The 57,671-nt window shown below is 56.0% G+C and carries 51 protein-coding genes (2 of these 51 cut by a window edge); 30 read left to right on the top strand and 21 right to left on the bottom strand.

The window, feature by feature from the left end; all coding sequences use genetic code 11:
- A protein-coding gene (locus tag ACE6ED_RS20285) for an LLM class flavin-dependent oxidoreductase (protein WP_410829188.1) crosses the window boundary here: on the bottom strand, window positions 1–452 show its start. Its footprint begins 592 nt before the window's first position; the window shows 452 of its 1,044 coding nt (coding positions 1–452); it begins with the start codon at window positions 450–452; its stop codon lies off the left edge, out of view.
- A gap of 815 nt (window positions 453–1,267) precedes the next feature.
- On the opposite strand from ACE6ED_RS20285, the gene ACE6ED_RS20280 reads away from it, so the two are divergent.
- The 4 genes from ACE6ED_RS20280 (at window position 1,268) to ACE6ED_RS20265 (ending at window position 8,360) form a co-directional block, all read left to right on the top strand.
- Window positions 1,268–2,710 carry an ABC transporter substrate-binding protein gene (locus tag ACE6ED_RS20280; RefSeq protein WP_410829186.1) on the top strand — a complete coding sequence of 481 codons (1,443 nt, stop codon included), beginning with the start codon at window positions 1,268–1,270 and terminating at the stop codon, window positions 2,708–2,710.
- 277 nt (window positions 2,711–2,987) lie between these two features.
- On the top strand, window positions 2,988–4,100 hold the full coding sequence (locus ACE6ED_RS20275) for a carbohydrate ABC transporter permease (protein WP_410829184.1): 1,113 nt from the start codon (window positions 2,988–2,990) through the stop codon (window positions 4,098–4,100).
- On the top strand, window positions 4,100–5,203 hold the full coding sequence (locus ACE6ED_RS20270; RefSeq protein WP_410829182.1) for a carbohydrate ABC transporter permease: 1,104 nt from the start codon (window positions 4,100–4,102) through the stop codon (window positions 5,201–5,203). Before ACE6ED_RS20275 ends, ACE6ED_RS20270 begins: the two co-directional genes overlap by 1 nt.
- Window positions 5,204–5,435: 232 nt before the next feature.
- Window positions 5,436–8,360, top strand: a complete 2,925-nt coding sequence (locus tag ACE6ED_RS20265; RefSeq protein ID WP_410829180.1) for an ABC transporter substrate binding protein — start codon at window positions 5,436–5,438, stop codon at window positions 8,358–8,360.
- A gap of 54 nt (window positions 8,361–8,414) precedes the next feature.
- On the opposite strand, the gene ACE6ED_RS20260 is transcribed toward ACE6ED_RS20265, so the two are convergent.
- Together ACE6ED_RS20260 and ACE6ED_RS20255 are read right to left on the bottom strand one after the other, a co-directional pair.
- A complete protein-coding gene (locus ACE6ED_RS20260) occupies window positions 8,415–9,401 on the bottom strand; it encodes an aldo/keto reductase (protein ID WP_410829178.1) in 987 nt (328 codons plus the stop codon).
- A gap of 161 nt (window positions 9,402–9,562) precedes the next feature.
- On the bottom strand, window positions 9,563–10,669 hold the full coding sequence (locus tag ACE6ED_RS20255; protein ID WP_410829176.1) for an FUSC family protein: 1,107 nt from the start codon (window positions 10,667–10,669) through the stop codon (window positions 9,563–9,565).
- Window positions 10,670–10,988: 319 nt separating this feature from the next.
- On the opposite strand from ACE6ED_RS20255, the gene ACE6ED_RS20250 reads away from it, so the two are divergent.
- From ACE6ED_RS20250 to ACE6ED_RS20210, 9 genes are all read left to right on the top strand, one after another.
- A complete protein-coding gene (locus ACE6ED_RS20250) occupies window positions 10,989–12,095 on the top strand; it encodes an ABC transporter ATP-binding protein (RefSeq protein ID WP_410829200.1) in 1,107 nt (368 codons plus the stop codon).
- Window positions 12,088–12,891: an ABC transporter permease gene (locus ACE6ED_RS20245; protein WP_410829174.1), complete on the top strand. Its 804-nt coding sequence runs from the start codon at window positions 12,088–12,090 to the stop codon at window positions 12,889–12,891. The genes ACE6ED_RS20250 and ACE6ED_RS20245 overlap by 8 nt, the downstream gene beginning before the upstream one ends.
- Window positions 12,888–13,709, top strand: a complete 822-nt coding sequence (locus ACE6ED_RS20240) for an ABC transporter permease (protein WP_410829172.1) — start codon at window positions 12,888–12,890, stop codon at window positions 13,707–13,709. The genes ACE6ED_RS20245 and ACE6ED_RS20240 overlap by 4 nt, the downstream gene beginning before the upstream one ends.
- Window positions 13,706–14,776, top strand: a complete 1,071-nt coding sequence (locus ACE6ED_RS20235) for an ABC transporter substrate-binding protein (RefSeq protein WP_410829170.1) — start codon at window positions 13,706–13,708, stop codon at window positions 14,774–14,776. The genes ACE6ED_RS20240 and ACE6ED_RS20235 overlap by 4 nt, the downstream gene beginning before the upstream one ends.
- A gap of 323 nt (window positions 14,777–15,099) precedes the next feature.
- Complete coding sequence (locus ACE6ED_RS20230) at window positions 15,100–16,434, top strand: ABC transporter substrate-binding protein (RefSeq protein WP_410829168.1); 1,335 nt, start codon at window positions 15,100–15,102, stop codon at window positions 16,432–16,434.
- 283 nt (window positions 16,435–16,717) lie between these two features.
- Complete coding sequence (locus ACE6ED_RS20225; RefSeq protein WP_410829166.1) at window positions 16,718–18,493, top strand: sensor histidine kinase; 1,776 nt, start codon at window positions 16,718–16,720, stop codon at window positions 18,491–18,493.
- A gap of 39 nt (window positions 18,494–18,532) precedes the next feature.
- Window positions 18,533–19,348, top strand: a complete 816-nt coding sequence (locus ACE6ED_RS20220) for a response regulator (protein ID WP_410829164.1) — start codon at window positions 18,533–18,535, stop codon at window positions 19,346–19,348.
- 284 nt (window positions 19,349–19,632) lie between these two features.
- The gene (locus ACE6ED_RS20215; protein ID WP_410829162.1) at window positions 19,633–20,514 is read left to right on the top strand and encodes a carbohydrate ABC transporter permease; all 882 of its coding nucleotides are present in this window, start codon (window positions 19,633–19,635) and stop codon (window positions 20,512–20,514) included.
- 13 nt (window positions 20,515–20,527) lie between these two features.
- Window positions 20,528–21,355, top strand: a complete 828-nt coding sequence (locus tag ACE6ED_RS20210) for a carbohydrate ABC transporter permease (RefSeq protein ID WP_410829160.1) — start codon at window positions 20,528–20,530, stop codon at window positions 21,353–21,355.
- Window positions 21,356–21,493: 138 nt separating this feature from the next.
- On the opposite strand, the gene ACE6ED_RS20205 is transcribed toward ACE6ED_RS20210, so the two are convergent.
- The 3 genes from ACE6ED_RS20205 to ACE6ED_RS20195 all read right to left on the bottom strand — a co-directional run bounded on the left by ACE6ED_RS20205 (window position 21,494) and on the right by ACE6ED_RS20195 (window position 24,164).
- The gene (locus ACE6ED_RS20205) at window positions 21,494–22,321 is read right to left on the bottom strand and encodes a class I SAM-dependent methyltransferase (RefSeq protein WP_410829158.1); all 828 of its coding nucleotides are present in this window, start codon (window positions 22,319–22,321) and stop codon (window positions 21,494–21,496) included.
- Window positions 22,322–22,633: 312 nt separating this feature from the next.
- Window positions 22,634–23,473, bottom strand: a complete 840-nt coding sequence (locus tag ACE6ED_RS20200) for a 1,4-dihydroxy-6-naphthoate synthase (RefSeq protein WP_410829198.1) — start codon at window positions 23,471–23,473, stop codon at window positions 22,634–22,636.
- Between the two features lie 4 nt (window positions 23,474–23,477).
- Window positions 23,478–24,164: a futalosine hydrolase gene (locus ACE6ED_RS20195; protein WP_410829196.1), complete on the bottom strand. Its 687-nt coding sequence runs from the start codon at window positions 24,162–24,164 to the stop codon at window positions 23,478–23,480.
- A gap of 308 nt (window positions 24,165–24,472) precedes the next feature.
- Between ACE6ED_RS20195 and ACE6ED_RS20190 the strand changes: the two genes are divergently transcribed.
- The 4 genes from ACE6ED_RS20190 to ACE6ED_RS20175 all read left to right on the top strand — a co-directional run bounded on the left by ACE6ED_RS20190 (window position 24,473) and on the right by ACE6ED_RS20175 (window position 27,211).
- Entirely contained in the window at window positions 24,473–24,973 is a 501-nt protein-coding gene (locus tag ACE6ED_RS20190; RefSeq protein WP_410829156.1) for a MarR family winged helix-turn-helix transcriptional regulator, read from the top strand.
- A gap of 235 nt (window positions 24,974–25,208) precedes the next feature.
- A complete protein-coding gene (locus ACE6ED_RS20185; RefSeq protein ID WP_410829154.1) occupies window positions 25,209–25,607 on the top strand; it encodes a DoxX family protein in 399 nt (132 codons plus the stop codon).
- 36 nt (window positions 25,608–25,643) lie between these two features.
- The gene (locus ACE6ED_RS20180; protein ID WP_410829152.1) at window positions 25,644–26,594 is read left to right on the top strand and encodes a ring-cleaving dioxygenase; all 951 of its coding nucleotides are present in this window, start codon (window positions 25,644–25,646) and stop codon (window positions 26,592–26,594) included.
- Window positions 26,595–26,608: 14 nt separating this feature from the next.
- Entirely contained in the window at window positions 26,609–27,211 is a 603-nt protein-coding gene (locus ACE6ED_RS20175; protein WP_410829194.1) for an alpha/beta hydrolase, read from the top strand.
- Window positions 27,212–27,297: 86 nt separating this feature from the next.
- On the opposite strand, the gene ACE6ED_RS20170 is transcribed toward ACE6ED_RS20175, so the two are convergent.
- A complete protein-coding gene (locus ACE6ED_RS20170; RefSeq protein ID WP_410829150.1) occupies window positions 27,298–27,789 on the bottom strand; it encodes a hypothetical protein in 492 nt (163 codons plus the stop codon).
- Between the two features lie 170 nt (window positions 27,790–27,959).
- Between ACE6ED_RS20170 and ACE6ED_RS20165 the strand changes: the two genes are divergently transcribed.
- Window positions 27,960–28,943: an aldo/keto reductase gene (locus tag ACE6ED_RS20165; protein ID WP_410829149.1), complete on the top strand. Its 984-nt coding sequence runs from the start codon at window positions 27,960–27,962 to the stop codon at window positions 28,941–28,943.
- A gap of 102 nt (window positions 28,944–29,045) precedes the next feature.
- On the opposite strand, the gene ACE6ED_RS20160 is transcribed toward ACE6ED_RS20165, so the two are convergent.
- On the bottom strand, window positions 29,046–31,031 hold the full coding sequence (locus ACE6ED_RS20160) for an ATP-binding cassette domain-containing protein (protein WP_410829147.1): 1,986 nt from the start codon (window positions 31,029–31,031) through the stop codon (window positions 29,046–29,048).
- Window positions 31,028–31,852, bottom strand: a complete 825-nt coding sequence (locus ACE6ED_RS20155) for an ATP-binding cassette domain-containing protein (protein WP_410829145.1) — start codon at window positions 31,850–31,852, stop codon at window positions 31,028–31,030. The genes ACE6ED_RS20160 and ACE6ED_RS20155 overlap by 4 nt, the downstream gene beginning before the upstream one ends.
- A 270-nt stretch (window positions 31,853–32,122) precedes the next feature.
- Here ACE6ED_RS20155 and ACE6ED_RS20150 point away from each other — a divergent pair, with 270 nt between their 5' ends.
- Entirely contained in the window at window positions 32,123–32,731 is a 609-nt protein-coding gene (locus ACE6ED_RS20150) for a biotin transporter BioY (RefSeq protein ID WP_410829143.1), read from the top strand.
- Window positions 32,732–32,918: 187 nt separating this feature from the next.
- On the opposite strand, the gene ACE6ED_RS20145 is transcribed toward ACE6ED_RS20150, so the two are convergent.
- From ACE6ED_RS20145 to ACE6ED_RS20135, 3 genes are all read right to left on the bottom strand, one after another.
- Window positions 32,919–34,547: an alpha-amylase gene (locus ACE6ED_RS20145; protein WP_410829141.1), complete on the bottom strand. Its 1,629-nt coding sequence runs from the start codon at window positions 34,545–34,547 to the stop codon at window positions 32,919–32,921.
- 56 nt (window positions 34,548–34,603) lie between these two features.
- A complete protein-coding gene (locus tag ACE6ED_RS20140) occupies window positions 34,604–35,452 on the bottom strand; it encodes a DUF72 domain-containing protein (protein ID WP_410829139.1) in 849 nt (282 codons plus the stop codon).
- Window positions 35,453–35,655: 203 nt separating this feature from the next.
- Complete coding sequence (locus ACE6ED_RS20135) at window positions 35,656–35,826, bottom strand: CsbD family protein (protein WP_410829137.1); 171 nt, start codon at window positions 35,824–35,826, stop codon at window positions 35,656–35,658.
- 140 nt (window positions 35,827–35,966) lie between these two features.
- Between ACE6ED_RS20135 and ACE6ED_RS20130 the strand changes: the two genes are divergently transcribed.
- Window positions 35,967–36,818, top strand: coding sequence for an MBL fold metallo-hydrolase (locus tag ACE6ED_RS20130; RefSeq protein ID WP_410829135.1), 852 nt, complete (start codon window positions 35,967–35,969; stop codon window positions 36,816–36,818).
- A 58-nt stretch (window positions 36,819–36,876) separates the two neighbouring features.
- Here ACE6ED_RS20130 and ACE6ED_RS20125 read toward each other — a convergent pair whose 3' ends face one another.
- Window positions 36,877–38,490 carry a histidine kinase N-terminal 7TM domain-containing diguanylate cyclase gene (locus ACE6ED_RS20125; protein ID WP_410829133.1) on the bottom strand — a complete coding sequence of 538 codons (1,614 nt, stop codon included), beginning with the start codon at window positions 38,488–38,490 and terminating at the stop codon, window positions 36,877–36,879.
- A gap of 234 nt (window positions 38,491–38,724) precedes the next feature.
- Complete coding sequence (locus ACE6ED_RS20120; RefSeq protein WP_410829132.1) at window positions 38,725–39,276, bottom strand: cupin domain-containing protein; 552 nt, start codon at window positions 39,274–39,276, stop codon at window positions 38,725–38,727.
- Between the two features lie 175 nt (window positions 39,277–39,451).
- On the opposite strand from ACE6ED_RS20120, the gene ACE6ED_RS20115 reads away from it, so the two are divergent.
- Window positions 39,452–40,057, top strand: coding sequence for a TVP38/TMEM64 family protein (locus ACE6ED_RS20115; protein ID WP_410829130.1), 606 nt, complete (start codon window positions 39,452–39,454; stop codon window positions 40,055–40,057).
- Window positions 40,058–40,203: 146 nt separating this feature from the next.
- Window positions 40,204–41,103, top strand: coding sequence for an aldo/keto reductase (locus tag ACE6ED_RS20110; protein ID WP_410829192.1), 900 nt, complete (start codon window positions 40,204–40,206; stop codon window positions 41,101–41,103).
- A 272-nt stretch (window positions 41,104–41,375) separates the two neighbouring features.
- On the opposite strand, the gene ACE6ED_RS20105 is transcribed toward ACE6ED_RS20110, so the two are convergent.
- The 3 genes from ACE6ED_RS20105 to ACE6ED_RS20095 all read right to left on the bottom strand — a co-directional run bounded on the left by ACE6ED_RS20105 (window position 41,376) and on the right by ACE6ED_RS20095 (window position 44,040).
- On the bottom strand, window positions 41,376–42,881 hold the full coding sequence (locus ACE6ED_RS20105) for an aminotransferase class V-fold PLP-dependent enzyme (protein ID WP_410829128.1): 1,506 nt from the start codon (window positions 42,879–42,881) through the stop codon (window positions 41,376–41,378).
- A 133-nt stretch (window positions 42,882–43,014) separates the two neighbouring features.
- Window positions 43,015–43,491, bottom strand: coding sequence for a DsrE/DsrF/DrsH-like family protein (locus ACE6ED_RS20100; protein ID WP_410829126.1), 477 nt, complete (start codon window positions 43,489–43,491; stop codon window positions 43,015–43,017).
- A 252-nt stretch (window positions 43,492–43,743) separates the two neighbouring features.
- The gene (locus ACE6ED_RS20095; protein ID WP_410829125.1) at window positions 43,744–44,040 is read right to left on the bottom strand and encodes a hypothetical protein; all 297 of its coding nucleotides are present in this window, start codon (window positions 44,038–44,040) and stop codon (window positions 43,744–43,746) included.
- A gap of 203 nt (window positions 44,041–44,243) precedes the next feature.
- On the opposite strand from ACE6ED_RS20095, the gene ACE6ED_RS20090 reads away from it, so the two are divergent.
- Window positions 44,244–45,197 (top strand): 1,4-dihydroxy-2-naphthoate polyprenyltransferase, encoded by a 954-nt coding sequence (locus ACE6ED_RS20090; RefSeq protein WP_410829123.1) that lies wholly within the window; start codon window positions 44,244–44,246, stop codon window positions 45,195–45,197.
- Between the two features lie 86 nt (window positions 45,198–45,283).
- Window positions 45,284–46,282 (top strand): Gfo/Idh/MocA family protein, encoded by a 999-nt coding sequence (locus ACE6ED_RS20085; RefSeq protein ID WP_410829121.1) that lies wholly within the window; start codon window positions 45,284–45,286, stop codon window positions 46,280–46,282.
- A gap of 213 nt (window positions 46,283–46,495) precedes the next feature.
- Here the strand turns inward: ACE6ED_RS20085 and ACE6ED_RS20080 are convergent, their stop codons facing one another.
- Window positions 46,496–48,190 carry a methyl-accepting chemotaxis protein gene (locus ACE6ED_RS20080; RefSeq protein WP_410829120.1) on the bottom strand — a complete coding sequence of 565 codons (1,695 nt, stop codon included), beginning with the start codon at window positions 48,188–48,190 and terminating at the stop codon, window positions 46,496–46,498.
- 264 nt (window positions 48,191–48,454) lie between these two features.
- On the opposite strand from ACE6ED_RS20080, the gene ACE6ED_RS20075 reads away from it, so the two are divergent.
- Both ACE6ED_RS20075 and ACE6ED_RS20070 read left to right on the top strand, forming a co-directional pair.
- Window positions 48,455–48,886 (top strand): MarR family winged helix-turn-helix transcriptional regulator, encoded by a 432-nt coding sequence (locus tag ACE6ED_RS20075; protein WP_410829118.1) that lies wholly within the window; start codon window positions 48,455–48,457, stop codon window positions 48,884–48,886.
- A gap of 31 nt (window positions 48,887–48,917) precedes the next feature.
- The gene (locus ACE6ED_RS20070; protein WP_410829116.1) at window positions 48,918–49,475 is read left to right on the top strand and encodes an RNA 2'-phosphotransferase; all 558 of its coding nucleotides are present in this window, start codon (window positions 48,918–48,920) and stop codon (window positions 49,473–49,475) included.
- Between the two features lie 127 nt (window positions 49,476–49,602).
- Here the strand turns inward: ACE6ED_RS20070 and ACE6ED_RS20065 are convergent, their stop codons facing one another.
- A complete protein-coding gene (locus ACE6ED_RS20065) occupies window positions 49,603–51,468 on the bottom strand; it encodes an LTA synthase family protein (protein ID WP_410829114.1) in 1,866 nt (621 codons plus the stop codon).
- A 275-nt stretch (window positions 51,469–51,743) separates the two neighbouring features.
- Here ACE6ED_RS20065 and ACE6ED_RS20060 point away from each other — a divergent pair, with 275 nt between their 5' ends.
- Both ACE6ED_RS20060 and ACE6ED_RS20055 read left to right on the top strand, forming a co-directional pair.
- Window positions 51,744–54,062, top strand: coding sequence for a helicase C-terminal domain-containing protein (locus ACE6ED_RS20060; protein ID WP_410829112.1), 2,319 nt, complete (start codon window positions 51,744–51,746; stop codon window positions 54,060–54,062).
- Between the two features lie 70 nt (window positions 54,063–54,132).
- Window positions 54,133–55,101, top strand: a complete 969-nt coding sequence (locus ACE6ED_RS20055) for a Gfo/Idh/MocA family protein (protein ID WP_410829110.1) — start codon at window positions 54,133–54,135, stop codon at window positions 55,099–55,101.
- Between the two features lie 166 nt (window positions 55,102–55,267).
- Here ACE6ED_RS20055 and ACE6ED_RS20050 read toward each other — a convergent pair whose 3' ends face one another.
- Window positions 55,268–55,951 (bottom strand): CidB/LrgB family autolysis modulator, encoded by a 684-nt coding sequence (locus tag ACE6ED_RS20050; RefSeq protein ID WP_410829108.1) that lies wholly within the window; start codon window positions 55,949–55,951, stop codon window positions 55,268–55,270.
- The gene (locus ACE6ED_RS20045) at window positions 55,948–56,319 is read right to left on the bottom strand and encodes a CidA/LrgA family holin-like protein (protein WP_410829106.1); all 372 of its coding nucleotides are present in this window, start codon (window positions 56,317–56,319) and stop codon (window positions 55,948–55,950) included. Before ACE6ED_RS20045 ends, ACE6ED_RS20050 begins: the two co-directional genes overlap by 4 nt.
- Window positions 56,320–56,444: 125 nt before the next feature.
- Between ACE6ED_RS20045 and cidR the strand changes: the two genes are divergently transcribed.
- A complete protein-coding gene (cidR, locus tag ACE6ED_RS20040; RefSeq protein WP_410829104.1) occupies window positions 56,445–57,332 on the top strand; it encodes a cidABC operon transcriptional activator CidR in 888 nt (295 codons plus the stop codon).
- Between the two features lie 209 nt (window positions 57,333–57,541).
- A protein-coding gene (locus ACE6ED_RS20035; protein WP_410829102.1) for an aspartyl-phosphate phosphatase Spo0E family protein crosses the window boundary here: on the top strand, window positions 57,542–57,671 show its 5' portion. The gene runs 155 nt beyond the window's last position; only the first 130 of its 285 coding nucleotides appear in the window; it begins with the start codon at window positions 57,542–57,544; its stop codon lies off the right edge, out of view.

Raw genomic sequence — 57,671 nt, 5'->3', positions numbered from 1 at the left:
GAAAGCAGCTCTGGGAAATCCTCGCCGCCCGAGTTCAAGCCCCGCCGGAGCGCACGCATCGTGGCTTGGTCAGAACCCGGAGCCCGCCCAAGCCCCAAGTCAATTCGACCCGGGTAAAGGGATTCCAGCGTGCCGAACTGTTCCGCAATGACAAGCGGAGCATGATTGGGCAGCATGATGCCGCCCGATCCAACCCGGATGGTGTCTGTTCCGGCCGCGATATGGGAGATGACCAGCGAAGTGGCGGAGCTGGCGATACCCGGCATGCTGTGGTGTTCGGCCAGCCAGTAACGGTGGTAGCCCCACTTTTCCGCGTGGCGGGCCAAATCCACCGAATGCTTCAGCGACTCGGCCGCGCTGCTGCCCTGGACGATGGAAGCGAGATCGAGTACGGAAATAGGGATATTCCGCAGAGCTTCAGCAGAAGCTTGCGATGAATCAGTGTTGGTCATTATATAGGCTCCTCTCCTGATTGTGCGGTACAGGATCGTTTAGTATTACAGCAAAAAGAGTAAAGCATGCCTCTTAGTATACCATGAAATAATAATATATACACACTTTAAGTAAGTGATGGTTCTGTAAGCGCTTTGACAAAGGCACTTGATTCCTGGAGAGGCTAAAGGTATAATCTCGGTGAACGAACAAAACACTAACAAAGGTGTCATACTCCATTAACCGGCCTTTCACCAATAAGGTTCGGTAATTCTGCATCATTTATGCCGTATCTTTGCCGTCGTCCGAAGGCAAGCGAGACCGGTAAGAGAGTAAGCTGTCGGCGGCAAGCCCGTCAATCCCCGGCTTCTCTAGAGCTCCCTGGTAACCTGCGCATGTGCTGTTTATATCGGGAAGGAATCCCGTTGATTCTGTTTCGCACCCTGTTTGAGCGTTTAGATATAGGGTAAAGGATTCAACTTTGCCTGCAGACAACCTGTACCCAGTGTTGCTGCAAACGTATGCATGGAAACTAGTATTTATGGAAACTAGTATTTATGTAAACGCATTATTTAGTATTTTACATAAAAATTCTCTTTGTATGCGAATTGCATACAACGGCTTAGTAGCCGGACTTGGCTCAATCCATGCATATACTGTAAAAGAACTTCCGGATGCTGGGGGTTGGGCCGTACAAGAGCACCATCCCAAACAGAATGATAGATTCATATTTCATACAGGAGGTGAACCGCGCCTACCCGAGAACCACGACAATCTCGACGGTCACAAGGACAGAACCGATCTTACAAACCAACCAAAGGGGATGTATGAAAAGATGAAAAAAGCTTGGAGACGTAAGCCTTCGCTGCTAATCGCCCTGTGTATGTCATTAACGATGCTCGTGAGCGCGTGCGGAAACGGAGGGAATACTGCTTCGCCGTCTGCCAATCCTTCGGAGCCATCACCTGCTCCCGCGGCGACAAGCAGCGAAGCGCCTGCAAGCGCCGCTCCGGATACCTCGGGAGGGGGGGGCGCGGCTGAGGGAAGCGCGCTGGCCAAAGCGATGAACGGTGAAATGAAGGGAACCAAGGTCACGATGTTTGGCCCGTTTGTGGATGCTGACCAGGTGAAATTTGAGAACAGCATCAAGGACTTTGAAGAGAAAACCGGCATCGACATCCAATATGAAGGCTCCAAGGAATTTGAAGCGACAATCAATATCCGCGTGGACGGAGGCAACGCGCCTGACATTGCGGATTTCCCGCAGCCCGGATTGCTGGCTTCCATCGCCAAGACCGGCAAGGTTATCGATCTGACCAATATTCTCGATCAAGAGAAACTGAAAAGCAACTACAACCAGAGCTGGCTGGACATGTCGATGATGGATGGGCAAAACGGCAAAATCATGGCCGGCATCTGGAACCGCAGCAATGTAAAAAGTCTGGTCTGGTACCCTAAAAAGCAGTTTGAGGAAGCAGGCTACACAGTGCCCGAAACGTGGGACGACCTGATGGCGCTTACGGAACAAATCGCCAAAGACGGCGACCCGGCATGGGCGATCGGGATGGAGAGCGGCGCGGCAACAGGCTGGACGGCAACCGACTGGCTTGAGGACATCATGCTTCGTACGACCAGCCCCGAGAACTATGATAAGTGGGTAAAAGGCGAGCTGCCGTTCACTTCGCCTGAGGTGAAGAAGGCGGTTGAAATTATGGGCAAAATTTGGCTGAACGAAGACTATGTCTATGGCGGCACCAAATCGATTGTCACCACTTCGTTCCAGGATGCCGCAACGCCGATGTTTGACAATCCGCCCAAAGCCTGGCTGCACCGGCAGGGCAATTTCGTAACAAGCTTCTTCCCTGAGACGGCCAAAGTAGACGTTGACTACGACTGGTTCTACCTGCCGCCGATCGATGAGCAGTACGGCAAGCCGGTACTTGTCGCAGGCGATATTTACGCCATGTTCAATGACCGTCCGGAAGTCCGGGCCGTGATGGAGTTCTTTACGACTGGCGAATCCATCAAGACTTGGGTTCAATCCGGCGGTGTAATCGCGCCGATGAACGATGCGTCGCTCGACTGGTACAGCTCCGAATCGGACCGCCGGATGGCGAAGCTGGTACAGGATGCTTCGACCCTGCGGTTTGACGGCTCCGACCTGATGCCGGGTAAGGTAGGCGCAGGCACCTTCTGGAAAGGAATGACCGACTACGTCAGCGGCACCGCCACGCTGGACCAGGCGCTGGAACAGATCCAGTCCGGCTGGAAGAACTAGGCAGGCACTTAAGGATGGGAGGGGCTGCGCTTTGGCGTGACCGCCCCTCTTTTTATAGCCGGAAATGGAATGGAGCCGGCGGGAGGAACACCGTATTTGCGGCGGTTCCGGCGTGTGCCCGACAGCGGAGCCGTAAGGGTGTCCCGGGTGCAGGCCGGGAAAGCCGCAGGGCGGCCTGCCTGCTTCAGACGAGTCAAGCTCCCGGCATTCCGCTGCTCAGCCTCTCCGGGCGGCCGGGGCCAGGGGTAGATCCCAACAGAAGAAGGAGGAACCAACAGTGGATGCACCAACAAATCATAATGCGGCCGCAGCCCCCCGGCCTCCGCAGCGGGTAAGCGCAGCCGCGGTACTGGTGGCAATTGGCGTGCTGCTGGCCAACATTGCCGTGAACGGACTAATCTTTTTATTTTTCCGGGACTCGACGCTGAATCCGCTGGTTACGGCAATTTTGGCCGTCCTGTGGGGTGTTGTTGGGGTTTATCTGATTTTTTATACGATGAACTGGGCAGTGGAGAAATTCCCTGAGGGTGTCCGCCGATGGGTGCTGCCGTATATCTTTATTGGTCCGGCGGTGCTGCTGCTGGGCTGGCTGCTGGTGCTGCCCGCCATCCGGACGCTGTATCTGAGCTTTTTTAATGCATCGTCCGACAAGTTTGTGGGCTTGGCCAATTACGCGTCGATCTTCACCGACCGGCTGATGGCTACCGCACTGCGCAATAATTTAATGTGGGTATTCATCGGGACGCTGGCCTGCGTATGCCTTGGGCTGCTGATTGCCATCCTGGCGGACCGGAGCAGCTATGAACGACTGGCGAAGTCTATCATTTTTATGCCGATGGCGATCTCTTTTGTTGCTTCCGGGGTCATCTGGAAGTTCGTTTACTACTACAAACCGGGGGAGCAAATCGGTCTGCTGAATGCGATCGTAACCTTTTTTGGGGGCGACCCGCAGGCGTGGACCAGCAGCTTTCAGCCGTGGAACAATCTATTCCTGATCATCATTTTAATCTGGATGCAGACCGGATTTGCGATGGTTATTTTCTCCGCCGCCATCAAGGGCATTCCGGAGGATATCCTGGAAGCGGCCCGGGTGGACGGGGCTAATGAAATCCGCATTTTTTTCCGGATCATGATCCCCTACATTTCGGCTACGATCCTGACGGTGACCACGACCATCATTGTCTTTACGCTAAAAATATTCGACGTCGTCATGGTCATGACCGGCGGGCAGTACGATACCGAGGTCGTCGCGACACAGTTCTACCGGCAGTTTTTCATGTACCGGAACTTCGGTTACGGTTCGACGCTGGCCATCGTGCTGCTGATCGCGGTCCTGCCTGTCATTCTGATCAATCTGCGCCAATTCCGCAAATCGGGGGGTGAGGTCTAATGGCTAAAGGGAAAAAGCGGACAAAAAGAAAAGGCAGCAAATGGGTCGTCAATCTGGTACTAGGAGTCATTTGCTTCCTGTGGCTGCTCCCGACGCTTGGCCTGTTTATTTCCTCTTTCCGTCCGGCGGCGGACATTCTGCAGACCGGCTGGTGGAAGGTGTTCCCGCACCAGGAGTGGACGTCCAGCGGGGATACCGTCAAGCTGTCCAAAGAGGTGGATTTGCGGGAGCCAATCGAGGTGGAAGGCAAAACCTACTCTGACGATCAGCTGAAGGCCGGGGTAATGGACGGTGACAGACGGCTCATCTGGGAGAACCGCCGGGCAAGGGAAATCAGCGTCCAGGAGCAGGGCTGGACGACCAATACCGATCTGACGCTCGACAACTACCGCAACGTGCTGACTGGTAAGGAATACAAGCTGGTTCAGCCGGACGGCACAGAACGGGTAGAGAAGGGTACGGGCCTGTCGCAGGCATTTTGGAATACGCTGACGATTGCCGTTCCGGCGACTGTAATTCCGATTTTGATATCTTCGTTTGCCGCTTACGCTTTCGCCTGGTTGAAGTTCCCGGGGCGAAAGATCATGTTCGTCACTATTATTGCCATGCTGGTTGTGCCGCTCCAGGTGGCGCTCATTCCCGTATTGCAGGACTACACGGCGCTTGGGCTGAACGGCAGCTACCTGGGCATCTGGCTGGCGCATACGGCCTTTGGTCTGCCGCTGGTTACCTACTTTATGTACAACTTCATCAGCCAGCTGCCGAAGGATCTGTTCGAATCCGCGTTTATCGACGGGGCGACCCACTTTACGATATTCAGCCGGCTGATTCTGCCTTTATCTGTTCCGGCGCTGGCATCCATCGGCATATTCCAATTCCTGTGGGTGTGGAACGATTACCTGGTGTCGCTTATCTTCATCGGCAACCAGCCGAATGTGCAGGTCATGTCCATGAAAATTGCCGACCTGGTCGGCTCCAAAGGCAACGACTGGCACCTGCTGACTTCGGCGGCGTTTATATCCATGCTGATGCCGCTGGCGATTTTTTTCCTGCTGCAGAAGTATTTTGTCCGCGGTCTCATGGGCGGTTCCGTCAAAGGGTGACGGCTCTGCCACCTTTAACCGATATAAAAAGTATCGCCCCGTATCCTCCCAGTGAGCGAACGGGGCCTTTTGCTGTGGAACAGCCGCAGCCGACCGTTTTATTCCGCTAATGCGGTAGAAGAAGGAGGCGGGGAACGGCGGAAAGAATTATATAATACGCATTCAAGCGGCTTAAAAGGAATATACAGGAATTAGCAGAAAGGAAATCAAACCGGGAGAAGGGAGTGAGCCCATGGCTGAAGGACAACGCACAGGCCGAGGTCTGCTGCTGCGAACCATGATTTGTTTCGTGTTTTTTTTGGCGGTCCGGCTTCCGGACGCCAGGGCGGCCGAAGTGTTATCGCCTCAGGTGCTCATTCTGAATTCTTACCATAAAGGATACGCTTGGACGGACGAACAGACGGAAGGGATAACGGCAGCGCTGAAGCAAGAGACCCGCGACCCGGTCATCTATACGGAATACATAGACTGGAAAAGGCAGCCAAGCGAACGGAATTTGCGGCAGCAGTATGAAATGCTCAAAATGAAGTATGCGGGCGTTCCCCTCGACATGGTGCTGACTACGGACGATGTGGCTTTGGACTTTGCGCTGAAGCACCGGAAAGAGATTTTGAATGACGCGCCCATTGTATTCAGCGGCGTGAACAGCATAAGCCTGGAGCGGCACAAGCAATATGAACGGCTGACCGGAGTGCTGGAAGACCCGGACCCCGTTGGCAGCATCAAACTGGCACTGGAGCTAAACCCCAATATCCGGAAGGTGTACCTTGTCTTCGATAATACCGAAAGCGGACTTACAACGGGAAAAATGGTGATTGACCGGCTGCTGAATCTGTACGGGCCGAGGCTCCAGCTGTACCCGCTGAACCAGATGACCCGGGAGGAGATTTTAAATAAAGCGTCATCGCTGCAGCAGGACAGCATCCTGTTTATGACTACCTATTCCGGCGACAGCACAGGCCGGATTATTGAAGCCGAGCGGTTTACCAGGGAGCTCAGCGAGCTCAGCACCGTACCGGTATATCATATTTATGATTTTGGACTGAGCCACGGCGCCCTTGGGGGTTCGCTGTTCAGCGGCCGGGAACAGGGACAGGCTGCCGCCGAACTGGCGGTGCGGGTGCTTGGCGGGGAAGCGATTGACCAAATGCCGGTTTCCTCCAGTGTGGAACCGCGTCTGGTCTTAGACTACCGCCAATTGGTGCGGTTTGGCCTTCCGGTAGAGCGGCTCCCGGCGGATGCAGAAATCGTGAACCGGCCGTTTTCGTTCTATGATACGTACCGGAAGCTTGTGATCGGGACGGGAGCCGTTTTTTTCGTCCTGCTGATTTTGATTGCTTTGCTGCTTTTTTATCTCCGGCAAAACCGGAACATGCGCCGCAGTCTGGAACTCGCGAACGAAAGGCTTCAACTGGCAGCCGAAGGCTCCAAAGCCGTGTTGTGGGAGCTGGATCTCCGGACAAAGCGGTACTACTTCTCGGACAGCTGGTATAAACTGCTGGGCTATGGCCGGAACGAGATGAAGGAAGCGGAGAAGGGCTGGCGGGAGCTGATCCATCCGGAGGACAAGGAGCAGGAAGCACAGCGTTGGAAAGAACATCTGGCCGGGCAGAGTCCCGACTACTCCAGCGAATTTCGCCTGCAGTCCCGCAGCGGAGCCCCGGTGTGGGTCGAAGCCAGGGGACGAATGTTAGCGGGAGGGACAGACGGCGGCGAAATGCGGCTTGCAGGTTCAATGGTCGATGTGTCTGAACGCAAGGAATTCGAGCATCGTCTGGATTCCAGCTACCGCGAGCTGGCGTCCACTTATGCCGAACTGGCGCAGAAGCAGAAACAGCTTCAGGCCAGCGAAAATAAATACCGGCGGCTGGCTTACATGGACAGCTTAAGCGGATTGCCGAACCGGCTTTCTTTGACAGAAAAGCTGAACCGGTTTCGGGAGCGGAATCCGGATGGAACAGCGGCGCTGTTTTTTCTCGACCTCGACAATTTCAAAAATATAAACGACAGCATGGGGCACGGCTACGGCGATATGCTGCTGGTGTTGGCCGGGGAGCGGCTGAGACAAGCGCTTGGCGGCCGGGGCGCCCGCTTCCGCTTTGGCGGCGATGAATTTGTGGTGTTTGTGCGCGATCTGGCCGGGGACGCAGAGACCGAAGACGCAGCCGAGGCGCTGGTGCACGCCTTTGAAGAACCGTTTCAACTGCAGAACAGCGCCGTGCATGTGTCAGTCAGTGTTGGTGTCGCCCGTTATCCGCAGGATGGAACCGGGGCGGACGAATTGCTCCAGAACGCGGACATAGCGATGTACAAGGCCAAACAAAAAGGCAAATCCACTTACGCGATTTACGGCCGGGATATGCGCGAGCAGTTTGAGGAACGTCTGGTGATCGAGCGGCATCTCCGGAATGCGCTTCCGAACGGGGAGCTTGAACTCCACTACCAGCCGATTATGGAAAGCACAGATAACCGGATCTGGGGGTTCGAAGCGCTGCTTCGTTGGGTAAGCCCGGAGCTTGGGCGGATATCCCCGCTCTCATTTGTCCGTATAGCGGAGGAATCGCAGCTGATTGTGCCGATTGGTGAGTGGGCGCTGCGCACGGCCTGCAAGTTTATCAAGGAGGTGCACCGCTCAGGTTTTGCTGATTGCCGGGTATCTGTCAACATCTCGGTAGTTCAATTGATGACAGAGGGATTTGCGGAGATGGTGTTTGGCATTCTTGAGGAACACGGGCTGGGGCCGGAAACGCTGGAGCTTGAGATCACCGAATCGGTAATCATGCATTCGTACGAGTCAATTGGACCTATGCTCGAATGGTTAAAAAATCAAGGGATCGGTATCGCGGTGGATGACTTCGGCACAGGTTACTCCTCGCTCAGCTACCTGAAGCGGCTGCCGATTACAGGCGTGAAAATCGACAAATCCTTTATTGATAATGTCACGGACAATGCCAGCAGCGCTGCCCTGGCTGCGACAATCGTCAGCATGGGCCGGGAGCTGGGGCTGAAGGTGACGGCTGAAGGCGTGGAGACCGGCGGTCAGCTAGGTTTTCTCAAAGAAACGGGATGCGATAAAATCCAGGGCTACTGGATTAGCAAACCGCTGCCGGCGGACCGGGTGCAGGACTGGCTGCGCTCGTATACGAATCCGGCATGACCGGCAAAAAGCCGGACCCGCGATTTTACCCGCGGGTCCGGCTTTTTGGCAGGTTCAGCGTTCCCGCACGGGCAGCCGGTATACAGCAAACGGTTCGCCGTGGCGGAAAGGCGCGCTGATCCCGTCAAGCAGGCGCAGCGTTTCATCTTCAAGCTGAAGCGATACGCTGCGCAGGCTGTCGTCCAGCTGTTCGGGGCGGGTTGCGCCCACAATCACGGTGGAAACTGCAGGCCGGGTCATCAGCCAGGCCAGCGAAAGCGCAGCCGGTGTGGTCCCGAGCTCCGCTGCCGCACCGGCCACAGCTGCGCCAAGCCGGATTCGTTCCGGCGACAGAAACCGGGTGAAGTTCGGGTCGGTCTCCGCTCTTGAGCCTGCGGGCGCGCCTTCAACGGAGGTGTATTTTCCCGTCAGGATACCGCCGGCAAGCGGGAAATACGGGATGATGCCGACCCCTTGGTCCAGACATAACGGCACGATTTCATTTTCCGGCGTACGGTCCGCCAGGGAATAGCTCGTCTGATAGGAGACGTAGCGCTCGTAACCGTGCAGGCGGCTTAATCCCAGCGCCTTCATCAGTTCCCAGGCGGCGTAATTGGAAGCCCCGATATAGCGCACTTTGCCCGAAGCCACCATATCGTCCAGCGCCCGCAGCGTTTCTTCCAACGGCGTATTTGGATCAAAGGTGTGAATCTGATACAAATCCACATAATCGGTCCGAAGTCTCCGCAGGCTGTCCTCCAGTTCCCTCATCAGATGGAAGCGGGAGGAGCCGCTCTCATTTGCTCCAGGCCCCCGTATCAGCCCAGCTTTCGTAGCCAGCACGGCCTGATCTCTTTTTCCTTCCAGGGCGAGTCCGATGATCCGCTCCGATTCGGTTCCCGCGTAGATATTGGCGGTATCGATAAAGCTTATGCCGTTGTCCAGCGCATGATGGATGATGCGGATGGAAGTATCCTGATCCGCGCGTTTGCCGAAGGCGTTGGTGCCCAGTCCCAGAGCCGGGACCTGCAGCCCGCTGCCGCCAAGCCGCCGAAATTGCATAGCATTCACTCCTTTTGCGTCGCATAAAATGAATAGGTTAGATTTCCATCTTAACACAAAAAAAGAGCGCCAATGGCGCTCTTTGTCTTCGAAGGATACTTATAGTAGTTTTGTTACTGACTATCGCAGGTGATCTTCACTTAAGCCCAATTGCTGTGTCCTTACGCTCTCGTGCGAACGGGCTTGGAGGCGCCGAACCGTACACGCCACACCGGGGAGCCGTAACGGGCGGCCGGGCGGGATGACAAGGAGGCGGCGTCCAGCTCGGCGCGTTCCACCTCTTCAAGCAGCAGGTTCAGGCGGGAGAACAGCGAACCAACTTCCCGCAGAGCGGCGAGGGAGCAGGCGGAGCGTAGCTCCGAAAAGGCCTCCAGCTGCAGCTGGCGGGCCTGGCGCAGCGCTTCGGGCAGCTGCTGCCGGCATTCGGCTCCGGACAGCCGCCGGGTAACGAAAACCGCGATGCAGTCGGCCGTACTTTCGGCAACAGGGCGCAGCCACTCTGCGGTTCGGCAGTCTCCGGGCAGCCGGCCCAGCTCGGTGCGGATCTGTTCGATCAGCGACAGCATTTCCTTCAGGTGTGATGTCTCGTTTGTAAGCTCGTCGAATTCCCCGCGGCAGTTGAGATGAGCCATCGTAAACCGGAGCTCTTTCAGCGACTGCCGGCTGTCAGCCAGGGACGCGGACGCCCGGGTCAGGGAGGAATTGTTCGGCTGAACAGACGCCTGAACGCCTTGCTCCATCAGACTGTCGGCGAGGAGCAGGCCGGCTTCCAGTGCCCGTTCTTTTGCCTTGACGAGCGCTTTGGGCGACACGATAATCATATTGATTACAAGGGCGATAGCCACGCCGGTGAATGTCTCGGCGAGACGCCACCATACATAATGATCATGGTAGAAGGTCAAGGCGAGCACGGAGGTTACGCCGACCTGGGAGATAGCCTGGATGTTGATCCGGCAGGCGGTCGCGATCCCGATGCCGATGATCAGCATCAGCAGAATGGACAGCGCGCCAACGTCGAAAAATTGGCCGATCACCAGGCTGACGGTCCCGCCAAGCAGGATGCCGATCAGGCGGTATACGCCTTTTTCAAAGGAAGCCTTCACGCTTCCCTGGGTAATCAGGATGGCGGCCAGCGGCGCAAAGTACAGATAGCCGTCTCCATAGAGCAGATGCACCGCCACCCAGGAGAGCGTAGCGGATAAGGTCACGCGGATCATATAGAGGGAAATCCCGTATTTTTCAAGGGGGTTCCGGCATTCGGAACGCATAGTCGGTCATCTCTTTTCAGTCGATTTTGCAAAAAGAAGCATGAAAAGCATTGCTTTTCAAACATTTTCATTATAGCATGGACGTCTTGCGGCAGAGCGTGTCATTTATTACAGAGCTGTTAAAGTCACTGTGGATTTTTTGGGAATATTTATCGCATCCGCCGCCGGATTCCTTTATGCTATAACTAGGACAGTATGTCGAATGGAGGGAGGGATTGTCGCTTCACCGCTGGCGCTGGGCATGCGAATGAAGTTATCCCGCGGTAATAGCGGCGGGTACCCATAGATTGGAATTTCGGGATTAAGGAGGTTGTTGGAAATTAGCGAGCAAACCATTATCTCATTTGACCGTGTTACAAAGCAGTTTGACGATGCGGAAGCGGTGCTGAAGGAAGTCAGCTTCGAGATTGAACGGGGCAAGTTCTACACGCTGCTTGGACCGTCGGGCTGCGGGAAAACGACGATTCTCCGGCTGATCGCCGGATTTGCGGAGCCGACCTCAGGCACCATTACTATGAACGGCAAGGTCATTAACCGGGTTCCGGCCAACGAGCGGCAGGTCAATACGGTGTTTCAGGATTATGCCTTATTTCCTCATCTGAATGTCTTTGAGAATATAGCGTTTGGACTGCGGATCAAGCGGATGAAAAAATCCGACATCGAACGCAAGGTCCAGGAAGCGCTTGGGTTCGTTAACCTTGCGGGCTACGAGCAGCGCAAAATCACCGAAATGTCGGGCGGACAGCGGCAGCGCGTGGCGATTGCCCGGGCCATCGTCAATGAACCGCAGGTGCTGCTGCTGGACGAACCGCTCTCCGCGCTTGACCTTAAGCTGCGCACCGAGATGCAGTACGTGCTGCGCGAAATGCAGCAGCGGCTGGGCATTACGTTTATCTTCGTTACGCACGACCAGGAGGAGGCGCTGGCCATGTCCGACTGGATTTTCGTCATGAACAAAGGGCGCATAGAGCAGAGCGGCACGCCAAACGATATTTACGACGAGCCTATCAACCGGTATGTGGCTGACTTCATCGGGGAGTCCAACATTGTGCCGGGAACGATGATCGAAGATTACCTCGTCGAGTTTAACGGCCGGCGTTTTGAATGCGTTGACGCCGGGCTGAAGCCGAACGAGGCAGTGGAGATTGTGATCCGGCCCGAGGATCTGGAGATCGTATCTGCCGATCAAGGCAAGCTGCGGGTCAAAGTGGACACCCAACTGTTCCGGGGCGTGCATTACGAAATCAGCTGTTATGACGATTCGGGGCAGGAATGGCTGGTCCATTCCACGCGCAAAGCGGAGGTAGGCAGCGAAATCGGTCTCTATTTCGATCCGGAAGCGATCCACGTCATGCGGTTCGGCGAGACGGAGGAAGAGTTCGACAAGCGGCTGGAGGCTTACGGCGAGGTGGAACAGCATGTCTAGCCGGGGCCGGATTGCTTATCTGATCCCTTATTATCTGTGGATCATCCTGTTCGTCATCGCGCCCGTGCTGCTAGTGCTGTATTACTCCGCCTTTAATGTTGAAGGACGGCTTACGCTGGAGAACTACGCCAACTTTTTTACGCCGGTCTATTTAAAAATGGCGCTCAGCTCGTTCTGGTACGCCCTGCTGATTACGGTTTTTTCGCTGCTGATCGCATATCCGGCCGCCTACCTGCTGACCCGGACCAAACATAAGCAGCTATGGCTGCTGCTGATTATTTTGCCGACATGGATTAATCTGCTGCTGAAAACCTACGCCTTTATTGGGATCTTCGGCACTTTTGGCCCGGTGAATAATCTGCTGGATGTCCTCGGCATCGGGGAGCAGCAAATCCTGTTTACCGGCTTCAGCTTTGTGTTCGTGTCGGTGTATATTTTTGTGCCGTTTATGATTCTGCCGATCTTCAGCGCGCTGGACGAGCTGAATCTGTCGCTCGTCGACGCAGCCCGCGACCTGGGCGCTTCAGGCTGGACTACGTTCCGCCGGGTCGTGTTCCCGCTGACGATGTCGGGCGTCCGCTCGGGCTGCATGGCCGTCTTTATCCCGGCCCTGTCGCTGTTTATGATTACACGGCTGATCGCGGGCAACCGCGTCATTACGCTCGGAACGGCGATTGAGCAGCATTTCCTCGTTACGCAGGATTGGGGGATGGGCTCGACGGTGGCGGTATTCCTGATCGTCGTGATGGTCATCTTCATGCTGCTGGGCGGCACGCGGAAGGAGGTGCGCCGGTGAAAAAAAGCGGCAGACTGGTAAATTTATATCTGGTGATTGTGTTTATCGTGCTGTACGCGCCGATTTTTTATCTGATGTACTACTCGTTCAACAGCGGCGGCACGATGCATGAATTTGAAGGGTTTACGCTGGAGCATTACCGCGAGGTGGCGCAGGATACGCGCCTGCTGATCATTGTGATCAACACGCTGGTCATCGCACTGCTCTCTTCGGCCATTGCGACGGTGATCGGAACCGCCGGAGCGCTTGCCATCGACCGGGTGCGCAGCCGGCGCAGCAAAAATGCGCTGCTGTCCCTGAATAACGTGCTGATCGTCAGTCCCGACGTCATTATCGGGGCATCGTTCCTTATCCTGTTTACGATTGCGGGGATCAAGCTGGGCTTCGTCTCCGTGCTGCTGTCGCATATCGCGTTCAGCATCCCGATTGCGGTCTTAATGATTTTGCCGCATCTGCAGGAAATGAGCCCGACGCTGGTGGACGCGGCCCGGGACCTTGGGGCAACCCGCCGGGATGTGCTGACCAAGGTTATTCTGCCGGTCATCAAACCGGGAATTTTCAGCGGATTTTTTATGGCGCTGACGTATTCCCTGGATGATTTTGCGGTAACGTTTTTTGTGACGGGGAACGGGTATTCCACGCTGTCCGTGGAGATTTACTCCAGAGCCCGGCAGGGCGTATCGCTGTCGATTAACGCGCTGTCGACGCTGATCTTCCTGTTCACGATTCTCCTTGTGGTGGGTTATTACTTCCTTACACGCAGGAAAAACCGGACCGGCTCCGCCGCTCCTGCCGCGGAGATGGGGGTGCCGCGATGAAGCAGCTGACCCAAGCATTTGCGGCCATTCTGGTGCTGGCCTTCGGTCTGATGTATCTTGGCTCCTGGATGAACTCCAATGAAGGGTATTCCGGAGGCAACACGCTGACCGTATACAACTGGGGCGATTATATCGATCCCGATCTGATTAAAGAATTTCAGCAGGAAACCGGCATTACGGTGATTTACCAGACCTTTGACTCCAATGAAGCGATGTTGACCAAAATCGAGCAAGGCGGCACGACCTTCGACGTCGTTGTCCCCTCCGATTATGCGATCGCTAAAATGAAGGAAGAGGATCTGCTCCTGCCGTTGGACCACAGCAAGCTGCCGAACCTGGCCAACATTGATCCGCAGTTTCTCGACTTGTCCTTTGATCCGGGCAATGTGTATTCGGTCCCTTATTTCTGGGGAACAGTAGGCATTATTTTTAACCCCGAAATGACAGGGGACATCACCTTCAAAAGCTGGGACGATCTGTGGCGTCCGGAGCTCAAAAACAACCTGATGCTGGTCGACGGTGCCCGCGAGGTTATCGGCATGGCGCTGAACAGCCTGCATTATTCGCTGAACGATACCGACGAAACCCATCTGCAGGAGGCGCTGGCTAAGCTGTATAAGCTGTCCCCAAATGTCAAGGCAATCGTTGGCGACGAAATCAAAATGCTACTGGCAAATGAAGAGGCCGCGGCGGGAATCGTATGGTCGGGCGACGCTTCGGAAATTATGGACGAAAACGACAAACTCGACTTTATCGTCCCTGAAGAAGGGTCGAACAAATGGTTCGACAATATCGTGATTCCGCGCACCGCCCGCAATGTGGAGGGGGCGCACCGTTTTATCGACTTCATGCTCCGTCCGGAAATTGCGGCCCGGAATGCGGAGTATGTGGGTTATTCTACGCCGAACACCCCTGCGCTGAAGCTGCTGCCGGAGGAGATTTCCGGCGACACCCGGTTTTATCCGCCGAAGGAGCTGACGGACCGGCTGGAGGTCTATGACAACCTCGGCAAGCGGATGCTGTCGCATTACAACGAGCTGTTCCTGAAGTTCAAAATGAACAAATAGTCATGCCCATGCGGCAGTTGTGATTTTTATGAAGAAGCGTCTGTTCACTTTAAAGGGAACGGGCGCTTTTTTTGCACATGGAGAACACCTGGCTTAAGTAAAGCCAAAAGGCAATTTCCAAACGAATGTTCAACCTGTGGGCGGACAGAAGCCGCGTAGTGGAGGAAATAGAACAATTTTATACAAACCATCCGCCGGCCTGCATGCAAATTGTAAAGTTATGTTCCATTACCTCCGTTATTTTGTTCCTTCTGGCTCTTTTTACGATCTGCTATTCTGGATGTGCACCGATAATAACGATTCGCAAAAGGGAGGTTGTCGCGATGAAAAAGAAACGTTGGGCCGCCGGGTTCACTTCGCTTGTTCTAATCATGGGACTGCTTGGAGGATGTGCAGGCAGCGGCAGCAATTCGGCCGCATCGAATAATGAAAGCGCTGGCAATTCTGCTTCGGCCAAATCCGGGGAGAAGGTCACGCTCAAAATGTGGGGCGGGGTGCCGCCGGAAGCCGGTCCGCAGACCGTCATCGACAACTGGAACAAGGAGCATCCCGATATTCAGGTCGAATATGTCCGCTACGTCAATGACGATGACGGGAACCTGAAGCTGGATACCGCGATGATTACCGGCCAGGACGTCGATTTGTTCGTCAACTATACGATTTCGCAAACGGCCAAACGGGTAGAGTCCAACCTGGCCCTGGATCTCAGTAAATTTACGGATTACAACATTGACGAAAAGATGGGAAAAGATGCGGCCAGCTGGAAAATTGACGGGAAGTACTATGGTATGCCTACGACCAAAAGCTCGTTTTTTATCGCGCTGAACAAGGATGCGCTGGATGCCGCCGGCCTGCCGGTTCCTAAAGACTGGACCTGGGATGAGCTGCGCGAATACGCCAAAAAGCTGAAAACCGGCGACCAATATTCCTTCATTCAAAATATGGAGCCGTTCGTTGATCCCATCGACTCTGTTTTGTCCCAGGAAGGCTACACCAAACCGGATGGAACCTCCAACCTGGATCATCCGCTCGTCAAAAAATGGCTGGAAACGCTGAACGCCATGATGACTGAAGACAAAACGATGCCCCCGCTCGGAGAGCAGCTTACCTCCAAAATGCCGGTGGAGCAGGTATTCCTCAGCGGAGAGGTGCCGATGCTTAATATCGGAGCCTGGCTGCTGCGCAGCTCGAATAACTTTACGGACTTTCCCCGCGATTTTAAAATCGCATTTGCTCAGGTACCGCGGCTGACTGATGACGCCGGAGACTATGTGACCCGCGGCGGCCTCGGCGATTATATCTCCATTAACGCTAAATCCAAACATCAGGAAGCGGCATGGGAGTTCCTGAAATGGTATGCGGATGGCGGCATGGCGCCTATGGCCGAGGGGGGAAGACTGCCGGCCTCCAAAGACGCCAACCAGGACGATGCGCTGAACAGCCTTCTTGGCGATAAACGCGATACGTACGATCTGGATTCGCTGATGTACGTTATGTTTGAAGACAAGACGCCGACCTACGTGCGGAGCCTGCCGCAGGAAGTGATGGACATGCGCTCGCAGGAATACGAAAAGTATTTCCTTGGTTCGCAGTCGCTGGATCAGACCATTGAGGCTATGGTAAACCGGCATAATACATTTTTGAAGCAGAATAAGTAAGCAGAGCAGGGAGCAGGGACCGCTTAGTTAAGAGAGGAGGAGCCGTAATGCATACGGAATCCTCCTCTTTTTATGCCGCGGCCGCTGCTGCAGAACGGAAAGGCAGGTGCGGATAGAACAAATCTTTGTTTTTAACCCGCCCTGCGGCGGACCGGCTGGAACAAAACCATGGTATTTTATAGATCAGATGTATGCGCTATTTTTTATATGCTATAATTTTGAATAAATCCACTCTCCCATCAGCCAAAGGAATTGATGACAAACGGATTGGGGGCGCATAGGTGTGCTGAAGCTGCTGCGGCTGCTTGTTCCGCAAAAATTGAAATACCGCTTGTTCGCCGCTTTTGTCTTTTTGATCCTGCTGCCTTTCTGCGCGCTTAACATCTATAACTATCAGCGGATTGAAACGCTGGTTCAGAAGAAAATCAGCCAGCAAAGCCATTATCAGCTGGAGCAGATGTACCGGACGCTTGAAGACCAGATCAGCGTGGCGTTTAAAACCTTGATTTTCCTCCAGCAGGACGACACCGTCAAAACCGTGCTGCTTCATCCGGAGCAGCAAAACGAGCTGGACAACAAACGGGAAATGGAGAAGATTTTCAAGAATCTGAACAACAGCTTTTTCCTCTACAATCCGTCGGTTTATTTTATGATTTTGGATTTAAATGAAAGCGTATACACCTCATATTCGCCAAGAGATTCTTTGGTTTACAGCGAGCTTCGAAACCTGCCCGGGTTTGACCGGAGCCGGATGAATGCTTCTTCCTATCATTGGGTTCCCAATGACCGGAACTATGTGGTGCGGGATGTGTCCACCAGCCCGTATCTGCTCTCCTTATACGCCCACCTCAAAGATAGCCGGGGTAAGCCTTACGGGATGGCGAGAATCAGCATCGATTATTCGTATTGGCTGCGTTATATCCATAAACAATCCGACCTTCAGCAGCAGTATTTTTTGATCACACGTGCGGGAGAAAACATCTCCCAGTCGGTTCCGGACAGCGTTTTGCCGGAGCAGGTCAAAAGGGTGATCGCCGAGAAGCCGGGGCAGCGGTATTTTATCGACAAAAGCTCCGATTCGCTGATCAACTATTTTTATGTGGAATCGCTCGACTGGTATATCGTCAACCGGATTCCGCAGTCCGTGCTGTTCGCTGAAATTCAGGGACTGAAACAGCAGTACTTCCTGATGTTTTTTGCGCTGATGGGCATTTTCCTGATGATGACCTTCCTGATCTCAACGACCATCACCCGGCCCTTGTCCCATTTGCAGACAAAAATGAAGGCAGCCGTGCACAAAAATCTGAAAATCCGCCTGCCGGAGCATAAGTTCCGCGGCGAGGTGCTGGAGCTGACCCGGACCTTCAACACGATGCTGGACGATACCAGCGTGCTGATCCAGAAGCTGAAGGCCGAGGAGCGCCAGAAGGAAGCCGTTCATTTTCAAATGCTGCTTGCGCAGACCAACCCGCATTTTTTGCTTAATACGCTGAATACGATCAAATGGATCGCCATCCGGCAGCAAAATGACGACATTACCAATATGACGCTGTCGCTGGGCAAGCTGCTGGAGGCCAGTTTAAGCACCGAAAACGACCTGATCCATCTCAAAGACGAAATTGAACTCGTTCAGGCTTATGTTCATATTCAGCAGGTCCGCTACCATCATAAATTTGAAGTGGTCTACCGGTATGACGAATCGATCGTATACGCGCTTGTCCCCAAGCTGAGTCTGCAGCCGCTGGTGGAGAACGCGATTATTCACGGTATCGGCGCGCTGCCGGACAAAGGGCTGATCGAGATCAACGTCTACCGGGACGGGCCGGATAAGCTGACGGTAGAGATCAAAGATAATGGGGTTGGCATGGAAAAGACCCGGCAGCAAAAAACAGAGCGCCGGCGCTCCGGAATCGGCCTCAGCAACATTCGGGAAAGACTTCGCCTGCTGTTCCGGAATGACAGCTCCATGGATGTCCTGTCATCCGGCGAAGGTGTCACCGTCCGGTTCACGATTCCGTTTCTGCTGTCTACGCCTTATAACAACGAGCATCCGGCTTAAGCGCCGGATGTAGACAAAACTTAAGGGAGGTTGCCGACGATGTGGAAGGTGCTGCTCGTTGAAGACGAGGTGTTTGTACGGGAGTCCGTGCGGGAGATCATTGCGTGGGAAGAGCTGGGCTTTACCGTCAGCGGGGAGGCAGGCAACGGTGCGGAAGCGCTGGACCTAATCCGGCGGGAGGCGCCCGACCTGGTGATTACGGATATCATTATGCCTGAAATGGACGGCGTGGAGCTCTTGCGCAGGGCGCGGGAAGAAGGCTGCACCTCCCGTTTTGTCATGCTCACCTGTATGAGCGAATTTGAGTATGTGCGGCAGGCGATGGAATACGGCGCCTCCAATTATATTTTGAAGCTGTCGATGAGCGTCAACTCCTTGCGGGAAACGCTGCAAAAAATCAGCGGCGAACTCCAGAACCAGGAGGGGCGCAGCCAGAGCGCCGCTGCTGCTGCGCCCGCCGCAGAAGAAGGGCCGGAGCCTGCCCAGCCGCCGCTGCAGCAGGGGATGACTTCCCACCCCGAGATTCAGAAGATTTTGCAGTACATCCACGCCCATTATCCGGAGGATATCACCGTGAAATCCATGTCTCAATACGTCATGATGGGCGAAAACTACGTCAGCACGCTTTTTAAAAAGAAAACCGGCGAGTCGCTGATCCACTATCTTCACCGCGTCCGGGTCAATCAGGCCGTGCAGTATCTGCTGCATTCCGATCTGCCCGTCTATGAAATCGGCAACAGGGTGGGATTTGTTAACGATAACTATTTTATTAAAATCTTTAAGCGCCTGACCGCTTACACGCCAAGCCAATACCGGCAGCTGCACCGGAACAAACCGGAATCGTTAAGCATGTAGGAGGCGGGAATCCGGCAAACCCGGCAAACCCGGCAAACCCGGCAAACCCGGCAAACCCGGCATACCCGGCATACTCCTATCTTTCACGCCCCATACCCCACCTATTGTGGGGTTATTTTTGTGCGCTCCAATAGAACAAATCTTCGGAACCCAGGCGGCACGGAAGACCGCCAATTGTATATTTCTGTAGCATCAAGTCAAAGGTTTTGTTCCTTATCCCCGCTCCCGGGGCTTGTTATGCTTGAGGTGAAATCACAAGACCTTTTTAAGAGGAGTGGAATGATGTGAAGACATCTTGGATGAAACGGCAGCAGCATCTGGGTTATCTTTTTATCGGGCCAAACATGATTGGCGTGATTGTATTTTTTATCATCCCCGCTGTGTATTCGCTGTATCTCATGTTTACGGACTACCAGTTCATGAAGCCGGACACACATTTTGTGGGGCTGGACAATATTCAGCGCATGCTGGGCGACGAGGTCTTTTACAAAGCGATCCGCAACACGCTGGTGTTCCTGCTGTCCGTACCGGTGTCCATCGGGCTGGCGTTTGTCGTTGCCGTCGTACTGAACCGGTCTGTGTATCTAAAAAAACTGCTCCGCGCGCTTTACTTCATGCCCTATATCACCAGCGGCGTGGCCGTCGCTTTCGTGTGGATGCTGCTGTTCCAGCCCAATAACGGGCCGATCAACGGCATGCTGCGGGCGTTCGGCGTTGCCAATCCTCCCGGCTGGCTGTCCTCCATGGACACCTCCATGTACGCCATCGACATCATCTGGATTTGGTTTATGCTCGGCTACAATATGATTATTTATCTGGCGGCGCTGCAGGAGGTTTCCACGGAGCTGCTGGAAGCGGCCAAAATCGATGGCGCCCGCACCTTGCAGACGATCCGCAGCATTTTGTGGCCGCTCGTCAGTCCGACTACCTTCCTGCTGCTGATTACCGGACTTATTATGTCGATCAAACAGTTCGGCATCATCCAGGCGATCACGCAGGGCGGTCCCGGCAACAGCACCACTGTGTTGTCGCTGTTTATTTACCAAAATGCCTTCCGCTACTACGAAATGGGTTACGCTTCAGCGGTGTCCTGGGCGCTGTTCGTGATCATCATGCTGTTCACCGTAATCCAATGGCTGGGACAAAAACGATGGGTTCATTATTAAGGGGGAACGAGTGATGAACAAAGCGCTGCTAAACAAATCGATATTGACGCTGATTATGCTGTTCTTCAGCATCGTGATGATTGTACCGTTCCTCTGGATGATCAGCACTTCGTTTAAAACGCCGGCGGAAGTGTTCACCTATCCGATTGAATGGATTCCCCGGCATTTTAACTGGGACCATCACATTAAAATATGGACCGGCGAAAACAGCTTCGTCCAGTATTACCTGAACTCGCTAAAAGTCTCTGTAATCAGTACAGTAGGCGCGGTGCTGCTGTCGTCGTTTGCAGCTTACGGATTCGCCCGCATTGAGTTCAAGGGGCGGGACGCCATGTTTATGCTGTATCTGTCGATGATGATGGTGCCGCCGCAGGTGCTGTTTGTGCCCAAGTTCATCATGTTTGACTGGGCGGGGATTTTTAACACGCATTGGGCGCTGATTTTGCCCGGGATGTTCACCATTTTTGGGGTGTTTATGATGCGCCAGTTTTTTCTGTCGGTTCCTTATGAGATTTCCGAAGCCGCTTTCATCGACGGGGCAGGTCATTTCCGCATCTTCTCGCGGATCATTCTGCCGATGGCAAAGCCGTCGCTTGCTACGCTGGCAATCATCGATTTCTCCTGGCACTGGAACGATTACGAGAACGCGCTGGTTTTCCTGATCGACCACGACCTGTTTACCGTACCGCTCGGGCTGCAGAATTTTATCCTTGAAAATAACGTCGACTACAACGGCATGATGGCAGCTGCGACCGCCGGCATTATCCCGATGATCCTTGTCTTCCTGATCGGCCAAAAATACATCATCGAAGGTGTGGCAAGCTCGGCGGTGAAGGGCTGAGTTAACGAAGGCGGAGGTTTAGGAAAACGGAACTCGAAGGCAGGAAGCAGGGGGCGTCTTGAAAGGCGACTCCCTGCTTTTTTTGTGTTCATGGACCAAACACATTTTTACTGAAACTGCTGATCAGAGGCCGGCCGTTTACTTGATCCCCAGCCGCATCCGGTAGCACAACAGAATCTGCCGGGTTTCGCCTTGAAAATAATCCTCCACCAGCGCGCGGAACGCTGTGATTTCCTCATTCAGATCGTCCGATCCAAGCCGCAGCACGGTCTGCACGCCCCCTTGACTCAGCATCAGTCCGATGTAACGTTCCGCATCGCAGTCCTCATAATGATGGAATACAATTTCCCGCGCGTAACGAAACTCCCCGCTGGCGATGATGTTCGCCAGATGCTTGCTTTTGTCGTATTTTTGAGCTTGTTCTCCAGCAGGCACCAGGCGGCCGATGATCTCCTCGGCCCGTTCAATCAGGGTATGGTACTTCTGTTCGATCTCCCAACGCGATACAGGCGGCCAGTCGCAGTCATAGGCGGCAAAAACGCCTCCATCCCGGAGCACCCGGGCCGCTTCCCGGAGTGTGCTCTCCGGTTCCATCCAGTGAAACGACTGTGAGCAGGTGACGAGATCGGCGCTGCCGGAGGCCAGGCTGATTTGGTTGGAAAAGCCCTTAATAAACGAGATGGAGCAGTTTGCAGCCGTATCCATGGCGGACAATTTTGCCTGCGCCACGCTCCGCATATCATCCCCAGGCTCGATGCCGATGATCCGGCCGGCATGGCCTGCCCAAATGAATGTCGACAAGCCTGTGCCGCAGCCGAGATCAACAACCAGCGAAGGCGGCGCCTCAAGATACCCGGTTAATATATCCCGGACAATCGCCGGCGCCTCGGGCCGATAGCGGTCGTAATCCTGCTGATAGCCGTTAAAACGTTCAATATTGGACAAGCGGTTGCCTTGTGGAATCATAGCGAATCCTCCTTGTTAGTCCTTAGGTTTCTTTGCGGCGCAATGGGTGGGGTTGGCGGAGTCCAGCTATCTCCCCCTAACATCCTCCAGTACCCACTAACACCTTCCAGTACCCTCTAGTACCTCCAGTACTCTCCAGTCTGCAAGCTTCGAAAATCGGTTGCCCTAAGTATAGGCGAAACCAAAAGCCTGGTTCAATATTTGGATTCGGCTGGCGGAGCAGGCGGAGCTGACAGTACCTATATAAGGAAAAAGGGACAGAAGAAACCGGGGTCCAATAAAGAGCCCCGGTTGCGATTTCATATATTTAGTTCAGCGCAGCTGCTGCGGATCAAAAGCGGGTACAAGCCCTTCCGCCGCCGCGCGCTCCAGCAGGGAAGAGACCGCGGCGTAGCCGCTGTCGCCCAAATTCATCGTAAAGTCGTTAACGTACAGGTCGATGTGCGATTTGGCGACCTCAGGCGACAGCTCCTGGGCATGCTGAAGCACATATTCCCGGGATGCGGTCGGGTGCTCCCAGGCGTATTGAAGCGACCCGCGGATCCAGCCCTCGATCGCCTCCGCATCCAGGTCCCGGCGGGCAATAATGGCGCCAAGCGGGATCGGGAGGCCCGTATCGCTTTCCCACCAGCTGCCAAGATCGGTCAGCAGGTTCAGCCCATACGAAGGATAAGTGAAACGGGCTTCGTGGATGACAAGCCCGGCGTCGATCTGCCCATCCCGTACGGCGGGCATGATCTCATGGAACGGCATAACGATGATCTCGCCGACACCGCCCGGAATATGGCCGGCCGCCCACAGCCGGAACAGCAGATAGGCGGTGGAACGCTCGCTTGGCACCGCGACGCGCCGTCCCGCAAGATCCTGCGGGCGTGTGGCCGCGTGCGGCCCGCCGCCGGTCAGCACCAGCGGCCCGCAGCCGCGGCCAAGCGCTCCGCCGCAGGAAAGCAGTTTATAACGGTCGAGCACCCATGGCAGAGCGGCGTAAGAAATTTTCAGCACCTCCGGGCCGGTTCCGGCTGCCGCCCACCCGTTTGTCACGTCGATATCGGCGTAAGTGACCTTCAGTTCGGGCGCGCCGGACACCAGTCCATGCGCCCAGGCGTGGAAGACAAAGGTGTCATTGGGACATGGAGAATAAGCCATGGTCAGCAGATCAGTCATTGGGATTCAGCACCTCCGGTAAAAATGAACTTGCGGCAGCCAGCGCGTCCAGCGCTTCGCCGATCCGCCAGGCGGCGCGGTCGCGGGGACCCACCGCGTTCGAGATGGCGCGGAGCTCCAGCACGGGCAGGCCGAAGATGGCTGCGGCTGCGGCGACGCCGTAGCCTTCCATCGCTTCGGCCACCGCGCCCGGCACCCGCGCCGCAAGGGCCGCGGCCGTCTCCGCCGTGCCGGTCGCGGTTGCGACGGTGAGCACCGGTCCCGTGCTCACCGCCAGCCCGGCCGCCCCGAGCCGGGCGGCCAGCGCCGCCGTCCGCTCCGCGTCGGCCGGCGCGGATACGCTGCCGAAGCCAAGCTCGGCAGCGCTGCGGAAGCCCTCCGGCGTCTCGGCGCCGAGGTCGGCCCAGATCAGCACGCTGGCCAGCGCCAGCGTACCGACGGGAGCCGCCCCGGGAAAGCCGCCGCCGATCCCGGCGCTGACGACGCAGCCGTAGGCACCGGCTGCAAGAGCCGCGGCGGTTCCGGCCGCCGCCGCCGCCGCTCCCGCTCCGGCGGCGATGACCTCAAAGCCGCCCGCAGCAGCCCCAAGGCCGCGCAGCACCGCGTCCCGCTCGGCGGAAACGGCGGTGACGATGAGCACGCGCGGCCTCCCGCCCGCGGCATCGCCCGGCGGACGCATCGAATATTCGGTTGTCACAGTATGGCCTCCTTGCCGCCTAAGCGGAATGTTTTATCCATAAGACAGGCATAATATAGAAGAAGAACCGCGGGACTCGGCCCGCGGCCGTACAAAAAAGGATACGCCGATTTGGCGGACAGGTCAAACCGGGCGTTTTTTACATCGGGAAGAAGAAGGGTTGACACCGGAGGGAAAAGGGATTATATTTATCTTAAATCAAAGATAATTAACTTAAAGATAAGCAGTAGCGTTCCTTAGAACAATGATCTATTGTGACATACAATTTATGAAGAAGGAGGTGAGCGGGAATGAGCCAGGCGGGACCAACCGGTCAGGAAACGAATGAAGCCAGTGCAGGAGCCGGAGCAGGAGAAGCTGGAAGCAGCCGTGACCGCGATGTATCGCTGAAGCTGTTCGTTGTATTGTCCAAGGCTTACCGCAGTCTGATGGACCACGCGGTTAAGGACATGAAGAGCTATGGGCTGTCGTCGGCCGAATTTATGGTGCTTGAGGTGCTGTACCACCGCAACCGGATTCCGCTTCAGCAGATCGGTGAAAAAATCCTTGTCACCAGCGGCAGCATCACCTACAACATCGACAAGCTGGAGAATAAAGGGTTGCTGAAGCGAGTGCCTTGTGACGAAGACCGGCGCGTAACCTATGCGCAGATTACGGAAGCGGGCAGGGCGATGTTTGACGAGATTTTTCCGAAGCACGCCGATTCGATCCAGTCGTTGGTGAAGGGACTGAATACGGAAGAAAAGGAACAGACGATAAAGCTGCTGAAGCGGCTTGGCAAAGGCGTGTAGAAGCCCGGCTTTCAGGCCGGAGCGCAGCCCTCTGGGGGCGGGAATGACTGCCCCTAGAAGGGAGGCTGGGTTTAGCGGACAGCATGCACGCGGGTACGCCGGCGCAGGCACTATCCGCACCATTCGGGAAAGGCCGGATTATTAGGCAGATGTAGAGTTAACGGGAAGCTAATTTTTTTTAACTAATATCTTAACATTAAGATAATAAAACTAAAGAGAATGGAGACGATTAGATATGGTAAGCGTAGGATTATTGGTAATTAGATTGGTGATTGGGTTGGCGTTTATTGGACATGGTGCACAAAAGCTGTTCGGCTGGTTTGGCGGATACGGGCCTAAGGGTACCGGCGGCTGGATGGAGTCGATTGGCATTAAGCCCGGCGTAGCGATGGCGGTGACGGCCGGTCTGATGGAGTTTGTTGGAGGCGCGCTGTTTGCGGCCGGGCTGTTGACCCCTCTGGGTGCGGCGCTGATCGTGTTTGCCATGCTGGGGGCTATCGTCAAGGTGCATGCGCCTAACGGGTTCTGGAATACGTCGAACGGCTACGAATTTCCGCTGACGCTGCTTGTTGTGGCTGTGGGCGTTGCATTGACTGGACCGGGAGCGATCTCCCTGGACGCCTTGTTGTTCTAATCCATCATCCATAATTCGAGAGGGAGAGTGAAGATCATGACTTTTCAAACTTCGGGAATTCACCATATCACCGCCTTTGTTGGCGATGCACAGCGGAATGCGGATTTTTACGCCGGAATACTGGGGCTGAGACTCGTTAAAAAAACTATTAACTTCGATGCGCCGGAAGTGTACCATTTGTACTTCGGCAATGAAAGCGGCGCGCCGGGCACCATCATTACGTTTTTCCCTTTCCCGCAGGGCCGGAAGGGCCGGATTGGCGGCGGACAGGTGGGCATTACCGTCTACGCCGTCCCTGTTGGTTCACTCGAATTTTGGGAAAACCGGCTCGCCGAGTACAGCATTTCGGTGACGCACACCAAGCGGATGGGCGAAAGTTACCTGTCCTTTGCCGATTATGACGGCCTGCGGATCGAACTGGTTGAACGCGGGGATGGCGCACCCAGCGCTTGGGCCTTCGGCGGAGTCCCGGTGGAGCATGCCATCAAAGGTTTTGGCGGTGCGGTCCTGTACAGTACCGATCCAATCAGAACGGCAGAGGTGCTGGGCGAAACGCTGGGAATGGAACGCGTGCAGGCCGACGGCGGGTACATCCGTTTCAGGGCGGCCGGCGATATCGGCAACCTGATCGACTTGAGAGCGGAAGCCATGCCGCATGGCAACGGCGGTCCGGGAACGGTGCATCATATCGCGTGGAGAGCCAAAGATGACGCCGAACAGCTGGAATGGGGCCGCCGTGTGCGGGAACAGGGCTACCAGCCGACGCCTGTGCAGGACCGCCAGTATTTTAACGCGATTTATTTCCGGGAGCACGGCGGCATCCTGTTCGAAATTGCCACAGATCCGCCAGGGTTTGCAAGGGACGAAGAGCCGGATCGGCTGGGAGAAAAGCTGTTGCTGCCAGAGTGGTATGAGCCGCACCGTGCGGAGATTGAAAGCCATCTGACGCCGTTTACAATCCGCGAGATTGGAGGAAAAACGCAATGAGTGAGATGAAAGAAATGAAGCATGTGTTCCGGAAGGGGAGCGATCCGAACAAGCCCGTTTTAGTTCTGTTCCACGGCACAGGGGGGAATGAATTTGATCTGATCCCGCTGGCCGGGACGCTGTCGCCGGGTTCCTCGGTACTCGGTGTCAGAGGCAATGTGCTGGAAAACGGCATGCCCCGGTTTTTCCGTCGGCTTGCGGAAGGTGTGTTCGATGAAGAGGACTTGATCTTCCGCACGCATGAGACCCGCGCTTTCCTTGCTCAGGCGGTCAAAGACTACGGTCTGGACGAAGGGAACCTGGTAGCCGTGGGGTACTCCAACGGCGCCAACATCGCCGGCAGCCTGCTGCTGCACTACGGCGGTCTGTTCCGCCGCTCGGTGCTGCTGCACCCGATGGTGCCGCTGCGCGGACTTGAGCCGCCCGCTCTTGCGGGAAGCGGCGTCTTTATCGGGGCGGGAGTTAACGACCCGCTGATCCCGGCCGCCGAGACCGAGGAGCTGGCAGGCATCCTGCGGGCAGCCGGAGCCGAGGTGGACATCCAATGGGGCCGTCAAGGGCACCGGATCAGCGCGGACGAAGCGGAGGCCGCCGCCCGCTGGCTTGCCCGGCAGTAAGCCGGCAGAGCGGGCGCCCGCCCGTCATATTCAGTAAAAAAGAGACGCAGCTCCGTTTCGCTGCGTCTCTTTTTGCGGCGTCCGGGTCATGTTGCGGCCGAGTTGTTGTCACGCTTCCGGAGTTCGTGCACGCCCATCACGACAGCGACCAGTTCGTAGTCCCCTAACCGGTCTGAACGGTTGATAAGATGAAACGCCCCAGCTTGCAGCCATCCGCTGACTTTGTTGAATTTGGCGGCGACGGCGCCGGATTTGTTGGTGATGGTATATTCTCTTGAGAATGCCGGGGATATAATTTCATACACGCCATTTTTTCCAGCGTCATATTCGTACCGTTTTGTCATGAGCGACATCCGGTTGCGAAGCTCGCCGAGCGGCCTGCCCGCACCGTCCTCCACATGCCACCGAAAAAAACGGAAGCGGCCTTCGCATTCCAGCCGGCCGTCCCGTCCATACACCGTCAGCTTGGAGCCAAACATGCCGTGCAGGTCGATTTCCCCCATCCGGCTACCCTCCGCATCCATAATTTCCGTCAGGCCCGCGTTAAAAAAGTTGTCCTTAAAGTATAATTCACCCATAATCGTCTCCTCCTCTTCCGCATCCTGCATCTTCCAATTCATACGTAACGGCGGGAGGGATGTTCCGCAACTCCTGGGAAACGGCTCCAGAAGCGGGCCTGTGGTTGCATGAGAGCGCTTTTTTTATTACGCTGGAAGGGTGAAAGGGATGAGAAGGCGGGAGGCAAACTATGAATTATCGGCAATTGGGCAATACGGAGCTGCGCATCAGCGAAGTCAGCTTTGGCACCTGGGGCGTTGGAGGCGACTGGGGACATTCAAGCGACAGCGAAGCGCTGAATGGTTTGGCGAGGGCGATGGAGCAGGGCGTTAATTTTTTTGATACAGCGGATGTGTACGGTTCGGGCCATGCGGAAGAACTGCTGGCCAAGGCCACGCGGGGCAAAGAGGATACGGTCCATATTGCTACAAAGTTCTGCCGTGCCGGAGATATCCACGACCCGAAGACCTATTCGGAGGAGCAGGTCCGGGCGTACTGTGAGGCAAGCCTGCGGCGTCTTAACCGGGAGCGGATCGATTTGTACCAAATTCATTGTCCGCCCCCTGCCATACTGCATGACGGAGAGGTATTTTCAGTTTTGGACAAGCTGAAGGAGGAAGGCAAAATCCGCCATTATGGCGTCAGCGTGGAGAGTGTGGAGGAGGGGCTGTTTTGTCTTGGCGTGCCTGGAGTGAAGGCGCTTCAGGTGATTTTTAATTTGTTTCGGCAAAAGCCGGGGGAAGAACTGCTGCCCCGTGCGGAAAGCGCCGGAGTCGGTATCCTCGCGCGTCTGCCGCTGGCCAGCGGACTCCTGACGGGCAAGTTCAGCAAGGACACAACGTTTGCGGCAGATGACCACCGCAGCTTTAATGCCAATGGCGAGCACTTTAACGTAGGGGAGACCTTCGCGGGGCTGCCTTTTGAGAAAGGCGTCGAGCTGGCGGAGGAACTTCGGTGGATTGCGGAAGGCCGAGGGGATATGGCCCGGGCTTCCATGCGCTGGATTTTGGATCAGCCGGGCGTAAGCTGCGTGATCCCTGGTTTCAAGAACGCCGGACAGGTTGACGATAACCTGGGCGCTATCGGGGCGGCTCCGTTCACCCGAGAGGAGCTGGACAGGCTGAGCCGCTTCTACCGCGAGCACGTGGCGGAGCATATCCGCGGCGTATATTAATATTAGGCAAGGTGACAGCAAAGACGGCTTCCCAAGGACCAGGAAGCCGTCTTTGTTTTTATATTTGCTCATGCTCTAATGGACTGGCCATGCAGGGTTGGACTACGGAAGTAGGAGAAGCACTGCCGAGACGGCTGCTGTTCCCGCAAGTATAACGGAATCGGCCCGTCGCCAATGCAGCACCGCCCAGGGAGTCCGTTCTTTAGCCGGATCGTATCCCCTGGATTCTATAGCGCAGGCAAGCTCATCTCCCATGCGGATTACGAGAATCAGCAGCGGCACAAACAGCAGAGAAAGCTGTCTTGGCGTCCAGCGCCGCATTCCGGCGCCTCCGCCTCTTGAGCGGAGTGCCATTTGAAGCTGCGAGACAGTTTGCAGCGTCATAGGCACGAATTGAAGCGTCAAGGAAACCGCCAGCGATGCATTCCGGGTGCGGATCCCCAGCCGGCGAAGCGGGAATATCGCCCACTCCAGGCTCTCCCTAAGCGGTGCGCCTCCCGTCGTCTCCGTGAACAAGAATCCGAGGGATAGCAGCAGCAGCAGCCGGAGTGCGCCTTTGCCCCCTTGAACCATTCCGTCCTGTGTGAACACAAAGCCGGTTGCGGCTTCCGAATTCCAGCTGAGTGAGGAGACAAGCCAAAGAAACAGGAGCATAAGCATAAACGGACGGAAAAACCAGCGGATTTGTTGCCCGGCGATTCCCGCGGAAGCAACCAGACAGCCGATCAAAAGAGCGGCCGCCGCCAGGGATGCTGCATGCTCCATTCCAAGCAGGGCAAGGGAGCCGAGCAGCATGCCAAGCCATTTTACGCGCGGGTCCACGCGCCGCCAGCGCGCATGCCGGGACTCCCGGCGCATATGCCGCTGCTCCCCGCGCGAAGGCTGCAGTTTCGGGTGCGAAGAGCCGGGAAGCCTGCTTGTAGTTCCATGCGGCCCGGCGGGCTCCGTACTGAACACCGTGCCGGAAGGGGCCCCGCCCGCATGGCCGGTCGCTTCCGGAGCAGCTATAGTCGAAAGCGCCGCTATTGCCTGGGAAGACAGCCTATCCTCCTGCGGAGCGCTGTTGGAAGCTGAATCCAGCTTGCTGTCCGCAGCTGAAGCTAACGCGCTGCCCGTAGCTGAAGTTAGTGTGCTGCCAGCGGCTGAAGTCAAGGCACTGCCAGTGACTGAAGCCAAGGCACTTCCGGTGAATGAAGCTATGGCACTGCCAGTGACTGAAGCTAACGCACGGCCCGCAGCTGAAGCCATTGTCCGGTCCGGACAAGGCGGGGCGGGAAGACGGCTGATCAGAAGCGGGTCATCGGAAAAAGCTCCGGGGTTCCGCGGCATCTGTTCGATCCAGCCGGCATCCAGCAGCTTGCGCCCAATTCGAATATACTCGGGCTCTTCCAGTCCGGCGCTCTCCAGCGTACCCGGACACTCCGCCAAGGTCCCCGGATTTCCGAGCCAGGCAAGCCGCCCGTCCGCAAGCACGGCAGCCTGATCTGCAAGCGGAAAAAACAGATCCAGGTCATGGGTGCCCACCACGATGGCAGTGCCTTCCCGGTGCAGCTTGCGGATCAGGTCCAGCAGTCCCGCCGCCGCATCGGGGTCAAGTCCTGCCGTCGGCTCGTCCAGCAGCAGGATCTGCGGACCTGCGGCAATGGCGCCGGCAATAGCCACTCTGCGCTGTTCGCCTCCGCTCAGCAAAAAGGGGGAACGATCCCGGTATGTTTCGTAAGAAAGGCCAACCGTCTCCAGAGCCTGCCGGACCAGGGCAGGCCGGTCCTTCCGGGCGATCCTGCGCTGCTCCAGACAATATTCCATGTCCGCGGCGACAGTGGACGCAAACAGCTGGGTGCTGGGATGCTGAAAAACGATGGCGGTCCCGCCGCCGCTGCGGCCGGTGTTCCCGGAAACCGCCGGGAAGCGGACTTCGCCGGCGCCGGGAGCTTCCAGCCCTGCCATGACCCGCAGCAGCGTCGATTTGCCGCTGCCGGTGATGCCGCAGAGCACGGTAAGGCTTCCAGCCGGCACGTTCAGCGTAATGTTTTCCAGCACGGCAGTGCCGCCCTGCTTGCAGGTTACGTTTACGAGGTCCAGGCTCACTGCAACATCGCCTCCAGCTCTTCTTCCGTCATGGGCAAAGCCTCCAGCGGCCAACCCCGATCCTGCAGCAGCAGGCCAATCTGCTGTATGGGCGGAAGAGCCCAGTTCAGCCGGCGGGGGAGATCGGAGCCATAAAACAGCGTTTTGGCTGCCCCGTCATAAATCAGCTCCCCGGCCTGCATAACCGCCACCCTTGGGCTGGCTGCAAGTTCCTCCATGCGCTGGGTCACCCAGACGACGGTGCGTCCGCTGCGCCACAGCCCGCGGGCCAGGCTCCAAATGCTTCGGCGGCCCGCCGGGTCCAGCATGGAGGTGGCCTCATCGAACAGCAGCACTTTGGGATCAAGTGCGAGGGTGGAGGCAACGGCAAGGCGCTGGCGCTCCCCGCCGGACAAGGTCTCGACGGGAACTGCCTTTTTGGCCAGCAAGCCGGTCCGCTTAAGCATCTCCGTTATCCGCTCTTCCATCTCGGCACGCGGCAGCCCACGGTTCTCCAGACCAAATGCGATGTCTTCTTCGGGTGTTGCGCCGACAGACTGGGTCGACGGGTTCTGGAACACCAGCTGAACATGCTGTTTTACGGCTTTCCGGCCGTCAGCGGAACGCATATTGTAACCGGCGGATTCCAGCAGTCCACTCGCAGGTGTCTGCAGTCCATTGAACATCCGGACCAGCGTTGATTTGCCGGAGCCGTTTGGTCCGGTCACAGCAAGCCACTCTCCTTCGGCAACATTAAGCGTAACCCCGCGCACCGCAGGAATTCGTTTGCTCCCATCTCTGTACACCGCCGCCAGTGCTTCGGCTTTAATTATTGTCTGCATATTTGCTCCGTATCGATAAAAGGATGCCTCCGATTATACCAGAAAAGCCCCAGGTTGAAACAGGCGGCCTTGCTCCGGTTTGTCACCTGCCGGGCACCCAGAACGCCCGGCCTAGATGATAAACAGCTAAAGTTTGCGGCAGCTAAAACAGCTGTCCCTCTTTTGGGTTATAGAACTTTCAGCCCGCCTAAATCCGGCTCCGCCGGGGATTGCCGGGAACCCGGGCGGATGCTATAGTGGGAAAATGAACGATAAGGAGGGTGTTCCGGGATGATTAAGTGGTCAACGCGCGGGTTGATTTTCAGCGCTTTGTTCGCGGGGGTAATGATTGCCCTGAGCTATCTGAAATTTACACTGCCGATTTCGACGGTGCCAATTACGCTGCAGACGCTTGCGGTAATGCTTGCCGGTTCGGTGCTGGGCGCCCGCTACGGTTCGCTGGCTGTATTGATTGTAATCGGATTGACCGCCGCCGGCCTGCCAGTTTTGGGCGGCAGGGGAGGACTTTCCGTGCTGGCGGGGCCGACAGGCGGTTATATTGCAGCCTGGCCGTTTGCCGCTTTTCTGATCGGGTGGTTCGCTCAGCGGATGAAGCCGGGGCGTTATACCTTTGCCAAGCTGCTTGCGGTTAACTTTGTGTTCGGCGCGCTGCTCGTTTATCCATCAGGTGTAGCCTGGATGGCTCACAGCGTTTCGATCGACTCGTTGTCCAAAGCGCTCACCGCCGGCATGTGGCCGTTCCTTCCCGGGGACTTGGTGAAGTCGCTGCTGTGCGCTTCCGTCGTTTCGGCGGTATGGCAGGTCTATCCGATCAGCCGTATTCTGAATGTCGAAGAGGAAGATTGGGCCCTTGAAGGGAACTCTCACGCTGGTTCTTAAGGAGAACCGGTCCTGCATGAACGTAAAACAGCCGTCCGGCCTCCTGACAGCTTGCGCTGCCGGGGAGCCATGACGGCTGTTTTTGCGTGAGATCCTCCGGTTATTCCGTGCCTTGTGCCTCTTCATTTTTCTGCTTGGCGCTGTCTTCCGCATGCTCTACGTGACCTTCAGCATCCGCATCGCCGCTTTAGGCCTGTTCTGTGTCCTCTTCCTCGTGGTTCTCAGCATCCGCATCGTCAACATCAGCCTGCTCGGTATCCCCTTCAGCACGCCCCGCTTCCTCCTTGTGCGGCGCTTCGCCGCCGGCTTCCTCCTGCTCCGGCTCCACATCCTCGCATCCGGCATAGGCCTCGCCAGGCTCCTTGTCAGGCAGCGCCCAGACCGACACGCTGCCGCCGTTTACGAGGAAGACGGCGAAGCCGTCTTCGCCAATCGTCAGCGTCTCCTGCCGGTTGCCGGTCAGATCGGCCCATTCTTCGCCGGCGCGGTGCTCGCCGACATACATGCGTTTCTCGCCGGCGTCGCCGTTTGAAGCGACCACGGCGCAGCCGGAACCGGGGAACTCCTCCACCCCGTGACGCACCCAGCCGATCGTATTCGGATGGTCAAAGTAGTCGTCCTGTTCCCCGTAGGCTTTATGGCAGCGGGCATACAGGAGCGGATCGATTGCGGCTTTTTTGCCCTCTTTTGGAGACGGACCGCCAATCCCGAAATAATCGCCGTAAAAGACAACCGGGTAGCCATCTTTACGCAGCAGAATAAGCGCATAGGCAATTTGTTTGAACCAGTCCTCGACCCACGATTCCAGCGCCTCATGCGGCTGGGAGTCATGGTTGTCGACGAAGGTGACCGCGTTGGTGGGGTGAGTCTGAACGAGCGTATCGTTAAAAATCTCGGCTAAATTGAACTCGCTCCCCGCCAGAGAAGCCGCATGGAACTTATAATGCAGCGAGACGTCGAACAAATCGATCCGGTAATCGACGGTGTCGAGGAATTCGCGGCAGGCGTTCAGATCGGGATTCCAGAATTCGCCCACAATGTAGAAATCCTCGCCCCGTTTCCGGGTCATTTCGGCGGCGAACTCTTTGATGAATTCATGGTTGATGTGCTTGATTGCGTCGAGCCGGTAGCCGCTGCACTGCAGCGTATCCACCAGCCACTTTCCCCATTCGAGCATTTCGTGCCGGACTTCCGGAAGGCTGTAGTCGATATTGGCGAACATTAGATAATCATAATTGCCGAATTCATTGTCCACGTTCTCGTTCCAGTTTTTCCCTTCCTGGTAGATGCGGAAAATCCCTGTCCGTCCCTCTTTGGCATCATAGTCCGTCCCGTTAAAATGGTGATAGTTCCACTGAAAAGCGGAGTGTTCCCCATTTCGTCCGGGAAAGGTGAACTTGGTCCAGCCTTCGATTTCAAACGGCTCCGAAATTTCTTGCAGCCGGTTGTTCGGATCGACTTCAATCACCTGGAAGGTTTCCGTCTCGTCCGCCCCGGCCTTGTGGTTCATCACAAGATCGGCGTAGACGGCGATGGCGTTTTTCAGGCATTCGGCGATCGCCTCGACCAGCTCCGACTTCGTCCCGTATTTGGTGCGGACCGCGCCTTTTTGGTCGTATTCGCCCAAGTCGTACAAGTCATAGACGCCGTAGCCTGTATCTTCGGGCGTAATGGCTTTTGTTACCGGGGGAATCCAAACCGAATCGATGCCGATTTCCTTGAGCATAGGCGCCATTTCCGCAAGCCGTTTCCAATGCTGGCCGTCGGCCGGCACATGCCATTCAAAAAATTGCATCATCGTATGATTTCGCTTCATTTTCCCTGCCCCCTTTGGTAACATGGCGTTCAGGCATCCTCCGCCTTTAGCCCGTTTTATTCGAATAGTTCAAGCTGGCGGGGGCTTACGCCCCCGTCTTCACCGCCGAGCAGGCGCTGCAGTTCTTTGGCATTGCCGGTAGCGTGGCCGGCCGAATTGTTGTTGAATACGACGAATACCTGCCTGGATGCCTGTTCCAGCTCCCGCAGCCGGTCTCTCCATTCCGTCAATTCCTCCGTGCTGTAATCGTAAAGATAGCGGAGCTTGCGCCAATCCGGGTGGCTGCTCTGATTCCAGCCCTGGGTATTCCGTCCATGCAGCCGGACATAAGTCGCCTCGGGCGAAGTGGCTTCGGCTACAAGGGGGATGGAACCCGTCGCGGTTTGCGGCTCATCCGCTACCGTGTGAATCCAGCCTTCTTCCGTAAGGAACTTCAGCGTTTTGTTCCGGTACTCCGGGCTGTACCATGAAGCATTCCGGAACTCGAGGGCGCATGGAACATCTTTCATTCTTTCCTTAGTGTCGCGCAAAATATCAACATTTTCCTTGGTGCAGTCAAACCAGGGCGGATACTGAAACAACGTCATAATCAACTTGCCGGCGTCAACTACGGGTTCAATGGATGTATGGTAGGCTTCGAACATTTCCTCTGTTGTGTCGAAGTAATTTTTGCTGCGCCGGAGATGGCTTGTCATACCCTGATAAGCCTTGACGATAAACCCGAATTCATCGGGCGTCTGGCCGACCCATTTCACAAAGTTTCGCACGGGCTGGACCGCATAAAAGGAGCTGTCGATTTCTACGAAGGAAAAGTGCTTGCTGTATGCCGGCAGACGATCGGCAGGCTTGATTTTGCCGTACAGCTCTTCGTGATCGCCGAAGCCGGTCAGGCCGATTCGGATCATCCGCGCTCTCCTCCTCTTCTGCTTGGTCTATCTCTTATATAAACGGAAAAGGGCCGGCTGCAAACAAAAGCGCCTCCGCAAAGACGCCATTTCCAAGTATATGGGCGCGGAACGAAAAAAAACCTCCGTTCCCGGAGGTTTTTTGCTGTTTATTGACGCTTCAGGGATGCCGCCGGAGGCGGGCAGCCGCTATAATAAAATAATCAATCCTTCAGCTTGCCGATGCCTTCCTGGACTTCTCCCTTGAGCTTGTCCTTTTTGCCTTCGGCTTGAAGCGAAGCGTTGTCCGTGGCGTTGCCCACCTGGTCTTTGACTTCGCCTTTAACTTTGTTGACGCCGCCTTTGATTTTGTCGCTGAGTCCGTTGTCTGCCATTGTTGTCAGCTCCTTTTGGTGAAGTATCGTTCTGCTAATCATTTACCCCGGCTTCCGGGGATCAAACAAGCCTGGCCGCAGCCGGCCCGTCAGCATGAGCTGTGATGAGCATAAGCCAGGCATAAGGAGAGAAAAAAGCATTGGAACACCGTTATGAAGCAATACGGCCGAATATCCTCATTATGCATGCCGAACACGAATCGGACCGGCCCGTTCTGGCCGCGGTTGCCGGCAGCCGTCGCACCCTGCTTATGGACGCCGGCAATTCGGCGAAACACGCCGGATTGTTCCGGGACGAGCTTAAGCGGCGCGGGCTGCGGCAGCCGGATTTTTTGGCGCTGACACATTGGCACTGGGATCATACCTTCGGGATGGCCGAATGGAATCTGCCGTCCATTGCCCATGAAGGAACGGCCAGCTTATTATCCGATCTGGCGCACACGGAGTGGAATGAAGCGGGCATGGCGGCGCTGGTGGAACGGGGAATCATCAGTAATCAGAGCGTCCAGCATATCCGCCTGGAATATACGGACGGCGCGCCGATTCGGCTGGCCGAGCCGGATATCCGGTTTCAAGGCTCCATGACCGTTGACCTGGGCGGTCTCACCTGCGAACTGCGCCATGTCGGCGGAGACCATTCTTCCGACTCCTGCTACCTCTACGTCAAGGAAGAGCGGGTGCTGTTTCTTGGCGACGCGCTGGGACCTGCGGTCTACGGCGGACCCCGCAGATATACGGCGGACAGCTTCCTGCGGCTGCTTAAGCTTGCTTACGATTATGAAGCCGAAATATATATTGAATCCCATGGCGAGCCTATGACGGCTGAAGAATTCCGGAAGGAGCTGTATCCCTGGGAACGGATGGCGGTGCTAAGCGGACGGTGCGGCGGTGACAAGGAGACGTTTCTCCGGCTGTTGGCCGAGGATTTGGAGCTTAAAGAGCTGTCGCAGGATCTGATCGAAGGTGTTGGCTATTTTATGAACGGGATGTAACAGAACACAAGACAGCCCCTGAATCGCAGCATAATGCCGGTCCAAGGGCTGTTTGTATTTAATCTGCGGCTGTGTATTCCGCAAGTCTCCGGCCGCCGGCCAGATAGACGCAATTGCGGCCCGCGTGCTTGGAGGCATAAAGCGCCTGGTCTGCTGCCGTCAAAAGCGTCTCCAGCATCGTCTCCAGCGCATCGTCGGCTCCTGGAATCCCGTTTGAAGCGGCTGCGCCGAAGCTGGCGGTGATGCGGATTTCGCCGCCCTGGGCTGTCAGCGGGCTTGCGGCGATGTCTTCCCGGATTCTGTTGCACAGCCGCGCCGCTTCTTCCGGCGGAGTATCCGGGAGGCAGAAGACAAATTCTTCACCGCCGTAGCGGCCGAACAAATCGGCCGGCCGCAAATGCCGTTTGCAGATGCCGACGACATGCCGCAGCGCCTCGTCTCCGGTGCTGTGGCCGAAACGGTCGTTGATGTTTTTGAAATGGTCGATGTCCATCAGCACAAACGACACCGGCCGTACAGCCGCAGCTGCATGCAGCAGCTCTGCCGACAGATCCATGAACCGGCTGCGGTTATAGATGCCGGTCAGACTGTCCGTCGTTGCAAGCTGGCGCAGCCTGTCCTCCAGCAGCTTGCGTTCCGTCGCGTCGATCAGGATCAGCATCCGGCCGGCAACAGCTCCGTCCTGTTTACGGACGGGGAAGGACCGGATCTGGTAGTAACGCGTCATGCCGCCGGTTGTCCATTCCAATTCGCGTTCTTCCTGCTGCAGCGGATCGGCCCGCTCCACATATTCGGCGGCGGCGGGTCCGGCGGGAGCAAGCAGCCCGGCCAGCGGACGTCCCAGCGAAGCGGGGGAAAGCCCGTCCATCATGGCGGCTGCCGCATGGTTATAGTCGATCAGCCGTCCCAGGTTGTTCAGCACGAGCACGCCGTCGCGCATGCTTTCAAACAGATTTTCCCGGGCAATAGGCGCCGCAGTCAGCATGCCTCTGGAGAAAATCGCCCAAATATACAGCGAGGCCGTCAGGCTCATAATCACCGGGACGGGATCCATGCCGTAGGGCGTTAAATGCAGTAAATACAGCAGCGAGCCGAGGGTCGGAAGCAGCAGGCCGATCAGAATGGTCACCATTTGGCGTAAATAGACCCGCATGGTCTTTTTCCATTTCCAGACCATCAGGCAAAGCGAAGCCAGCAGACAGCCAAACGTGAAGCTGCCGTGAACGACATACCAGGGACCCATAACCATATCGGCAAGCGGGGAAGGCGCATCCGGCCTCAGATAAATTGAGCGGTAAAACCAATGGTGAATGTCATTTGTCCATACGATAAGCGTGGTCAGGCAGGGGATGGCGTAAAGGGCTGCCTTTGACCGCCAGGATCTCAGCTTGTCCAGTCCAACAAAATGCATAACCATCAGCAGGCTGGCCGGTGAAATAAACGGCATCCCCAAATACTCGACCCGAATCCAGAAAAAGATATCCTCAAGCGTATTGCTGGTCAACTCCAGGGCGAAGCCGAAGGTATAAACCGCCGAGCCTAAGGCGATGACGATAAAGGCGTTGGTGCCCGCAAAATCCGTACGCCGGTTCATGGCAAACAGCGCAAGCAGCACATTCAGCACGCCGGAAATAGCGACGACAACGATATAAGAGGAAATCAGCGGGTCCAATGATCCACCTCCGCACGCAGCGGAATCCGAACGGACAGACGTCCGCCGGAGACGGTAACAGCGCTTACCATAAAATGTTCTCCTGACAATAAAAATGCAGGCCGGTATGCTGCAAAAAAACGCAGGTTTGGTTCCGGGCTCCTTAGTTCCATAGTATCATAACGGCGGCAGTGCAACATTAAACTGCTTTGAAAAGAAAGCGGCACGATTGATGCTCCGGAAAGTAACGGAGAACTAGCGGTCGATGCCGGAACGGTTTCTGTCAGGATACGCGCCGCCCCACAACACCGGCAGCGGCCCGTCTTCGCCATAGAGCGGATCGCGAAGCGGGAGGGGAACCTTAGCGATTTCCGCGCGGATGCTCTGCAACCGGTCCGCATCGTCTTCGGTGCGCAGGTTATAGTCCATCCCGTCCGGATAAGCACCGGATACGGCGAAACCCGGACCGGAGGAGATACATTTATGAGCGGTTCCGGCAGGCAATACCAGAACGTCGCCCGCTGAGACCGGCAGCCGCAGACCGCTGTCGCCGCCGAGCTGCAACACGGCAGTTCCCTGTACTACAGCCAGCGCCTCATGGGCATTGCTGTGGTAATGGTGGTACGAATAAACGCCGGCGGTCCAGCCGCCCAGCCACCCATTGCGGGCGAAGACTTCCAAGGCTTCGTTCGGCCGCCCGGACAAGGCCCGCGGGTAGACCAGGGCGGGCAGCTCTGGATTGCCGGGAAGCCCCGGAGCTTCGGGGAAGCGGAACGTGCGGGGTTGAATCCATTCGGAAGGGTGCATAACGTTCATCCTCTCTTTTTTTGAGAATTACAGCTTTATTTTGATTTCGTCCTTATTTTGATTCATTACCCGGAAAATCCCGGTTTTCGTCAAGGAATCGGTGAGAGGGTGCGGTTGCCGATCATGTATAATAGACAGGGTGATAACGTCTACTGATGAGGAGTATATAAGCGTAATGTATACACTGGATATTATGTCATGGCTGACCGAAGACCAGCTCCGTCTCATGCTGGAGAAATACCGGTCATTTGGGCCGTTTCCCGGAATTCTGCTGACCTTTATGAAGTCGTTTGTGCCTCCGCTGCCGACGATCGTTATTGTGGGGTTAAATGCGGCGGTCTACGGACTTTGGCTGGGTTTTCTGTATTCGTGGATCGGGCTCATTTTGGGCTGCTTGGCGACCTTCGGCATCGTGCGCAAGATCGCTTCCCGTGAGGTGCTGCAGAAGTGGGCTTCCCGGCCAAAGGTGGCAAAAAGCATGCGCTGGGTACGAAACAGCGGGTTCAGCTATGTGTTTTTGCTCAGTATTTTTCCGGTTGGACCGTTTGTAGTTGTCAATCTGGCGGCCGGGCTTGCCGGCATGCGGCTCCGGTCATTCCTGCTTGCGGTGGCGGCTGGCAAGGCAATTATGGTGTTTGCCGTTTCTTATATTGGCAACGACCTGGAACGTTTTATCCGGAACCCGGCTGAAGTGCTGTATGTGGTGTTGTTCATCGGGCTGTCCCTCTGGGGCGTTCGCGCCATTGAGGCCAGGTTTGCCAGAGCCGCGGGCGGCCGTTAAGACAGGAAGAAGCTGTAAGCTGCCGGGTGCTGGCACCCGCTTGTCCAGTAGACAAGAAGCCGGTAACTGCCGGGGGTGGAAAGCCATCTTTTGGCGGAGTATGATGAGAAAGTGAATTCATTCTTATGACGAAAGAGGTGCGGCAGGTGAAATACCGCAAGCTGGGAAGCACGGAAATGAACGTTTCGGTTGTCGGCGTGGGCACCTGGCAGTTCGGCGGAGAATGGGGAAAAGATTTTACGCAGGCTGAAGTGGATGCCATGCTCGACAAAGCGGGGGAATTGGGCATCAACCTGATCGACACGGCCGAATGTTACGGCGACCATCTGTCGGAGAAGCTGATCGGCGGCTATCTTTCCCGGCGCAAGCGGGAGGATTGGATTGTGGCGACCAAGTTCGGCCACCATTTTAACGGACACCTGCAGCGGGATCAGGTATGGGGTGCGGACGAGGTGCTGGGGCAGCTGGATGCTTCGCTGCGGGCGCTCCATACCGACTATGTCGATTTGTATCAGTTCCATTCGGGAACGGACGAGCAGTTCGACAACGACAAGCTGTGGACCATGCTGGACAAGCAGAAGCAGGCGGGCAAAATCCGCCACCTTGGTATCTCCATCAGCGCGGCGAACAGCGGCGTGCATCAGACCTCGTCGGCGCCGGAGGTAGGGGCGGAAGCGATCCAGGTCGTATACAACCGGCTGGAACGCGGGCCGGAAGAACGGATTTTCCCGCTGTGCGAGGAGCATCGGCTGGGCGTATTGGCGCGTGTTCCGCTGGCAAGCGGTTATCTGAGCGGCAAATATAAGCCTGGCACGGAGTTCCGCGAAGGCGACGTCCGGGCGAGCCACAGCGAAGAAGCGCGGGCACGGCAGCTGCGGGAAGCGGCGGAGATTGCCGCAAGCGAAGTTCCGGAAGGGATGAACATGGCGCAGTGGGCGCTGGCCTGGTGTCTGAAGCATTCCGCCGTAACCACAGTTATTCCGGGCTGCAAAAATGTGGAGCAGGTGATCTCCAACGCGGAGGCAGCCGACATCGAGCTGGGATAGCAGCCGGACGTTTTTTTTATGGCCGCTCAATACCGGCCCCGGCCATCCAGTTATCGTGTAATATAATGTTTTCCGGTTGATATACCGGGAAGCATGAAAGCGGGGCTGTCCCATAAGTCGCAGTGTGACGGGGGACAGCCCTTTTTTCGTAATATACTTGGCACACTTCATGGAGGGTCTATGCAAAGCTGGCCCAGCCAGAGCAAAGCTTGATTTGGGGTGTATTGTTTATGTTTGGGTCCTAGGCCCGGCGGCTGGAATACGTTGGAGGGTCAGAGCTGGAACATGTCCTCGATCGCTTTGGTCTTGCCGGGATTTTCCGCCCGGTGTACCCAGCTGTTGCTGAGCGGGTCGTACTGGTAATCGGCGGTCCATTCCGTACCGTTGCGGAGGATGGCTGCCGTGGCGGAAACCAGGGTGTCCACTTCGGCCGCCGTCATCATCGGATGAATGGAGAAGCGGACCCAGCCCGGCTTAAGCGACGGGTTGCCCGCGCTCAGCTGGGAGGCAATGACCGATGACTGCACCGGGGAAATGCCCAGCAGATGGTGGCCGTACGGGCCGGCACAGGAGCATCCTCCGCGCGCCTGAATGCCGAACCGGTCGTTCAGCAGGCGGACCATCAGGTTGTAATGGATCGTGTGCACGGTGAATGAGACAATGCCAAGGCGGCGTTTATGCCGCCCCTCCAGCACCGTAATGCCTGGCAGTTGACTTAAGCCTTCCAGCAGCTTTGACGTCAGCTGCCGCTCCCGTTCCTGCAGCGCCCGGGCGCCCATCTGTTCTTTAAGCTTCACACACAACGCCGTACGAAAAGCCTGCATGAAACCCGGCGTTCCGCCGTCCTCCCGGACTTCCACATCCGGAATATAGCTGCGGCCGCCCCACGGATTGGTCCAGACGACCGTTCCGCCGCCCGGCTCATCCGGCTCATTTTTTGCATATAGCCGGCTGTCAAAGACAAGCACGCCTCCAGCTCCCGGACCGCCCAAAAACTTATGCGGCGAAAAGAAAATGGCGTCCAGCTTCTCCTCCGGCCGCTCCGGGTGCATGTTGATAGCCGTGTAAGGCGCGCTGGCGGCAAAGTCCACAAAACAGATCCCGCCAGCCCGGTGCATGGCCGCCGCCAGCCGGTGGTAAGGCGACTCGATGCCCGTCACATTGGAGCAGGCGGTGAAGGTTCCGATCTTCCAGCGGCGCGTGCGGTATAGGCCCAGCAGCTGTTCCAGCCCGGCTGGATCGGGGCTGCCCTCCGGGCCGGCGGGGACGGTGACTATCTCAGCCCCCGTCTCCACCCATGGGAGCTGGTTGGAGTGATGCTCCATATGGCTGACAAAAATAACAGGCCGGTCCGCTTCGCCGAGCATTCGGGCCGATTGCCCGTCCGCAGGCAGCCCCAGGATGCGCCGGAGCTTGTTCACAGCTCCCGTTGTTCCGTTGCCTGCAAAAATCAAGGCATCGTACAGCGCCGCGTTAACATGCCGTTTAATGATTTGTTTGGCTTCGTGATAGGCGCGCGTCATGGTAAGCCCGGTTGTGCTGGCCTCCGTGTGCGGGTTGCCCACAAGCGGGCCGAATTTTTCCTGCAGCGTATATTCGATGGGCCGGTACAGACGGCCGCTGGCGGCCCAGTCGGCGTATAGCAGCGTCTTTTGGCCATATGGCGTATCAATCTGGCAGTTTATGCCGATGGTATGATTCCGGATTCCGAGAAAATGGGCCTCGGACGGCAAACTGGGCGTATACATACCGGTATCCGCAGCGGTGCGGGTAAGCACAGGCGTCCCTCCAATGCTGAAGCGGTTTTGCGAAATCGGCCGGATTCCTGGGTTCAGTATATGCCCGCTGCGGGAAATGGGTTAACGCCCATGGCTGCCATGAGTTGCATTTTAAAGGTGGACCGGATGTCTACTAAATAAACAGCTGCATGTCGCTGCTCAGTGCATCGTCCAGATAAGCGGCGGCATCGATAATTTCCACCTCGGGCAGAAACTCCTCGGGCTTAAAGCCCATAATTTCCACGGACAGCTTGCAGGCGCAGAAGCGGATATTTTTTTTGCGGGCCCCCTTCAAAAAGTGAATCAGCTTGGGTGCACCCTGCTCCTCCATCATTTCCTCCAGCATCATTCGTCCCAGGCCGCTGAAATTCATCCGCGACAGCGGAAGGTGCGCGGGCCCTTTTGGTGTAACTACATCCATCAGCTTCTCGTAGACCGTTTTGTCCTCCAGCGTCATTTTTTCAGGGTCACGAATCAGAAAGAGTCCCCAGAAGGCAAAAAACATCGTTACCTCAGCCCCGATATCCTTTGCCGTATTGGCAAGAATCAGGCCAGCCATCGCTTTGTCGTATTCGCCGCTGAACATCAGCAGGTTTAATTTTTTGTCCATGTCGGTTCTCCCTTCGGGCTTCGCCTAGTCCGCTTTAGTGTGCGCCCGGGCCAAGAGCGGCATCCTTCCGCAACAATTTGTTCATGATTTCCGCCGGACTTGCCGAAAAAAAGAAGACCCCGAAAGGGGGCCTTCACTGCTCTGTGTATGGGATTGTGACCGGGGCCAACTATTATTAGCCGTCTGTTTGTGGCCTATTGATCGCCGAAACGGCATAACGAAGCGTCTCAGAGCTGTCTTTCGCCCGAAGTTTCAAGCGTCCGGGCCGGGGCGGCGGAGGTCGTAGTGTCTGGCGGCCAGCCACAAGGCGCCTGTGAACAGCACAATCAGTCCGAGAATAATGCCGAACCGCCAATCGCCGGCTTTAAAATTAAGCTGCAGCACAGTCAGGACCAGTGACACCTGCGTCCAGACAAGCGTCCGTTTGCGTAGGTTCGTTATATTTTCTCCCATCCCGGGCATCCGGCGGATGATGATAAAGGCAATTACCGCAAGCACCAGCGCAAATACGGCTGTACCCGCCAGCTCAGAGGAAGTAAACGTATTCATAAGCTTCAATCCTTTCTGCTGAAGTAATCTGTCTCTTATTATATCGGCTGTTTTGAAGGCTGCTGATACCGCATCAGGCGGGAGAAAGAGAAACTGCAATTTTATTATAACAGTCCCGTGCCAAACCAGGCGGCGTTGGTTCACCTCCCTGCCGGGGATTTCATGTATAATGTTGAATGATCAAAATGAGGGATGTGCCTTGCATGAATGTAAAAAGCTTTTTGGAATTGGTTGAAATCCGCACTAAAGTTGCCAGTATGATTCCTTATATCATGGGCACACTTTATGCGCTTTACCGGTTTGACACGTTTTACCCGCTGCATGCCGTGCTGATGCTGGTTTCGCTGCTCAGCTTCGACATGGCGACAACCGCCATCAATAACTATTATGACTTTAAAAAAGCGATGAAAACCCATGGCTACGGCTATGAAACCCACAATCCCATCGTCAGCCGCGGCTTGAAAGAGCGCACGGTTGTCTTAACGATCTGCACCCTGCTTGGACTTGCCGCTGCCGGCGGGCTGCTGCTTGTGGCGAACACGGGCCTTATGGTCTTTTTGCTGGGCGGATTGTCGTTCCTGATCGGCATCCTGTATTCCTTCGGACCCATCCCCATCTCCCGTATGCCGCTTGGCGAGCTGTTTTCGGGTTTGTTTATGGGATTTGTTATTATTTTCGTATCGGCCTATATTCATGCGGGCAGCTCACTGGTCGCGCTTACCTTTGACGGTGCCTGGGTGCGGCTGGACATTCAGCTGGCCGAGGTAATTTATCTGTTTCTGTTCTCCGTGCCGGCCATTTGCGGCATTTCCAACATTATGCTGGCCAACAACATCTGCGACGTGGAAGACGACGTGGAAAATAAGCGTTACACGCTGCCCGTTTATATCGGAACGGGTCCGGCTCTGCTGCTGTTCCGCTGGCTGTATTATGTGTCTTATCTCGACCTCGTTGTATTGATGTGGCTTGGCGTTCACCCGCTGCTCGTGCTGCCGGTGCTGCTGACGCTGATTCCGCTGCGCCGGAATATCGGGGTGTTTATTCTAAACCCGATCAAAGCGGTGACGTTTGTGCTGGCGGTCAATAACTTTGTCCTGCTCAATCTGGCCCGGATCGGCGTGCTGGTGCTTGCGGTGGTGATCCAGCGGCTCGTCTAAGCAATCCGGCCTTTGACCGCTGCCCGGTGTGTGGCATAATGAACGGGTACAACCTAACCTTATCTTAGAAAAAGAGGTGGAAACGGATGAATCGGAAGCTGCGTTGGGGAATTATGGGCTGTGCCGGGATCGCCGTCAACTCGGTGATGCCGGCGATACGGGACTCCAAGACCGGCATTCTGACGGCGATTGCCAGCCGGGGGCTGGACAAGGCGAAGGAGACCGCCGAGGCGTTTGGCATAAGCCGCGTTTACGGCAGCTATGAGGAGCTGCTGGCCGATCCCGGGGTGGATGCGGTTTACATTCCGCTGCCGAACCACCTGCACCGCGAATGGGTGATCCGGGCGGCTGCAGCGGGCAAACATGTGCTGTGCGAGAAGCCGCTGGCGCTTGATGCCCGTGAAGCAGCGGAGATGGTTGAAGCCTGCACAAAAGCAGGCGTGCATTTGGCCGAAGCGTTTATGTACAGGCACCATCCGCGTATTCTTCAGCTGAAAGAGTTGATCGACGGGGGAGTGATCGGTGAAGTCCGGGTTATCCGGGGAGCGTTTACATACAATGCGGCCGCCGACACAGGCAATATCCGCTTTGTTTCGGCTTGGGGCGGCGGGTCGCTGTACGATATCGGCTGTTATCCTCTCAGCGCGGCCCGGCTGTTGTTCGGGGAGGAGCCGGAAGCCGTGACGGCACATGCGTTGTTCTCGCCGGAGCACGACAATGTCGACATGATGGCGTCAGGGATGGTGGAATTTTCCGGCGGGAAATCGCTGATTTTTGAATGCGGCATGTGGGCGTTTGGCAGACAGGTGCTGGATATCATCGGAACGGAAGGCCGGATTGAAGTTCCGCGGCCGTTTAACGGCAGCGACGACGCGGCATTTACCGTTCATACCAAAGACGGCATCCGCGAGGTGGATGCGGAGGGAGCCAATCCGTATACCCGGCAGGCCGATGATTTTGCGGAGGCGGTGTTTGGCGGCAAACCCCGTTATGTGCCGGCGGACGCCGTGCTGAATATGATGCTGATCGAAGCCTGCCTGCATTCAGCACGGACCCGGGAACGGGTAAACCTGTCCCGCCCTTAGACAGTGCTGCAGAAGCAGGGGAAACCGCATCCTTAAAGGAACAAGAAGCGCCATCTCTCCAATGGAGGAAGGCGCTTCTTAATTTTGCTGACGGCTATGTTGACAATGCAGACATTGCTGAGCTTAAAGTTGGCAAAGCTGCTATCTAAGTTGGCTTTGCTTATGTTCCGCCAAGGATTGATCTGTTCAGATGGTTCATCCTTGACTGTAGAGCTACACCTTGAACCGTTCAATTAAGGTCTGGAGATTGCCAGCCAGCGAGGAGAGGAACGTAGCGGAGGCCTCAATTTCCTGCATGGCGGCCAGCTGCTCCTGCGATGAAGCCGACATGTTTTCCGCTCCCTCCGCCGTCTTGTTCGCAAAAGCTACAATCTCATGCAGCGCTTCAACCAAACGGTCGGATGATTCGGACAAGCGGCGGACCGTCTCGGAAATCCGGCGGCTTTGATCCGCCATACCGGATACGGAATTCTCGATTTCAGAGAACGACTGTCTGGCGTCGGCCACCTTTTCCGCTCCCTGCTCCGTTTCTTTGGCGGACTGTGCCATCAGCTCTGATGCCGCCTCCATCTGACCGACAATCAAGCTAACACGCTCGCGGATCTGCGCGGCAGAGCCTGCCGAACGCTCCGCCAGCTTCCGCACCGACTCGGCGACGACGGCAAAACCCCGGCCTTCTTCACCCGCCCGGGCCGCTTCAATCGCCGCGTTAAGCGACAGCAAATGCGTCTCCTCGGCGATGCCGGAGATCATCTCCACCATACCTTCAATCTCACGGGAGTGTCCGGACAGCTCGGTAATCCGCTCCGCCAGATCGGCCGTAGTTGCCTGCATGGTCCGAAGCTGTGCGGCTGCGGTTTCCACCGCATTCCTGCCGGCCCGTGCCTGTTCCGCGTTATGCTCCGCGTATTCGAAGGCCTGTCCGGCGGTCTCGGAGATATGCGCAATGGATTCCGACATGCTGTGCACGGAGCTGTAGCCGTCCTCCAGCTTGTGCAGTTGGCGCTGGGCCCCTTCGGCCAGCTCCATCGTAATGCCGACAGTATGCTCCCCGACCTGATTGGTTGCGCCTGCGCTCGCCGATAACTGCTCGGACGAAGAGGCGACCTGCATGGACGTTTCGTTTACTTCGGTAATGAGGCGGTGCAGATTTCGGGTCATTTCGTTAAAATCTTCCGCCAGCCTGCCGATTTCGTCCCGCCCGCGGAGGACAACCGGCTCATGCGACAAATCACCGTGAGCCACCCGGTTGACGGAGACGGACAGCTTCGACAGCGGGCTGACCATCCGCCGGATCATGAGGTAAGCCGCCAGAATGGCGATACCCAAAATAATGGCGCCGATCATGAATGGACGAAGGATAATATCCTGTGTACGTTCCTTGATCAGCGGACCGTCGAAGTTGATCGCCATCAGCGCGATAATCGGTTTGCTCGGGTCATGGTCCTGGTAGATCGGACCGTATCCGGTCTTCAGAGAGACGCCGTCATATGTATACACTTTGGAATAGGCGGAGTGTTTGTGCTCCACAATCATTTTTTTATCCTGCTCGCTGAAGTAAAAATCCTGCCCGGCGGTATACCCCCGCTTCTGCAGGGAAGCATCCGCGGCCAGAATTTTGCCGTCCATCGACAAAATAAACGCCTCTTTAAAGATCGGCTTGTGTTCAACAATCCAGCCGATCCGGTCCTCGACCTCTTTTCGTTTAGAGGTATCGCCGGACGCAAGCGCGGTAATTAACGCGGGGTCGACAAGGCCGGTTGTAATGTTTGCACAGCCGACGAGCTCGATTCCAGCCGCTTCGTCGACCTGTCTATAGGCGGCGCGGTAGCCGAAATAGCCGATGGAGGAGCCGACGAGCAGGAGCACAGCCAGCATCATCCAGGTTAATTTTGTTGCCAGTTTCATAAGGGAAGTTCACCAACTTTACTGAAGTCTGACCGGAGTGCTTGACCGGTCTGCTAGGATTATACTGCAAGGCCTAAACGACATATAAGCCGTGTTTGATGTATTTTGTGTGACTGTTTTCGTGAAAGTTACGAAAAACATCAGACAAATTACGAAAGGATAATAATTGGGAAATATTTGAATGCGATGTAATGTTCATTGAATAACCGGCGTGCAAAATGGTACTCTTAGAACAGAACGAATCAGACCGGAGGCATGGACGAAATGGCAGAGCAACCGGATCCGCTGGTGGAGCAGATCGGACACGGATTATGGAAAATGCAGCGTAAAATTGTAACGGGAATGGCCCTGCATCAGGAGATGGGGCTGACATTCCCGCAATTTGCTCTTCTCAATATGGTAGGTTTCGAGGGGAAATCCCGCGTTGTGCAGCTTGCGGAGAAGATGGAGGTCAAACCCAGTGCGATCACGGTCATGCTGGACCGGCTGGAGCAGATGGGGCTGATCACCCGGGAGCAGGATGAAAGCGACCGGAGAGCCGTCGTAGTCAGCGTGACGGACAAAGGGCAGAAGGTCCGTGAGGAAGGGCAGCGACGTTCTAAACGGCTGCTGGAGCAGTATTTGTCTCCGCTGACACACGACGAGCTGGAGCGGATGGCCGCCCTGTTCGCCAAGCTGGGCGAAGGGGAGCGTTGACCCGCTTCATAATTTAGAGGAAGTGATACGGATGAATAAACAGACAGCCGATATCAAGCTGAGCAAAGTGATGACCAAGATGCTCCGGCACAAACCGGAGGAAGCGGGGTTATCGCTTGAGGAAGACGGCTCGTGTACGGTAGCCAGTCTGCTGAAGGCCGTTCAGGCACTGCCGGGATGGTCGCATGTAAAGCTTACCGACATAGAAAGAGTGGTCCGCAATTCGGACAAACAGCGCTTTGAAATTGATGGCGGGCGCATTAAGGCCAGATACGGCCACAGTTACAGCAAAATAGAATACGCGCCGGGCAACCCGCCCGCGGTGCTGTATCACGGAACAAACAGACAGGCCTTGCCTTTTATTATCGCGGAAGGGCTGGACCCGGTGGGAAGACAGTATGTCCACCTGTCGGAGGGTACCCATTTTGCCGCATTGGCCGGGAGCCGCAGGGGAGAGCTGGTGATGCTTAAGATTGATACGGTGCAAGCGGCCCAGGCGGGAATTCCTTTTTATTACGCCGGTAATGAAGTATGGCTGGCCGAGTGGGTGCCGTGGGAGTGCTGTTCTGTGGTGGATGATGGGGAATAAGTTTGCGAACTGGGCGGAGGCGGGCTGTTAGCGGACTCCCGAAACAAAAAAAGACGCGTAAGAGGGAACGTTCCGATCTGGACGTTCCCTCTTTTGCGTTCTTTGTGGTATTTTCCCTGGCTGAAAATCAGGGATTATGAGCCGCCGCGGGATTTTTATCAGGCAGCTGCTTTACGTAACTGTCGGACAGCTGCAGAAGACGCAGCGCCTTGTTGTATTCGTCTTTCGTTACCGCCGGGCGCGTGCCGCCGCTGGACAGCGGGTACTGCGAGTTGTCGTCGAAGCTGATCCCCGGAATCATCAGTCCCGTCGTGGAAATCAGCGAACCCGAAGGCAGATAATAACGCTGCGGCAGCACGTTGTACGTTTGGCTCAGCAGGTCCTGCCCGAAGTGAAGGTGGTCATCCATCGGGAATCCAAGCAGTCCGGCAGCCGTCGGGAAAATATCGACTTCTCCGCCTACCTGGGGAAGAATCCGTCCGCTGTCGCCGGCATTTACGATCAGGAGCGGAATGTTGAGCATATGGGAATAGCTGTATTCGTCGCCGTAGATTTCGGCCATCAGCTTTTTGTCGTCATGATCAAGCGAATAGATGGGAAGGCCCATGTGGTCGCCGTAAATCATAATCAGGCTGTTGTCCCACACCCCGTTTGCCTTCAGTTCTTTGACGAATTCGCCGAAAGCGGCATCGGCATAATTCTGCGCCCGGATATAATCGCCTACAAAGGTGCCTTCGTACCGTTCAGGCAGCTTCATCCGGTATTTTTCTTCCGGAATGGTGAACGGGTGATGCGCCGACATGGAAATCACCTGGGCATAAAATGGCCCGGCTTCCTGCATTTCCTTCAGCTTCTCCGCCGTCTTGCGGTACAGCACTTCATCCGAAGCGCCAAAGAAAAACGTGTCCTCGTCGCCGAAGTATTCATGTTCGTAATAATGATCCCATCCCAGCGAGCTGTACAGCTCGCCGCGGTTCCAGAACTCGACGTCGTTGGTATGGAAGGTCGCCGTGCTGTACCCGTGCTCTTTCAGGAACCGGGGCATGCTGGGCAGCTTCTTGTCGACATACGCCATCGTTGCCGCACCGCGCGGCGGGATATAATACGATGTATTAACGACGAATTCGGCGTCGGACGTATTGCCTTGGCCGACCATTTGATAGAAGTTGTTGAAGTACAGGCTGTCTTTCATCACAGCATTCAAATTGGGCGTGACTTCCTTGCCGTCAAGCTCCAGACCCAGCAGGAACGATTGGAATGATTCCAGCTGGATAATCACCAGATTTTTGTCTTTTGCCGATCCGTACAGCGGCGAAACGCTGTTCGGATCGATCTCCTTAAGCTCGTTCACAGCCTGCTGGGTAATCTCTTTGGCGTCGACCAGTTCGATTTTGTCTTGAGAGAAAATGGTATAAGCTTCATAATTAAGAATGCCCATCTCTTCCGCCTTCTTGATTTCGTTCATGCTTGCCCGGTTGGGCAGGACGTTGAACAGGCAGAGGCCAAGGGACACGGCGAACAGGACCATCGGCACGCTGCGGCGGCCGGAGCGGTTAATATTTTTCTTCAGCTCTTTGCCCTTTTTGCTTCGGAGGAAATAATAGCCGAGCAAAATGATATCGGTAAAGATTAACAGGTAATACGGGTCCATCAGCGAGAAAACGCTGTTCCGGACGGCCGTCACCTGGTTCACTTGTTCAAGGGCATGGTAAGTAACGATAACTCCGTAGTACTTGAAATACATAATGGCAGCAAACAGGATGGCGGTCAGCAGCAAATTCACTGTCATGTAGTAGCCCAGTTTCCGTTTGGAAGCAAATCCCTCGATCAGACAGAAGACCGCCCACACAAAAGGAATTTCGGTGAACAGCGATTTCCAGAACGGCGTGTCGTCAAAGATGACGCCCCAGGCGAGGAAGCTTTTCAGAATAAAGATCAATGTGAAAAAGACAAACGGCTTGACGATCCACTTTTTACCGCTATTTAACAGCACGGCTTCGCCCTCTTTCTGCGTAATAACGGGTAGTCGTTCCCGCTTGGGAGGCTCTGCCGGAGCAGGGAGACTCCATAATAACAAAGTCCATTATGCAACTGTGTTAAAAGAATGTCAAAATCGAAGATAGCCGAACCGGACCGGTAAGCTGGCGCAAACAGCGGTTTTCACTGCCGCTGCCGCCGGAGGGTTTGATAATCTCGGCCTGGCGCGTTTGGAGAAATAAGTAGGGCGGACGATTCCAGAAGGGACCGAAGCGGAAAAGGGGGAGAACTATGGATCCGGTAGTTTCTATATCCGTACGGACACTGGTTGAATACGCTTACCGCAGCGGCAGTCTCGTATCGGGCTTCCGCAGTGCCGCCTCGATGGCCGATGGGGCGCGTATTCATCAGCAGCTTCAGCGGGAGTACCGGGAAGGCGACCGCAAGGAAGTGTTTCTTGAAGCGGATATTCCATACGGACGGCTGATATTCCATGTGGAGGGCCGGTGTGACGGGCTGCTTGCGGGGGATGACGGCATTCCGGTTATTGAAGAGATTAAATCGACGGCGGAGCCGCTGGACGGACTTGGCGAAGGCAAAAAAGTACACTGGGCGCAGGCGCTAATGTACGCTTATATGCTGGCGGCGAAAGACGATTTGCCCCGCGTAGAGGTGAAGCTTGTCTACGTCAGCAGCATCAGCGGGGAGCGGCGCGACTTCCGGCGAACAGCGGAGCGGGACGAGCTGGAACGGTTCGCGGCGGAAACGCTGGCGGTCTACGAGCCGTACGCCGTCCTGCTGCATGAACACGCGCGGCGGCGGGATGAAAGCCTGCGGGCGCTGCCGTTCCCTTTTCCGTCCTACCGGGAAGGGCAGCGCCGTTTTGCCGGAGCGGTCTACCGGGCGGTGGAGGAGGGGGTGAAGCTGTTCGCCCAGGCGCCGACGGGGATCGGGAAAACCGTCTCAACGCTGTTTCCCTCGCTTAAGGCGATCGGGGAGGGAAAGCTTCGCCGGGTCTTTTACCTGACGGCCAAGACGGTGACCCGCACCTCGGCGGAAGCTGCGCTGCAGCTGATGGAAGCCCGCGGCATGATGCTTCATACCGTGACGATTACGGCCAAAGACAAGGCTTGTTTTCGGGAGGAGGGCGGCTGCACGGCGGAATATTGTCCTTATGCGGACGGATATTACGACCGGATTAACGGAGCGCTTATGGACCTGCTGGCGTCGGAGACGCTGATGAAACGCGAGGTGTTGGCCGATTACGCGCGCAAGCACACGGTGTGCCCGTTTGAGCTGTCGCTGGATGCCGCTTACGCCGCGGATGCAGTCATCTGTGATTACAACTACGTATATGATCCCCGAATCAGCCTGAAGCGGTTGCCGGAGGAACAGAAACGGGGCGCCGTTTTACTTGTAGATGAGGCGCACAATCTGGTCGACCGGGCGCGGGAGATGTTTTCCGCTTCATTGACGAAAGCCCCTTTCCTGGAGCTGCAGCGAATGTATAAAGAGCGGAACCGCACGCTGTGGAAAGCATCGGTGGCTGTCAATCGTTTCTTCATCGACCTGCGCAAAACCTGCGGCGAAGAAGGAAACGGCCGGTGGGAAGTGTATCCCGAGGCGCTGCCAGCCCTGCTTGATCTTTTTACGCAGGAGGCGGAAGCGGAGTTGTCGGCGGCGGTGCCTGAACCCGGCGGCGAGGAGAACGGCGATACGCTGCTGGAGACTTATTTTGCCGCGCTGCAGATGCAGCGGATCGTGAAGCTGTATGACGACCGGTATGTTACTTACGCGGAAATCCGGGGGACGGACGTCTATCTTAAGCTGTTTAATGTGGATCCTTCGTATTTGCTGAGCGCGATGAGCAAAGGCTACCGCTCCCAAATCCTGTTTTCGGCCACCCTGTCTCCTTTATCTTATTACCGGGAGATGCTTGGGGCCGGTGAAGACGACTACAGCGTGGTTGTCCCTTCCCCGTTTCACCCCGAGCAGTGGGAGGTCTGTGTGCTGCCGCTGTCCACGCGGTACAGGGACCGCGAACGTTCTGTGCGCCCGCTTGCCGAGGCGCTGGGCCGCATGGCGGAGCGGAAGGGCAATTATTTAGCGTTTTTTCCTTCTTATCAATATTTAAGGACGGTATATGCCGAGTTTGCGGTGCTGTACCCCGAAGTGCGGACGCTGGTGCAGGAGACCGGAATGAATGAAGAAGCAAGAGAAAGCTTTCTTGCGGAGTTCCGCCCGGACCAGCCCGGCACGGTGCTTGGTTTTGCGGTGCTTGGCGGAATTTTTTCGGAAGGCGTGGACCTGCCCGGGGACCGGCTGAACGGCGTCATGGTTGTGGGCGTGGGGCTGCCGCAGCTCGGGTATGAAAGAAATCTGCTGCGCGACTTTTTTAACCAGACGGGGCGGAACGGCTTCTATTATGCTTACGTGTACCCGGGGATGACCAAAGTACTGCAGGCAGGCGGCAGGCTGATCCGGAGCGAACAGGACAGCGGAACGATTTTGCTGGCGGACGACCGGTTTCTGCAGGAGCCGTACGCGCAGCTGCTGCCGGACGAATGGAGGGCGCAGAGGGTGGCGCCCTATGAATGGGACGGGTTATAGTTACTGGTAACCGGAGATTATACGGAAATGGGATCTCTGTCTACAATCGAGACTATGGGAGGTATATGGAATGAGCTTGCAGATTGGGATTGCGGGTACAGGCTGGTTTGCGGGTATGCATGCGGACCTGCTTGCCTCTATGGAAGGTGTTAAGGTGCAGGCGTTTTTGGGAAGCAGCCCGGAGAAGGGCGAAGCGATGGCCCGGAAATACGGGGCGAACGGTTACGGAAGCCTGAAGGATATGCTGGACCGGGAAACGCTGGATGCGGTCTATATCTGCGTGCCGCCCGAGGCCCATGGGGCGATTGAACGGTCGCTGATCCGGCGGGGGATTCCTTTTCTGGTCGAAAAACCGCTCGGCACGGAGACTTCGATTCCGGCGAGCCTGCTCCAGGATATCAAGGAAGCCGGGCTGCTGACGTCCGTTGGTTATCATTTCCGTTACCAGGAGTCCGTAAAGCGGCTGAAGACGCTGCTGCAGGAAGACAAGATCGGCATGGTCGTCGGCCAATGGATGGGCGGCATGCCGGGCGTTGCCTGGTGGCGGGATCAGGAGCGTTCAGGCGGACAGTTCACCGAGCAGACAACCCACATTGTCGATTTGCTGCGGTACCTGGCCGGGGAAGTGAAGGAAGTCTACGGCGTATTTGGCAACCGCATTATGCAGGACAAGCATGAAGGCGTTACCGTCGCCGACGTGGGAACGGTGTCCTTGACGCTTGAGAACGGCATCGTCGCCAACATTTCCAATACCTGCGTTCTTCCAGGCAGGGTGGGCCGCGTCGGTCTCAGCTTTTATAACGAGCAGGGTATGCTGGACTGGAATCCGGAACGGCTGCTGGAAGTGAAAGAAGGGCACAGTGAGGAGTTCGCAAACACGGGCAATCCGTATCAGGCGGAAAGCGAAGCGTTCCTGCATGCGGTGCGGACGGGAGACCGCTCGCGGATTCTCAGCGATTATGAGGACGGATACCGGACGCTGAAGGTCACCTGTGCGGCCTGGGAGTCAGCCAAAAGCGGCCGGCCGGTCAAGCTTTAGGCGGCAGTATGTTTTTTATCCAATATAGACTGAACTATTGAATGACAGCTCCGCCCAACCTGTCCCTCTTAAGTTCAGTCTATATAAACGTAAAAAAAGAGACACCGGCGCCCTGCATCTACAGGGGCGGTGTCCCTCGGCCCAAGCCGGGACGGCCGTCACAGATTCATTGGAGGAAAAACGAGAGTAAAGCAGGCGCCGTAAATAAAGTGAACAACGCCGTGAGGATCATGGAAATACTGGAGATGGTGCCGGTCAGCGAGCTGAGCTCAAACGCCTTCGATGTGCCGGTACCGTGCGCGGCGGTTCCCAGCGATACACCGCGCGCAATTTCAGTGTCAATGCGGAAGAGGCGGAGGACCGTAGGCCCCATCAGGGTCCCGAGCACGCCGGTAAGAATAACGAAAACCGCCGTAATGCTGGGGATGCCGCCAATGCTCTGCGAGATGCTCATCGCAATCGGCGTTGTGACCGACCGCGGCACCAGGCTGGTGGCGAGATCGCCGCTCAAATGCAGCCATTTGGCCAGCAGCATGGAGGAGAACACGGCCGCAATAGAACCCGACAGCACGCCTGCCGCAATTTCGGCGGCGTGTTTTTTGAGCACTTTAAAATTTTTATGCAGAGGGATGGCAAAAGCGACGGTCGCCGGCTGAAGCAGGTCGGACAGCCATTTGCCTCCCGCATTGTAGGACTCATAGTTCACGCCAGTTAACAACAGCAATGCGATGATCGCGATTGGCGTGATTACTAGCGGAGACAGGTACATTTTCGAGTGCGCTTTGTACATTTTTTTGGCCACCAAATAGATACCGACGGTTGCGCACAGACATAACATTCCGGTAATCATGAATGCTTACGCTCCTTTGCTTTGTAAATAAAGCCGGTCAGAAGTCCGGAGCTGGCCATGACAACGAAGGTGCCGGTGATAACAACCGCAAGCAGCCGGATCCCGTCGCTTTCCAGCAGCGCGGAGTATTTCATCACACCGACCGCTGAAGGAATAAAGAACAGCAGCAGCTCGGCGAGCAGCCAGGAAGCTCCCAGCTCGACCCATTCCAGCCGCAGCACGCCCAGTTCCAGCAGCAGGAAGACAAAAGCCATGCCGATAATGCTTCCGGGAATGGGAATATTTAATGAGGCGGTCAGCAGATTGACGGCCATGGAGAAGGCGGTTAGCGCAGCGACCTGCAGCAGTACGATGCCTAATTTTTTCACTGAAGTTCGCTCCTTTGGATCATCCGTTTTGATTTGATAATGAAATTTTACATCAATTGTTTTCATAGGTAAAATGAATATATCGAATAAATGACATTCCTACTGTCTATGGATGAGGTGAAGGCGTGGAAATTCGTCAACTTCAGTATTTTGTGGAAGCTGCGCGGCTTGGAAGCTTCTCGAAGGCCGCCAAATCGCTGTATATTACCCAGCCGACCATCAGCAAAATGATTCGGAGCATCGAGACCGAACTGGGGGCGGACCTGTTCTACCGGGAAGGTAAAAGCATCCGTCTGACCGATGCCGGCGAAATTTTGCTGGCGAAAGCGCAAAATATTGTGGATTCCTTCCAGAGCTTGTCCTCGGAGCTGGACAGCCTGCGCGGTCTGAAGCAGGGGCATATCCGGATCGGGCTGCCGCCGATGGTGGGCGCCAGTTTTTTTCCGTCGGTGATCGGCGAGTTTCATAAACGCTACCCCGAGGTGACGATCCGGCTGTATGAAGACGGGGCTAAAAAAGTGGAACATGAAGTCGAAGCCGGCCTGCTTGATATAGGCGTTGTCGTGCTTCCGGTCAATGAAGCTAAATTTCATTACTTTTCATTTCTGGAAGAAAAGCTGGAGCTGATTGTCCCGCTGGGGCACCGGCTGGCCGGAAATTCATCGGTGGCGCTCGGCGATTTGGCCGAAGAGGAATTCGTTTTGTTCCGTGAGGACTTCACGCTGCATGACAGGATTATTACGGAATGCGTCAAATCGGGTTTTGAGCCGCGCGTCATTTACGAGAGCTCGCAGTGGGATTTGATCAGCCGGATGGTTGCCGCGGGGCTCGGCATTGCCCTCCTGCCCGAAACAATCTGCCGCCAGATGGATCCGGCCCGCATCCGCGTGCTGCCTTTGTCGGGGGCGGCGATTCCCTGGCAGCTCGGCATGATCTGGCGCAGAGACCGCTACTTGTCTTTTGCCGCCAGAGAGTGGGTAAGCTTTGCGCGCGGATTGTTGAACCGGGGATAGCCCTTTCCCCGGCTTAACAACACCTGCATGTAGTTTCTAAGGGTAATGACACCTTGAATCGGAACTCTTCCCTGTTCCCCGGAATACCGGAAAGTGAATAAAAAATGAATATAGGGAACATTCAGAACGACATTTTTTTCTTTTTTTTCAAAAAATGTTTTTTGGTATCCGCAATTATGATAAAGTGGAAGTGTATCGGAGGGAAGGTGATGTCAATGCTATACGAGGCATACTCCTCAAACGAGCTTCTCAGAGAGAGCCGGGAGGACGAGCTGTTTATGACTATAGAGAACTTGCGCTGCGAGCTTTTGGAAATCGCCCGGCAGCGCAGCTTGAGCG

Origin of the sequence: Paenibacillus nanchangensis (assembly GCF_046543445.1) — a bacterium.
Lineage (GTDB): Bacteria > Bacillota > Bacilli > Paenibacillales > Paenibacillaceae > Paenibacillus_AQ > Paenibacillus_AQ nanchangensis.
This window is presented reverse-complemented; position numbering and strand designations above follow the sequence as displayed.

What these genes read in the sequence shown, in the direction of transcription:
- ACE6ED_RS20280 (WP_410829186.1), top strand. Translation starts at nt 1,268, where the DNA reads ATGAAAAAAGCTTGGAGACGTAAGCCTTCGCTGCTAATCGCCCTGTGT.
- ACE6ED_RS20270 (WP_410829182.1), top strand. Translation starts at nt 4,100, where the DNA reads ATGGCTAAAGGGAAAAAGCGGACAAAAAGAAAAGGCAGCAAATGGGTC.
- ACE6ED_RS20265 (WP_410829180.1), top strand. Translation starts at nt 5,436, where the DNA reads ATGGCTGAAGGACAACGCACAGGCCGAGGTCTGCTGCTGCGAACCATG.
- ACE6ED_RS20260 (WP_410829178.1), bottom strand. Translation starts at nt 9,401, where the DNA reads ATGCAATTTCGGCGGCTTGGCGGCAGCGGGCTGCAGGTCCCGGCTCTG.
- ACE6ED_RS20255 (WP_410829176.1), bottom strand. Translation starts at nt 10,669, where the DNA reads ATGCGTTCCGAATGCCGGAACCCCCTTGAAAAATACGGGATTTCCCTC.
- ACE6ED_RS20245 (WP_410829174.1), top strand. Translation starts at nt 12,088, where the DNA reads ATGTCTAGCCGGGGCCGGATTGCTTATCTGATCCCTTATTATCTGTGG.
- ACE6ED_RS20235 (WP_410829170.1), top strand. Translation starts at nt 13,706, where the DNA reads ATGAAGCAGCTGACCCAAGCATTTGCGGCCATTCTGGTGCTGGCCTTC.
- ACE6ED_RS20230 (WP_410829168.1), top strand. Translation starts at nt 15,100, where the DNA reads ATGAAAAAGAAACGTTGGGCCGCCGGGTTCACTTCGCTTGTTCTAATC.
- ACE6ED_RS20220 (WP_410829164.1), top strand. Translation starts at nt 18,533, where the DNA reads ATGTGGAAGGTGCTGCTCGTTGAAGACGAGGTGTTTGTACGGGAGTCC.
- ACE6ED_RS20210 (WP_410829160.1), top strand. Translation starts at nt 20,528, where the DNA reads ATGAACAAAGCGCTGCTAAACAAATCGATATTGACGCTGATTATGCTG.
- ACE6ED_RS20205 (WP_410829158.1), bottom strand. Translation starts at nt 22,321, where the DNA reads ATGATTCCACAAGGCAACCGCTTGTCCAATATTGAACGTTTTAACGGC.
- ACE6ED_RS20195 (WP_410829196.1), bottom strand. Translation starts at nt 24,164, where the DNA reads ATGCGTCCGCCGGGCGATGCCGCGGGCGGGAGGCCGCGCGTGCTCATC.
- ACE6ED_RS20190 (WP_410829156.1), top strand. Translation starts at nt 24,473, where the DNA reads ATGAGCCAGGCGGGACCAACCGGTCAGGAAACGAATGAAGCCAGTGCA.
- ACE6ED_RS20185 (WP_410829154.1), top strand. Translation starts at nt 25,209, where the DNA reads ATGGTAAGCGTAGGATTATTGGTAATTAGATTGGTGATTGGGTTGGCG.
- ACE6ED_RS20180 (WP_410829152.1), top strand. Translation starts at nt 25,644, where the DNA reads ATGACTTTTCAAACTTCGGGAATTCACCATATCACCGCCTTTGTTGGC.
- ACE6ED_RS20175 (WP_410829194.1), top strand. Translation starts at nt 26,609, where the DNA reads ATGAAGCATGTGTTCCGGAAGGGGAGCGATCCGAACAAGCCCGTTTTA.
- ACE6ED_RS20170 (WP_410829150.1), bottom strand. Translation starts at nt 27,789, where the DNA reads ATGGGTGAATTATACTTTAAGGACAACTTTTTTAACGCGGGCCTGACG.
- ACE6ED_RS20165 (WP_410829149.1), top strand. Translation starts at nt 27,960, where the DNA reads ATGAATTATCGGCAATTGGGCAATACGGAGCTGCGCATCAGCGAAGTC.
- ACE6ED_RS20155 (WP_410829145.1), bottom strand. Translation starts at nt 31,852, where the DNA reads ATGCAGACAATAATTAAAGCCGAAGCACTGGCGGCGGTGTACAGAGAT.
- ACE6ED_RS20150 (WP_410829143.1), top strand. Translation starts at nt 32,123, where the DNA reads ATGATTAAGTGGTCAACGCGCGGGTTGATTTTCAGCGCTTTGTTCGCG.
- ACE6ED_RS20145 (WP_410829141.1), bottom strand. Translation starts at nt 34,547, where the DNA reads ATGAAGCGAAATCATACGATGATGCAATTTTTTGAATGGCATGTGCCG.
- ACE6ED_RS20140 (WP_410829139.1), bottom strand. Translation starts at nt 35,452, where the DNA reads ATGATCCGAATCGGCCTGACCGGCTTCGGCGATCACGAAGAGCTGTAC.
- ACE6ED_RS20135 (WP_410829137.1), bottom strand. Translation starts at nt 35,826, where the DNA reads ATGGCAGACAACGGACTCAGCGACAAAATCAAAGGCGGCGTCAACAAA.
- ACE6ED_RS20120 (WP_410829132.1), bottom strand. Translation starts at nt 39,276, where the DNA reads ATGCACCCTTCCGAATGGATTCAACCCCGCACGTTCCGCTTCCCCGAA.
- ACE6ED_RS20115 (WP_410829130.1), top strand. Translation starts at nt 39,452, where the DNA reads ATGTATACACTGGATATTATGTCATGGCTGACCGAAGACCAGCTCCGT.
- ACE6ED_RS20100 (WP_410829126.1), bottom strand. Translation starts at nt 43,491, where the DNA reads ATGGACAAAAAATTAAACCTGCTGATGTTCAGCGGCGAATACGACAAA.
- ACE6ED_RS20095 (WP_410829125.1), bottom strand. Translation starts at nt 44,040, where the DNA reads ATGAATACGTTTACTTCCTCTGAGCTGGCGGGTACAGCCGTATTTGCG.
- ACE6ED_RS20090 (WP_410829123.1), top strand. Translation starts at nt 44,244, where the DNA reads ATGAATGTAAAAAGCTTTTTGGAATTGGTTGAAATCCGCACTAAAGTT.
- ACE6ED_RS20085 (WP_410829121.1), top strand. Translation starts at nt 45,284, where the DNA reads ATGAATCGGAAGCTGCGTTGGGGAATTATGGGCTGTGCCGGGATCGCC.
- ACE6ED_RS20080 (WP_410829120.1), bottom strand. Translation starts at nt 48,190, where the DNA reads ATGAAACTGGCAACAAAATTAACCTGGATGATGCTGGCTGTGCTCCTG.
- ACE6ED_RS20075 (WP_410829118.1), top strand. Translation starts at nt 48,455, where the DNA reads ATGGCAGAGCAACCGGATCCGCTGGTGGAGCAGATCGGACACGGATTA.
- ACE6ED_RS20070 (WP_410829116.1), top strand. Translation starts at nt 48,918, where the DNA reads ATGAATAAACAGACAGCCGATATCAAGCTGAGCAAAGTGATGACCAAG.
- ACE6ED_RS20060 (WP_410829112.1), top strand. Translation starts at nt 51,744, where the DNA reads ATGGATCCGGTAGTTTCTATATCCGTACGGACACTGGTTGAATACGCT.
- ACE6ED_RS20055 (WP_410829110.1), top strand. Translation starts at nt 54,133, where the DNA reads ATGAGCTTGCAGATTGGGATTGCGGGTACAGGCTGGTTTGCGGGTATG.
- ACE6ED_RS20050 (WP_410829108.1), bottom strand. Translation starts at nt 55,951, where the DNA reads ATGATTACCGGAATGTTATGTCTGTGCGCAACCGTCGGTATCTATTTG.